Below are 57,671 nucleotides of genomic sequence, written 5' to 3' on the forward strand. Positions count from 1 at the left end.
CTTTTATTTGATTAGCATCTAAAATGCTCAATATTTTTTTCGTATTATTTGACGGACCATCATCAAAGGTTAAGTAAGCTACTTTTTTGTTATCAGTTCTTTTAACATCCCAAGGTTTTAAATCTCCAGGTACTATTGATGCTAATTTGGCTTGCTTGTCCTTTTGTTTATTGTGTTTTTTTACTTTGGCTAAAGCAGTTTTTTTCTGTGCAGGATTGGCAGCGACCGCGCTTTTTTTATGATAGTATGTCCCGAAAATAAAAAAAGCGGTCCAACATATAACTGCAACTGAGCATATCACTGCAGCTCTAATAATTAAAAGTTTTTTCTGTTTGTTTTGTTTTTTCTTAATCAAGAAATTCACCCTCTAAAATATTATAATTACTGATAATAAAACTACATAATCAATATATTACTGTGTATTTACATTAATTCATACAAAATAAGTATAAGTAGTATAAAGCTAGTTTATATAGTTTTAATGTTTTATCCTTGAAGTCAAATCATAACTCACCCTCTTCCTTAAATATTATAACTCATATTTTACTTATAATAGAATAATATTTTGTTAAAATTGAAAATTTTTTTTAGGATGAAGATGTTGCCTTATCTTTATCATTTTTTGATGAAAGCATGGAAAATAAGCTTCCAGATAAAATACATGAATAGTAAGAAAGTATTCTCCAAATTAATATAGCCGATAGAATCATTTTTTGAGGGAAAAACAACTTGAAAATCAAAAAGAAACCGCCTTCAGCACCACCCTCACCGCCGGGAAGTGGAATACAAGACATAATTATTGTTAAAAAAACCTGAGCTGATATCATAGTAAAAATATTAGCTGAGTTAAACCCGAAGCTTCTGTAAACACAATATGGAATTGAATAGTATATTGTCCACTGAATGAAAGTAAGTATGCAGGCATTAAGGCATACAATTTTGTTGTTCCATATTATAGATGAATTTTTATGAAAGTTAACTAACCCTTCTTGTATTTTTTTAAAGCGTTTTTCAGGATTTTTTATTATTTTAACTTTTCCAAGTAATGATATTATAATGTGAAGAACTTTTTCTGTTAAGTTATGATTTATTAAAAATGAACATGCTACTATAATAATTAAAGTGTTAAAAGTAAAGCCTACAACCCAAAAGTAGGTAAAATACTTTATATTGCCTCTAAAATAGTTGAATTTTAATAGTACAACTAATATAGAGTATATTGTAAACACTGTCTGATGAACTATAAATTTAATCATTAATATAGAACTAGCGCTAGCACCTGGAATACCATACTCCGTCATAGCGTAAAATTGAGCGGGCTGACTTCCAGAAGCAAAAGGAGTAATGGAACCCCAGAATTGTCCTATCATGGCAAATTTTATTGACTTGGTAAAAAGGTTCTTTGATTTGTGAATTATTGTAGTTATAATATGAAGTATAATAGATTCAAGTAGCCAAAATATAAGCATGAAAATTAAAGCTATAATTATCCAATGCATATCTAATTTAGAAACTATAGTAGCTAACGAACTAGAGCTTTTGTTAAAAATGAAAAAAGATAAAAATATACCAGCACATAATATTACTACAATTAAGTTCAAGATTTTGTTTCCCATTAATTTTATTACTCCTAAATTTTATTTTTTTTATAATATATTTTGTTATAGAAAGATTTCCATTGTGTTAAAACGTGTTCTTTTGAATAAAAATCATGACAACGTGCGGAATTTTCACTCCATTTATTATACATAGTATTATCATTTTTAAGATTTCTTATTATACTAGAAAATTCATTAGTATTACTTCCTTTTAAATAATAATCAAATAGTATAACTTTATATATATCTATATCCCTTAGAAGAACAGGAATTTTTAATGACAGTGCTTCTAAGATAGACATGGGAAATAGTTCATTGTAAGAAGGTAAAAACATCAAATCTGCTGTATTGTAGAGAGAGTTCATTTTTTCTCTATCAATAATTCCTAAAAACTTTACATTATTAGGAGGATTTTTTACTATTTCCTTTAGTTCTGCATAGCCTTCTGTTATGCTGCCGAAAGAAAATCCACCCGCCCATACAAACTGAATATCAGGAAGCTTTTTTGCGGTTTCTATAAAATCTAGAACACCTTTTCTAGTTTGCACTTGGCCTACCCCTAATACTATAAATTTATCAAGTGGAATGCCAAAAGATTTTTTAAAGGATAGTCTCTTTTCTTCTGTGCATCTATAAAAATTATCTTCTGAAACAAAGTTTGGTATATAGGTTGCTTTTGATTTTTCTATTCCATAGTTTTGAAGCACGTCTATAAAATAGGGATTTACTACGACTAAATAATCGACCTTTTTATAAAACCATATTATGTATTTATAAAATATTTTTTTTACTAAAAGCGGCAGTTTTAGGCTGTCTTCAATAGTTTCAGGTACAAAATGTACATATGCTACAGTAGGTCCCTTAATTTTAAAAAAGGGTATACTAAGAAAAAATTTAAAGTCTATTGTATGATAGTGTGTTATGTCACAGAATTTAAATTTATTTATATTAACCTCAAACTCTGAATTGAGTTCATTTTTTACTAAATTAACTTGTTCAATATATGCAGACATAACACCTTGACCTTTAACTTTTTCTGCTGATGATAACATATTAATTGTGAGCATAAATAAATCTCCTTTGAAAGTTATTTGCTTAGGGAAATACTATATTAATAAAATATACCTGCCAATGATTATATTTCCATATAGCTTATATTATATACTATAAAACTTAAAAATCACTTTAAATTTTCTTAATAATTTCTTTTATAAAATATATACTTGATATGAGACGTAGTTAAGTGCTATAATTAAGGAAAATTAAATATATTTTAGCTAGGGGTGCCTTTTTAGGGATTATGTATAATATAACTAAAAAATAGGCTGAGAGGATAAGTCCAACCCTTTGAACTTGATGTAGTTAACACTACCGTAGGGAAGCAGTACATTATATTATATGTTATATAAGTTTTTTGAGCTTGCCGTTTGGTGAGCTTTTTTATTTTATGATGTAACTGAATCCTAATATAAAATTAAAAGGAGAGTATATTATGGATTACACAACACAAATGGATGCAGCAAAAAAAAATATTACAACAGAGGAAATGAAAATTGTTGCAGAAAAAGAGAAAATGGATATTGATGAATTAAAAAGTTTAATGGCAGAAGGAAAAATAGTTATACCAGCTAATAAAAATCACAAGGCTATAAGTGCTGAGGGTGTTGGACAAGGCTTAAAAACAAAGATAAATGTAAATTTAGGTATATCTAAAGATTGCCAAAATCTAGATATGGAGATAAAAAAGGCGATAGTAGCTATAGATATGAAGGCAGAAGCAATCATGGATTTAAGTTCCTTTGGAAAAACAGAGGAGTTTAGAAAAAAATTAATAGGTATGTCAAAAGCAATGATAGGTACAGTGCCTATATATGATGCAATTGGATTTTATGATAAAGAACTTAAAGATATAACTGCAGAAGAAATGATAAAAGTTGTAGAGAAACAAGCTAAAGATGGTGTAGATTTCATGACTATTCATGCTGGAATAAATAGAGAAACAGCAGAAATTTTTAAAAGAAATAAAAGAACTATGAATATAGTTTCAAGGGGAGGCTCTTTATTATATGCATGGATGGAATTAAACAATAAAGAAAATCCATTCTATGAATATTATGATAAAGTGCTTGATATATGTGAAAAGTATGATGTAACTATAAGTCTTGGAGATGCTTGCAGACCGGGATGTATAGATGATTCTACGGATGCTAGTCAAATAACAGAACTTATAAAGCTTGGAGAACTTACTAAAAGAGCGTGGGGAAGAAATGTACAGGTTATGGTAGAAGGACCAGGGCATATGGCTATAAATGAAATACAGTCAAATATGATTATTGAAAAGAAGCTTTGTCATGGAGCACCATTTTATGTATTAGGACCTATTGTTACAGATATAGCACCAGGATATGATCACATAACTAGTGCCATAGGAGGGGCTATTGCAGCAGCAAGTGGAGCAGACTTTTTATGCTATGTTACACCAGCAGAGCATTTAAGACTTCCAAATGTTGAAGATATGAAAGAAGGTATTATAGCATCAAAAATTGCGGCACATGCTGCGGATATTGCTAAAAATGTAAAAGGAGCTAGAGAGTGGGATAATAAAATGGCAGAGGCTAGACAAAAACTAGATTGGAAAGCTATGTTTGATTTATCTATAGATAAAGAAAAGGCAATAAGATATAGAAAAGAATCTGTGCCTGAAGATCCTGATACATGTACTATGTGTGGTAAAATGTGCGCAGTTAGAAATATGAACAAGGTTATGGAAGGTAAGGACGTTAATATACTAAGAGAAGACTAGAAATAAATTTTAAGCTAATAGGTCAGTTGTATTATAATATATACTATAATTAGCTTAGAGGTGTTAATATGGTTACTGAAGATATAAGGGAAGAAAAACTCTCCAAACCCATTGAAGATTTTTTTATAAGTGAAGGATACGTAGTTAGAAGTGAAGTTGAAGATTGCGATGTAACAGCAATAAAAGAAGATGTGCTAATAGTTATTGAACTTAAAAAGAATTTAACGGTAAGGCTTTTATCACAAGCTGTAAAGAGACAAAAAACAGCAGATCTTGTTTATATAGCTGTTTTGAAACCTAAAAAAATTAAGATGAATTCTAATTTAAGGGATATGTACCATTTGATAAGGCGGTTAGAGCTTGGACTTATATGGGTTTCGTTTAGAGGTGATAAAGGAATTATTGAAATTGCAATAGAACCAGAAAGCTTTGATAGAAAAAAGAGTATAGGCAAAAATAAAAAGAAACGGGAAAAAATAATTAATGAAATAAAAAGTAGGCATAAGAATTTAAATTCTGGAGGAAGTGTTCATAAAAAGCTTGTAACAGCATATAGAGAACAATCAATTTTTATAGCCTGTTGCCTCAAAAAGTTTGGAGCAATGTCGCCTTCTCAGCTTAAAAAGCTTGGCACAGATTCAAAAAAAACCTCATCAATTTTGTACAGTAATCATTATGGTTGGTTTGATAGAATAGATAGAGGAATCTATAATTTGAATGCTTTTGGTGAAAAAGAAATAGAGATTTACAAAGAACTTACAGAATATTACTATGAGAAAATAAACTAATAAAAGTCAGCATTTAATTGCTGACTTTTATTATAGTGAGTTTATTTAAAGGCTTTTATAGCTTTTGTAAATTTTAAAACGTTATCAGAAACCTTAGTTGTAGTACCTAAAGGATATGAATCAGGCAAAACGCTTGAGTTTGCTTCTGGTTCCCAGTAGAATACACCAAGTCCTTTTTTATTTGGAACTTCTTTGACTTTTTTTATAACAGCTTTAAGCATATCGTAAGTGTTGTTAGGATCTTTTTCTAGGCCACCAGTTTCAGAGATTATAACCTCTTTATTATATCGAGAGGCCATGTCATCCAAATTGTAGCTTAGAGCATTAATATTTTTGGTATAATCTGTGTTATCCCAGTAAGGATAGTAAGACATACCTATAACGTCAAAGTGTGCACCAGCATTTGTAAGACCATCAAAGAAAGTTCTGTAAAGACTGTTATTTGCTCCACTTGATAAATGAATTACAACCTTTGAAGAGGGGCTTACAGTTTTGATTGCATTGTAGCCAGAATTTATTAATTGTGATAATTTTGTATAGTTGTAGTTGCTTCCATCAGGCCAAAGCATACCACCATTAATTTCATTTCCAACTTGAACCCAATCAGGAGTTATACCAGCATTCCTAAGAGCTGACATTACAGAGTATGTATGTGAATAAACATCATTTTTAAGCTTATTAAAGTCGTCGGTTACCCAGTCGGTTGGTTTGTCTTGATAGGCTGGATCTGCAAAGTGATCACTATAATGAAAATCAATCATTACCTTCATTCCTAATTTTTTAGCTCTTTTAGCAGTGCTTATTACACTTTGTGTATCACTATAACCTAAAAGGCATTTTGTGCCATCTCTTTTTACCCATTGAGCGTCAGAAGGCGGATTTACAAACACACGTAATCTCACAGAATTAACGCCGTGTTTTTTTAATATAGCAAGGGCATCACCTTGTTTCCCATTTGTATCCTGCCATTTTACTCCGTTATTTTCTAATTGATTTAACCAACCAATATCTGCACCATTTGCAAAGTTAGAAGAAGCTTTGGCACTTATTGAAAATGAAGCTATACTAAAGCATAACGAAGTACAAAGTAGAGTAGCTGAAAGTATTTTTGTGAATTTTTTTAACATAATAATAACCCTCCATATGTTCTAATTTTAAATTTTATCTGAGATATAGAAAGCGCTTTCTATGTTTATTTTAAAGTGTTTATAGTAATATTTTTTTAAAAAAGGAAAAAGTGTTAAACTACTACTATAATACTTTATAACAAGATTATAACAGCTACTTGAATATATGTAAACGATTTATCTTAAAAATGTAATATTTTTTATTGTTTTAGTTTTTTTACACTGAAAAAAGGTATTTTATCAAACAAAAGTAGAACAAGAAACAAATAAAAATATTACAACATTATTATTGACAAACCTTACCTAAAGATATATTATATAAATGTAAACGAAAACAGCAACATAAAAGAACAAAAGTATTATAAAAAGTGATTAAGAAATAATATTGTAAAATACCATGTTTTTATGTGGGGTGATGATAAATGTGTTAAAGGAACAAAGGCATGAAATGATTCTTGAGGATTTAAATAGATTTGGAATAATTAGAGTAGTGGATTTAACTAAAGAGTTTAAAGCAACGCAAATGACAATTAGAAGAGATCTTAAATATTTAGAAGAACAAGGGAAATTAATTAGGATATATGGTGGAGCAAGAACAAAAGGTGAAATGAAATTTGAGGAACTTTCGCCAAGTGAAAAAAGAAACATAAATGCTGATGGCAAAATTGAAGCTGCCAAATTAGCGGCTTCACTTATAAAAGAAAATGACATTGTATACATTGGACCAGGTACAACAAATGAATATATTTACGATTATATTGATGTTTCACCAGTAAAAATAATAACTAATTGTATTAATGTTTTTGAAAAATTTAAAAATGATGATAGATTTGAGCTTATTTTAATTGGTGGAAGGCTTAGAAGTAAGACAGGTACTTTTATTGGAAGTTTTACAGATGAAATTTTAAGAAAAATTAGAGTTAAATTAGCTTTTATAGGTGCAAATGGAGTTTCGGGAAATAACATAATGACCTCCAATGAAGAAGAAGGTCAATCGCAAAGAATAATAATGAATAATGCAGTAGAAAGATACTTGGTTTGTGACTCAAGTAAAATTGAGAGACAAGACTTCTATACTTTGTATAAGCTTGAAGAAATAACTGCTTTAGTTACAGATTCAAAGTTGGATAAGACAATAAAAAATAAGTATTCTAAATATTGTACTATAATAAACAATTCAATAGATAAATTAAAATGATTAAAAAATTATAAAGGTGGAGGAATATTATTATGAATAAGGAAGAATTAGAATTAACAACAATGGAGATAGTTGCTTATGCAGGAGATGCAAGATCAAAATATTTGGAGGCTTTAAATGCAGCAAATAATAAAGAATATGATAAGGCAGGAAAATTAGTAGAGGAAGGTAACGAACTTATACTTGAAGCACATAACGTACAAACAAAAATGATTCAAATGGAGGCTCAAGGTGAAAAAATAGAGGTAGGATTTTTAGTTGTACATGCACAAGATCATCTAATGACAGTAATGCTTTTAAGAGATCTTGTAAAAAATCTAATTAGTCTATATAAAAAAGTAAATTAATAGGGGATATATTTTTATTGGGTGAATTTGTATGTTCATTTAATAATTTATAATAAAAAATAGGAGGAATTTCGATGAAAAAATTAATCGCACTAATTGAAAAAATGAAACCTTTCTTTGAAAAAGTGTCTAATAACCCTTATCTTAGGGCCATACGAGATGGATTTCTAAGCTGCATGCCAGTTATTCTGTTTTCAAGTATTTTTTTACTTATAGCATGTGTTCCAAATGCATGGGGTTTTTATTGGCCAACTAATGTTAACGATATACTTATGAAGGCTTATAACTATTCTATGGGAATATTAGCAGTTCTAATGGTAGCCACTATTGCTAAGAGTTTAACGGATAATATTAACGGTAAGTTACCTAAATTAAGACAGATTAATAACGTGTCAGTAATGATTGTATCCATTATATGTTTTCTTCTAATAGCGGTACAACCTGTTAAGGGCGGATTTTCTAGCGATTTTATGGGAACAAAAGGTCTATTATCAGCATTTGTAGTTGCTTTTATAGTTCCTAACATATATAAGCTATTTGTAAAAAATAATGTAACAATAAAACTTCCAGATGAAGTACCACACAATGTTGCACAAACCTTTGAAGACTTAATTCCTCTAGCAGCCTCCGTTTTATTCTTCTGGTTATTTGACTTAGTATTCAGACAAGTTACAGGAGAAGTTTTCAGTGCGTGGATTTTAGATGTTTTAAAACCTTTATTTTCAGCAGCAGATGGATATGTTGGCTTAGCTATAATATATGGAGCCATGGCAATGTTCTGGTTTGTAGGTATTCACGGACCATCTATTGTAGAACCAGCAGTAACAGCTATATATATTGCAAATGTTGAAGCTAACTTAAAGTTACATCAAGCAGGTCAACATGCATCATATGTATTAACTCATGGAACTTCATATTTTATAGCAACAATTGGAGGTACTGGTGCTACTTTGATGTTAACGGTTATGTTTGCTTTCTTAGCTAGATCTAAGCAGCTAAAGGCAGTAGGTAGAACATCAATAATTCCTGTGTGCTTTGCGGTAAATGAACCAATCTTATTTGGAGCACCAATTGTACTTAATCCAATATTCTTTGTACCATTTATACTAACCCCAATATTTAATGTATGGATATTTAAATTCTTTATAGATAACTTAGGAATGAGCGGCTTTATTTATATAATTCCATGGACAACACCAGCACCAATAGGTTTGATATTAGGTACAGGATTTGCAAAATTGGCATTTATATTAGCACCTCTTTTATTAGTAGTAGATTTTGTTATGTACTATCCATTCTTTAAAGTTTACGATAGGGAGCTAGTGATTGAAGAGGCAGAAAGAGCAAAAAATGAACTCAATGAAATAAGTAAAGAAAAACCAGTAGTAAAATTAGAGGAAAAACCAGTAGAAAAAGTTAAAATAGAAAGTAAAATAGATAAAAAACAGTTAGTATTAGTGCTTTGTGCTAGTGGAGCTACAAGTAGTATGCTTGCAAATGCTATAACTAAGGGAGCAAAACAGGAAGGTATAAATGTAGAATCTATAGCTATGGCTTATGGTCAACATAAGGATGTAATATCAGATTATGATCTTATTATATTAGCACCTCAAATGGCATCTATGTATGAGGAATTAAAAGCTGATTGTTCATCTAAGGGAACTAAATCAGCAACAACAACAGGTAAAGAGTATGTAAAATTAACTAGAGATCCTGTTGGAGCACTAAAGTTTGCATTAGATATAATAAATGGTTAGAAAGAAGGGAAGTAATGATGAATAACTTTGGAGAAGACTTTATATTTGGAGGGGCAACAGCAGCTTATCAGGCAGAAGGAGCTACAAAAGAAGACGGAAAAGGCCCTTGTATTTGGGATGAATATCTTGAAAAAGAAGGTAGATTTACTGGTGATGCTGCAAGTGATTTTTATCATAAATATAAAGAAGATCTTCAGCTTTCGAGAAAGTTTGGAGTAAATGGAATAAGAGTATCCATAGCTTGGTCACGTGTTATTCCAGATGGAGTGGGTGATATTAATCCTAAAGGACTTAAGTTCTATAGTGATTTGATTGATGAATGTATAGAAAACGGGGTTGAGCCTTTTGTAACGCTTCATCATTTTGATACACCGTTAGCTTTATTTAAAAATGGAGATTGGTTAAATAGAGATAACATAGAGCATTTTGTTAGATTTGCAAAGGTGTGTTTTGAAGCTTTAGGAGATAGGGTAAAGAAGTGGATAACCTTTAATGAAGCATGGGCAGTTGCTCAAAATGGTTATATAATAGGAAACTTCCCACCAAGTGTAAAGTATGATATACCAAAGGCAGTACAGTCTATGCATAATATGATGGTTGCACATGCTAGAGTAGTTGAATTGTACAAAAGTATGAATTTAAAAGGAGAAATAGGAATAGTTCATACACTAGAAGGAAAATACCCAATAACTGATTCAAAGGAAGATAAAAGAGCGGCCTACTTAGATTATATGTTGTCAAACAAATTTATGCTTGATGCATGCTTTAAAGGGGAATATCCGGAAGAAACAAAAGACACAATTAATGAAATAATGACTAAAAATGGTGGAGAACTTAAGGTTTACGAGGGTGATTTAGAAGTACTTAAAAAGGCAGCTTCAAAAATTGATTTCTTAGGGATGAATTATTATTCTAGTCACTTCTTAAAGGGTTATGAAGGAGAAAGTAGAATACACCACAATGGCACAGGGGAAAAAGGAACAAGTATTTTTGCACTTAAAGGTATAGGAGAGCGTGTTAATAATCCAGAGGTACCAACAACAGATTGGGATTGGCCAATTTATCCAAAGGGACTTCATGATATGTTAGTTAGGATTAAAAATGAATATCCAAACTATAAAAAAATATATGTAACTGAAAATGGGATGGGCTATAAGGATGATTTTGAGGATGGAAAAATTGATGATACTCCACGTATAGAATATATAAATAAACATTTAGAAGCTATACTTCAAGCTAAAAGTGAAGGAGTTAATGTAAAAGGATATTTTGTATGGTCACTTATGGATGTGCTTTCTTGGAGTAACGGCTACAATAAAAGATATGGATTATTTTATGTAGATTTTAAGACTCAAAATAGATATGCTAAAAAAAGTGCTTATTGGTTTAAGAAAATATCAGACAGTAAAGCATTAGTGAATTTTGATGAAATAGAATATTAAAAAGCTCTTAGAAATAAATTAGGGGTGCTGTAATTAGTGATAAAACACTTATATTACAGCACTTTTTATATTATCAAGTTACTTAAGTAATTCCGTCAGTTACCTAAAGGACTACAAAAATTTGTAAAGCTATTATAAAATATGTTTATTGGAGATAAGGTGTATGCATTATGTTTTTAGAAGAGGGGTGCTAATTATGGAAAATATAATTGTTATGAAAGATATTAAGAAAATATATAAGGATAAAGAGGTTTTAAATAATCTTAATTTTGAAGTTAAAAGGAATGAGATATTTGGTCTGCTAGGGCCTAGTGGTGCAGGAAAAACAACAACAATAAAAATACTAACCTCTCAGATTATTCCTACATCAGGAAAAGCAGTAGTTCTTGGACAAGATATTTACTCTTTTAATAGAAGTATATTAAGCAGAGTTGGAATTTTAAGTGATAATAGTGGTGTTTATGAAAGACTTACAGTTTGGGACAACCTGAAACTTTTTGTAGATATATGTGGTGCTAAAAAAGAAGCTATTGAAGAACTTTTAGATAGAGTTGGACTAGGAAATGATAAAAGGACAATTGTAAAAAAACTCTCCAAAGGAATGAAACAAAGATTAGTTTTAGCTAGATCTATAATAAACAAGCCTGAATTGTTATTTTTAGATGAACCAACTTCTTCATTAGACCCATCAATATCAAACGAAATCCATAAGTTATTAAAGGAAATAAACTCAGAAGGAACCACAATATTTCTAACAACTCATGATATGGCTGAAGCTGATAAACTTTGTGATCGTATTGCATTTTTAAACGATGGAGCTATTGTTGAGCTGGATTCTCATGAGAATTTAAAATTAAAATATTCAAAACCAGTTATTCAAATTAGGCTTAAAAATAGTGACAGAAAGATAACTTTAAGTAAAAGTGCTGAAAGTGCGGAAAAAATAAAATTATGGCTTCAGTCAGAGCAGTTAGAATCAATACATTCCTATGAGCCAAGTATTGAAGAAATATTTCTCAAGGTTACAGGGAGGAAGCTTTCATGAAGAAAAGTATTAGACATATAAAAGCTATATTTTTAAAAGAGCTTCAAGACTATAGAAGAAATCCAATAACGTTATTAGGACTTGGATTTTTCATTGGAGGACCTTTATTTTTAACTGTATTTTTTAGAGGAGTAACTAGAAATGGTAATTTTAAAGCTAGTTATGTTGCAATTTCTATGATTTTAATTATGTGCATTTCAGCGCCCGCCACAAGTTTTAGCGCTTCATATATTGTAGAAGAGAAAGAGAAGAAAACCTTAGGTGTATTGATGCTTTCAGGAATAAGCACCTTAGAATTTTTTATTGGTAAAAATTTTTTAGTAATGTGCACATCTATTTTAATGAGTACCGTTATGCTAATTTTATTTAGAGTAAAATTATTATATCTTCCGGGCTTATTTATATTAATTTCTGTAGTAACTATCAGCGAATTAATAGTAATGTCTATTATAGGTTTTATAGCACAAAATTCTATACAGAGCTTGATATATTTACTTCCGTCCATGTTAATATTTATGGTACTTCCAGAATTTCAACCATTTGAAGTTTTTTCTAATATCAATAGTCTTATAAATATTTCAAATATGAATTTTATAATAAAAAATGTTTTAGAAGGAAAGGGATTTTTTTATTCAGGGTATAGTTTATTTGTGATAGGCCTTTGGCTGATTGTTCCTTTAATTATATTTACTTATATATACAAAAAGAAAAAACTATATTAGATATGGTGGTGATAATATGAAAGCCTGTAAAAGAACAATTAAAGCATTAATCAGTAAAGAATTAAAGGATTATGATAAAAATCCTATTATAATAATAGCATTATTTTTGCCGTTTTTAACATCCATATTTTATGGAAGTGTATTTAAGGAAGTTTTATTTAAGATAGATTTGTGTATAAATTCGGGAATCACTTTTTTAGGAATAATTTTAATGCCATATCTTATTATTGAAGAAAAAGAAAAACATACTTTGGATGTGCTAATACTTTATTCTGTAAATTCTTTTGAATTTTTGATGGGTAAGGTTTTGCCATTTATATTTTTTGCATTATTTGCAAATATACTTTCGGTATTGAATATATTTAAACTAAATTTTATAGCTTTTATTGAAATTATCCTAATAATATTTATTTCACTTCTTTCGGTTACTTTAATTGGTGCACTAATTGGATTTGTATGTAGAAATCAATCAGAAGCTATGTTCGTATCTATAATAATAATGCTTTTGATATACATTGTTACACTTGGCGGAAGCTTAAATTCGGTACTATCAAGGATATCAAGTCTATGTGGTATATCAGCCATGGATTTGTTATTAGGAAATATTATTGAAGGAAAGGGGATTTTTAGTTCACCACAAAGTTTGATAATAATGATTATTTGGATCATACTTCCTATTATTCTTTTTAGAGTTATTTATAAGCGTAAAAAATTTGAGTAGATTTATTGATTAAAGGCAAAGCTGCATATCAAGCTTTGCCTTTAAATTTTATAAAGTAGAGAACTTAAATATTGTACTTTGGTTGTATTCTTCGCCTTTCTTTAAAATAGGAGAAGTGAAGGAAGGTAGGTTTATAGCATTTGGTGCATATTGTGTTTCAAAGCAAAGAGCAGCTCTTTGTTCATAGTGAAAGCCATTCTTGCCTATGTTTGTCCCATCAAGAAAGTTTGAACTATAAAATTGCATACAAGGCATTGTAGTGTAAACCTCAAGACTTCTTCCAGTAGTTTCTTCAGTTAATTTTGCAGCTAAAACGTTAATATCACCCTTAGAATTTAATACAAAGTTATGATCATAACCATTAGCTAAAACAAGTTGAGGAAAGTCACTTTTAATGTCATTTATAACAGCTTTTGATTTTTTGAAATCCATAGGTGTTTTAGCTACATCAATTAGTTTACCGTTTGGAGCAAAAGTATCGTCTATTTCAGTAAAGCTATCCGCATTAATTACTAATTCATGATTTAAAGGACTTATATTAGGATTAGCTGTTAAGTTGAAATAAGAATGATTAGAAAGGTTAACTATAGTTGTTTTATCAGTTACTGCTTTATAGTTTATTTTAAAAGAATTATCTTCTGATAAAGTATAAGTAATTGTAACCTTTAGATTTCCTGGATAACCTTCTTCTCCATCCTTACTTAGGTATGAAAGCTCTAAAAGTTCTTTAGCTTCATCCATAGAAGCTTGCCATACAACTTTGTTAAAACCTTTAATACCACCATGTAAGTGATTTGGATGATTATTAGTAGCTAAAGAATATTCTACGTCTTCTAATGTAAATTTACCATTTTTTATTCTATTAGCGCATCTACCTAAGGTTGCACCTATATATTTATCGCAATCTTCATAAGAGGAAACGTTATCATAGCCGAAAACGATATCACCTAAATTTCCATCCTTATCAGGTGTTTTTATAGAAACTATAGTTGCTCCATAATTTATAACTTGAACACTAACACCATTTGAGTTTGAAAGAGTGAATATATCAATTGTTTCATTGTTCTTTGTTTTGCCAAATAAAGCTTTAGTAATGGACATAATAAAAAAAACCTCCTTGAAATTTTTAATTAAGGAAACTGAAGCTATATAGAGCTTACAGTATCCCTTTCAACTATATAATTATTTAATATTATTCTTTTACTATATTTATTATCACAATCAATTTTTTCTATTAATAAGGTTGCAGCATTAGTTCCAAGAAGAAACATGTTTTGATCAACAGTTGTTAGTTTAGGTTCCACAAATTTGCTCAAGGATATATCATCATAGCCAATTATAGAAAAGTCTTGTGGTACAACTAAATTTAAGCGCTTACAAGCATTTAATATACCAACTGCCATAAGATCATTACAGGCAAAAGCAGCAGTTGCTTTAGTAGTTTTTAGTAGTTTAAGAAAAACCTCAGTGGTGTTATCCACAGTATCGCTACTATTTCCGTTGCCTATGTTGATAATATTTTTAGTGTTAAAAAGACCTAATTCCTTCATGTTTTTTGTATATACTTCTTCTTTTATATCATATGAATAACTATCTTTACCTCTAACAAAGAGAATTTCTTTGTGATTGTTTTTTAACAAATAGTTTAGAGCTATATTAGCACCCATAGATTCATCATTGGAAACACAAGAAATATTGGAATCCACATGGTAACTGTTAATAAAAACAAGAGGCATGTTATCTGATATATCATCATAGAAGCCGGATTTTACATTAAGAGTATTAGGACTGATTACTATTATACCGGATACATTTCTTGATACTAAATTAGTTATACATTTTTGTTCTTCATCAGCATCGTCATTAGTGCAGGTTAATAGAAGAGATAGAGATTTATCACGTAAATAACTCTCTATACCTTTAATAACCTCGGTAAAAAACATGTTGCTTATGCTTGGAGAAACTATACCGATAGTAGCAGATTTTTTTTGAGTTAATTCACGTGCCTGCATGTTTGGTATATAATTTAATTCTTTTATTGCTTTAAGTACCTTTTCACGTGTTTCTGCTTTTACAGGATAATTGTTATTCATTACCCTAGAAACTGTAGCTACAGACACGTTTGCTCTGTCAGCTACTTCAAGTATAGTTGCTTTCATAATCTCATCACCTTATAATATATTAATAAATTTATCGAAAGCGGAAAGACCGCTTGAATCTCGTTTATACACACCTGCATTAGTTAATACTTCTAAGAATTTAATACCAACTTCTCTTTGTAGAATATCGTCAGCGTTTTCTTCTGTGATATTTTTGTAAGTAGTTAGTAGATATTTGTACCAATCACTGTGCTTTGAAATTTGATCTATAGTAGAAATATCAGCTTTATTTGATATTAAATTTTCCTTTATTAAAGCTAATTCTGTTTTTAATCTAGCAGGAAGAACAGCTAAACCCATTACCTCGATAAGACCTATATTTTCTTTTTTTATGTGATGAACTTCGTTATGAGGATGGAAAATTCCAAGAGGATATTTTTCACTTGTTCTATTATTTCTAAGAACTAAATCTAGTTCATATTCATCATTTCGTCTTCTAGCAATAGGTGTTATCGTATTATGAGGTTCATTTTCAGAATGGCTTAGTATATCGTGCTCTTCATCTGAATAATTTCTCCAAGTATTTAATATATGTTCAGCTAAATCAATAAGCTTATTTTTATCAGTTGAAGAAATTCTAACTACGGACATAGGCCATTTAACTCTTCCTATTTTTACATCTTCATAGCCTTTTATGCTGTAAGCCTTTTCTATAGGTGCTTTTTCCATTGCAAAAGTATATCTTCCACCTTGATAATGATCATGTGATAGTATAGAACCGCCTACAATAGGAAGGTCTGCATTGGAACCAGCAAAATAGTGAGGCAAAATATCTATGAAAGCTAAAAGATTTCCAAAAGTAGTTCTATTTATTTTCATAGGAATATGTTCACTATTTAATATTATACAATGTTCATTATAGTAAGTATAGGGAGAATACTGCATAAAAAAGTTATTTTTATTTAATTCTAAGGGAATTATCCTGATAGTTTGTCTTGCAGGATGATTTATATTTCCGTAAAAGCCCTCATTTTCTTTGCATAAAAGACATTTTGGATATGAAGTTGATTTAAATAATCTTGCACGCATAATATCCTTTGGGTCTTTTTCAGGTTTTGACAAGTTTATTGTTATATCTAAATCTCCATACTCTGTAGCTGTTTTCCAAGTCATATTTTTATTAATTCTATCTTTTCTTACGTAGTTTGAAGCAATGGCTAAATTGTAGTAATAATCAGTAGCGCATTCAGGAGACTCTTTGAGTTTTGTATTAAAAGCTTTTATAACCTCAGAAGGTCTTGGCATAACGCAATTCATTATTTGAGTATCAAACAAATCTCTTTCAGTTGTTGTGTCAGCTATAAAATTGTTTTCTACTGCATAAGCTAATAAATTTTCTAAAATAGGTGTAGCAGTATCTAAAGCTTCATTAACTTCCTCAAAATAGAAATTATCTAATTTAAATAGACCTGCAAGCATGTTAGAAGAGTAAATTTTATCTTCTTCATATATAAGACCTTTTTTTAGAGAAAAATTTAAAAGTCTATTTATTTCAAAATTAATCATTTTAAAGCCTCCTAGTCTTCAAAACCATTTGGATGAGTTTCGTGCCAATTCCAAGCATCCTTTATTATATCTTTAACATTTGTGAATTTTGGTGACCAACCTAAAACTTTTCTTGCTTTTTCGCTTGAAGCAACTAGTTTAGCTGGATCTCCAGAACGTCTTTCACCATATTCAACTTTAATATCTTGTTTTGTAACATCTTTAGCTGCATCAATCATTTCTTTTACGCTAAAGCCTATTCCGTTACCAAGGTTAAATATATCACTGCTTCCACCGTTTTTCAAATATTCAACTGCCTTTATATGAGCATCAGCTAAATCAATAACATGTATATAGTCTCTTACACATGTACCATCATCTGTAGCGTAATCTGTTCCGAATACAGTTATAAATGGGCGCTTTTTAAGTGGAACTTGAAGTATAAGAGGTATTAAATGTGTTTCTGGGTTGTGATCTTCGCCAATACTTCCGTCATCTAGTGCACCAGCTACGTTAAAGTATCTTAATGCTACATAGTTAATACCGTAAGCTTTGCTTGACCATTTCATCATTTTTTCCATGGTCAATTTTGTTTCTCCATAAGTGTTAGTTGGATTTGTAGCATCGTTTTCTAGAATAGGAATATTTTTTGGCTCGCCATATACAGCAGCAGTAGAAGAGAATACTATATTTTTAATATTGTGTTTTACCATGCTTTCTAATAAAATCTGCATACCATATACATTATTATTAAAATAAAGAAGAGGCTTTTGCATACTTTCTCCGACTAAAGAATTAGCAGCAAAATGTATTATAGCTTCTATTTTGTTTTCGGAAAAAACCTTATCTAAAAATTCACTATCACGTATATCACCTTTATAGAATTTTGCTTTTTTATTTACAGCTTGTAAGTGTCCACTTTGAAGATTATCGACAATAACAACCTCTGCTCCATTTTCTACTAATTCATGTACAGTATGAGATCCAATATAACCTGCACCACCGCAAACTAAAATTGACATAAAAATCATTCCTTTCAAATTAAACTAATTTTTTAGCACCATCGGCAATATCAACAATGTAAAAGCTTGGTTCATAGCCGATTTTTTCTTTATATTTTACTTTGATGTTTTCTGTAAATTCATTAACGTTTTCATCTTTAACTATACTGACAGTGCAGCCACCAAAACCAGCACCCGTCATTCTAGAACCTATAACACCTTTTGCTTCTAAAGCTAAAGAAACTAGAGTATCTAATTCGATTCCTGTAACTTCGTAATCATCTCTTAAAGAAATATGAGATTCATTCATAAGTTTTCCGAAGGTTGCAAGATCATTCTTATTAAGAGCTGCTACAGCTTTTATAGTTCTTTGATTTTCATAAACTGCATGTCTAGCTCTTTTTAATTGTGTAGGATTTGAGATGTATCCTTTTATTTCTTCAAATTCAGCTTCAGTAAGCTCACCCAAAGATTTTATATTTTTAACTTTTTGAAGGTCTTTTAATGCAGCTTCACATTCGCTGCGTCTTTCATTATATTTTGAATCTGCAAGACCTCTTTTTTTATTTGTGTTCCCTATGACTATTTTGTGACCAGTCATGTCTAATTTGCTATAGGTATATTGTAAAGTACTGCAATCAAGTAAAATTGCACAATCTTCTTTACCCATTCCGATTGAAAATTGATCCATTATTCCACAGTTAACACCTATAAAATTGTTTTCTGCGGCTTGGCACATTTTTACTATTTCAACCATGTCTATATTTAAGTTAAATAAATCATTTAAGATAGTACCAGTTAAAACCTCAATAGAAGCTGAGGAAGATAAGCCTGAGCCGTTTGGTATATTTCCATAGAAAAGAATTTCAAAACCATTTTCTATATTGTAACCATGTTTTTTAAAAGTATCTATAACACCTTTAATATAGTTTGCCCAATTATCTTTTTTACAGTTTTTTAAATCATCTAAATTAAATTCGATTATACCTAATTTATCAAAATTTAATGAATATGCAAGAACTTTGTTATCGTTTCTTTTTGAAACTAAACCATAAGTTCCTATAGTTAAAGCGCAAGGAAATACATGTCCACCATTGTAATCAGTATGTTCTCCTATAAGATTAACTCTGCCAGGAGAAAAGAAAACATTTTCATGAGTGTGATTAAAAATTTTGCTGAATTCATTTTGCAAGGTATTTATAATATCCATATTAATTCCTCCTCTATAACAATATAGTAATCGATTACTATTAAAAAGTAAAGACAAAAATAAAAAAAGTAGAATATGTTTTGAAAATTAGTTACTTAAAGACAACAATAGAACAACAATGTTCAACAAAATGATAAAATTAATCATAAATGGTATTGAAAATGATAATGATAAGTGATAATATATAATCGTAAACAGAAATTGTGCATAATTTTGTATAGTCAAATATGGAGGCGTACATATGCTAAAGGATGAAAGATTCCAAAAAATATTAGATATGCTCGAGAAAAATAACATAATAAAGATAACGGATATCAATGAAAAATTGGGTGTTACAGAGATAACAGTTAGAAGAGATTTAAAAGTTCTTGAAAATAAGGGGCTGCTTGAAAGAATTTATGGTGGCGCAAAGAAAATAATCATAAGTAATAAAGATACATTCAAAGAGTTATCTAACAATGAAAAGAAAAAAATCAATATAGAACAAAAAAAGCATATTGCTAAGCTTGCCAGTGAAATGATTGAAGAAAACGACATCATATATATAGGACCTGGAACTACAAGCGAACTTATATATGATTATCTAAAAGTTTCGTATGTAAAGGTTATAACTAATTCAATGCCAGTTTTCTTAAAGTTCAAAAATGATAAAAGATATGAAATTATACTTATAGGAGGAAGATACCGTTCTCACACAGATGTGTTTGTAGGAAGTTTTACGAATACAAATTTAAAAAGTATGAGAGTTAAAACTGCTTTTGTAGGTACAAATGGTATATATAATGATAATATAACCACTTCAAATGAAGAAGAGGGGATGTGTCAAAAGATAATAATGGATAATGCAATAAAAAAATTTGTTTTATGTGACAGCAGCAAGTTGGAGAAGGAAGATTTCTTTAGTTTTTATAATTTGGAGAAGGTAACAGCTGTAATTACAGACAAGAATATAGATGAAAGATTAAAGAACAAGTATGAGAAGAGAGCTAAAATAATAAACTCATAAAAATAATGATAGCTAAAATGTAAGAAGAGGAAATCAATAGGTCCATTTTACTCTTCTGTGGATTAATATTGTGTGTAGATTGTTGGTGATTCACGGAAGAGAATAATATAAAAAGTACAAGTTAAATTAGAGAGGAAGGTAATTTTTTATGAAAATAGCTATAGGAGCAGATACAGATGGCTTTGAATTGAAAGAATATTTAAAAAATTATTTAAAAGTAAAGGGAATCGAAGTGGTAGATAAAACTCCTAAAAAGGGAAGTAATCTTGTTGAAGCTGCTAGTTTAGTTGCAAAGGCAATTATGGATAAAGAAGTTGAACGTGGTATAGCCATAGATGAATATGGAGCAGGTTCTTTTATGGTTGGAGCTAAGCACAAAGGAATAATATGTGCAGAAGTTTCAGACGAACATTCGTCTAAAATGACAAGTCAACATAATTCAGCAAATATGCTTGCAATCGGAGCAGGAATTGTTGGAAAGAAGCTTTTAGAGAAAATGATTGATGCATATTTAGCTGAAGAATATGCAGGTGGAAGACATCAAATAAGAGTTGATATGTTAAATAAAATGCTATAAATTACGGGGGGTAGTAAAATGATAATTTCAATAGGTTCAGATCATATAGTTCCAGATATAAAAATGAAGATTTCGGAGTATTTAAAATCAAAGGGTCATACGGTTATAGATAACGGAACCTATGACTTTGTAAGAACACATTATCCTATATTTGGTAAAAAGGCAGCTGAAAAGGTTGCATCAGGCGAAGCAGATTTAGGAGTTATTTTATGTGGAACTGGAGTTGGAATATCAAACTCAGCAAACAAGGTGAAGGGAATAAGAGCAGCACTTGTTAGAGATGTAACAACAGCAAGATACGCAAAGGAATATTTGAATGCTAATGTAATAGCAGTAGGTGGCAGAATAGCTGGAATAGGTCTTATAGAAAATATAATAGATGCTTTTTTAGAAGCTCAGTACCAGCCTACTAAAGAAAATGAGGAGATAATAAAAGGAATAGATTCACTTATAAAGAACGATGAGGGTCAATTTGGAAATGAACATTTCTTTGATGAATTTATAGAAAAGTGGGACAACGGTGGCTATCCAAAGGAGTAATTTAGATATAAATCATTGAAGGTTTTTAAACTTTTATAAAAGAAGGGAAGGGGTTAGTATCATGTTAGTTACAACAAAAGGATTATTAGTTAAAGCTCAAAAGCAGCATTATGCAGTACCTGCATTTAATATACACAATCTTGAAACATTTAGAGTGGTAGTTGAAGCTGCAAGTGAATTAAATTCACCAGTAATAATAGCAGGAACTCCTGGTACTATAGATTATAGCGGAGAGGAATATTTAATAGCAATTGCTAAAGAAGCAGCAGCAAAGCATATAAATATACCAATAGCAATGCATCTAGATCATTTTCAAGATGTAGAAAGACTTAAACACTGTGTAGATGTAGGCTTTACATCAGCTATGATAGATGCTTCAAAAATGTCCTTTGAGGATAATATTAAAATTACAAAAGAAGTTGTTGAATATGCACATTTAAAAGGTACAGTTGTAGAGGCTGAACTTGGAATGCTTGGAGGGAGAGAAGAAGAGGTTGTCGTAGATGAAAAGGATGCAATGTACACTAATCCTGATGCAGCAAAAGAATTTGTAGAAAAGACAGGAATAGATTCTCTTGCGGTTGCTATAGGAACGGCACATGGTCTCTATAAAGGAGAGCCAAAGCTTGACTTTGATAGACTTAAGCAGATAAGAGAAAAGGTAGATGTTCCGTTGGTACTTCATGGGGCTTCTGATGTTCCAGAAGATTTAGTTAAAAGAGCCATCGAACTTGGAATATGTAAAGTAAATATTGCCACAGATCTTAAAATACCTTTTTCTGATGCAGTTAAAGAATACTTTAAAGAACATCCAGATGCAAACGATCCAAGAAATTACATGACTCCAGGAAAGAAAGCAATGAAGGAAATTGTTGTTAAGAAGATCAAGATGTGTGGGAGCGAGGGAAAAGCTTGATTACAATCATAAACTTAAATGCATCTGTTGATAAAAGATATGAAATAGAAGATATAGTTAAAGGAAAGGTTATGAGAGCAAGAGCTGTAGAAAATACGGCAGGGGGAAAAGGCTTACATGTTGCAAATGTAGCACACATTTTAGGTGAAGATATTACTACTACAGGTTATGTAGGTGGAAAAACAGGTGAGTTTATTGAAGCAAAACTCAGAGAAATAGGTATTAAGAGCGAGTTTGTTAAAATAAAAAAAGATACTCGTGAATGTCTTGCCTTTGTAACTGATGACTTAGTTCAAACAGAAATTTTAGAACCAGGACCTGAAGTTACAGAGGAGGAACAAGAGGAGTTCTATAAGGTTTATGAAAAGCTTCTTTGTAAATCTAATATTATAGTAGCATCAGGTAGTGCACCTAGAAATGTACCAAAGGATGTTTACAAAAAGCTTATTGAAAGAGCAAATAGAAGTGATAAAAAATTTCTATTAGATACAAGTGGAGATTTACTTAAGGAAGGCATAGAGGCAAAACCTTTTTTAATAAAACCTAACAAAGATGAGCTTGAAATGTTAACTGGAAAAGCTATAGTAAATGAAAAAGATATAATAGATCATATAAAAATACTCAATAGTAGAGGAATAAAATGTGTTATTGTATCCTTAGGAGCCGGAGGTTCTTTAATTAGTTTTAATAAAAAAATATATAAAGTATTTATTCCAAAGGTAAAAGCAGTAAATCCTGTAGGTTCAGGGGATTCTCTAGTTGGGGGCTTTGCTGTTGGACTTCACAGAAATTATGATATAGAAAAAATTATAGCATTGGCTTCAGCCTGTGGAACAGCAAATGCTATGATAAAAGAAACAGGATGGGTTGAATTAAATACGGTTAAAGATATTATGGACAAAGTAAAAATAGAAAAGTACTGAATATAAAAAGTGCATTCTTAAAAGGAATAGCACTTTTTATATTTATATTGTTTAAGCTATAAAGTAATTATTTTCATATTGTTGAAATAGAAACAAAAATTTAATATAATATTGTTAATGTGCCAACGGAGGGGAGGACATGCCATGAACAAAGAAGAACAGGTAATAATGGGCTTTAGGGATGTATTAAATAAGATGTCTTGGCTTAATAAGGTTAAGATGGAAGAAGAACTTAAGGGATATAAGCCTTCTGAGGTTCATTGTATTGAATACATTGCAAAAAATGCAGATTCAAATGTGACAAAACTTGCGGAGTCTTTTTATATGACAAGAAGTGCTATAAGTAAAATAGCTAGAAAGTTAATGGAAAAAGGTTTTATAGAAAGCTATCAGAAACCAGATAACAAGAAAGAAATTTATTTTAGACTTACCCAAAAAGGGAAAGAGATTAACAAAACTCATGAAAAATTGCACAAAGAGTTTAGGGAAAGAGATAAAACTGTATTTGAACATATAACCGAAGAACAATTTGATAGTATGCTTAATTTTGTGGAAAAGTATAGTAAGCATTTGGATGAAGAAATAAAAAAACAAGGGATAGATAATAGATCTGAATAAAAAATATAACTAAAGGCAGCTTATCACTAAAGGTGAAAGGGCTGCATTTTTATTATTTTTTGTTTTGTTGACAAGGAAACAAAACTGTGTTAGAGTAAATATGTTTCCGGGGAAACAAAATATCTTTGAGAGGAGAATCTAAATGTTCAAATTTAAATCACATAATAAACAAAGCATAGAACAAACTGTGGATAAAAAATCTTTAATATTTGGTTTAATGTCTGTGTTTCTTTGTTCAATAGGCTTTAGTATCATAATACCTATTGTACCATTTTTAGTACAACCTTATATAAGCAATACAAACAATCAAGCCCTAGTCGTTACAATGCTGACTTCTGTTTATGCAGTTTGTATGTTCTTTTCAGCCCCTGGACTTGGAGCTTTAAGCGATAGATATGGACGACGTCCAGTACTTTTAGTATGTCTTTTGGGTTCCACAGTTGGATACTTAGTTTTTGGTATAGGAGGAGCTCTATGGATACTATTTGCAGGACGTATAATAGATGGTATAACAGGCGGAAATATAAGCACTATCTTTGCATATTTTGCAGATATTACGCCTAGGGAAAAGAGAACGAAATATTTTGGATGGGTTAGTGCAGTTGCAGGTTTAGGAACTGTAACTGGACCTACTCTAGGTGGATTACTTGCTAAGTTTGGTTATTCCATGCCTATGTATTTTGCAGCAATAATAACTTTATTAAATTTTATTTATGGATTTTTTTTCATGCCTGAAAGCCTTGATAAAAATAGGAGACTAGAAAAAATAACGTTTGTAAGACTGAATCCACTTACACAGCTTATAAGCGTACTTTCTATGAAAAACTTAAAAAGACTACTTATCGCAGCGTTATTACTTTGGATCCCCAACGGATCCTTACAGGCAATTTTTTCACAATTTACAATAGATACTTTTAGTTTAAAGCCTGTATTAATCGGACTTGTTCTATCAATTATGGGGTTTCAGGACATTATCTCACAAGGATTTATAATGCAAAGGCTTTTGATAAAACTTAGCGATGCACAGATAGCAATTTTAGGAATGATTTCTGAGATTATAGGTTATAGTCTTATTGCAGCATCGGCTTTGTTTTCATTTTATCCTTTATTTATTGTAGGAATGTTTATATTTGGTTTCGGAGATTCAATTTTTGGACCTTCCTTTAATGGAATGCTTTCTAAGTCTGGTGATGCTAGTGAACAAGGAAGGATTCAAGGAGGTAGTCAATCTATTCAAGCTTTGTCAAGAATAGTTGGACCTATTATTGGTGGACAAATTTATGTATCAATTGGTCATGCTGCGCCTGCTTTTATGGGTGTGATTCTTATAGCTGCTGCAATAATAGTTTTGTATAAATGATGCCTAAAGAATATAACAAATATAGTAAATATTGGGAGTATATCGTGATAAATGCAAAGTTTAGTGCATATTTGTGTATAATTGAGGTTACATTTTTTTATTCTTTAGTATAGAATAATATATATGTCTTATTCTATTCTTGGAGGATTAAATATGTTAAAAGAAGAAAGATTACAGAAAATATTAGATATGGTAGATGAAAATAATATAATAAAAATAACTGATATAAATGAAAAACTTGGAGTAACGGAGATAACTATAAGAAGAGATTTGAAAATACTTGAAGAAAGAGGTTTCATTAAGAGAATATATGGTGGAGCAAAGAAAGTACAGAAATCTGCCAAAGATAATTTTAAGGAACTTTCAAGTAATGAAAAAAGAAAAATAAATATAGAGTTAAAGAAGCATATAGCTAAGATTGCGGCTGGTATGGTAGAAGAGAATGATATAATTTACATAGGACCGGGAACTACTAATGAACTTATATATGATTATATAAATGTCTCATATGCTAAGGTAATAACAAATTCAATGCCAGTGTTTTTAAGATTTAAGGATGATAGTAGATTTGAAGTTATACTAGTAGGTGGAAGATATAGAAAGAGAACAGACGTATTTGTTGGAAGTTTTACAAACGATATATTAAAGAGTATGAGGGTTAAAACTGCTTTTGTGGGCACTAATGGAATTTGCGATAACAATATAACTACTTCAAATGAAGAAGAGGGAGCTTGTCAAAAAATCATATTAGATAATGCCATGGAAAAATATGTACTATCAGACAGTACAAAAATTGGAAAAGAAGATTTCTTTGGTTTTTACAATTTGGAGGATATAACTGCGATTATTACAGATGAGGGTATTTCAGAGGACTTAAAAGAAAAGTATCAAAAGAGAGTTAAGATAATAAACTAAATGTGTAGTGCTAGATTTAGGAGAGAACGTAGCTAAATCTAGCACTATAATTATTTACACTACTAATTTAATTACTAAAGGTATTACTACAATGGAAAGTACAGTAGTTATAAAAATATGTTTTAAAGCTACATTCTCATCACTCCCATATTGAAGGCTCATAACAGCTGCATTAGAGGCTGCAGGCATTGCTTCGAGTACAACAATTACGCCTATAACTATTTGATCAGCATTTAATAATTTTAATACTACAAAGGTTATGGCTGGTACAATTAAAAGCTTAACCACAGTCAGCATATAAACTAGCTTGTCTTTAAACAAATCTCCAATATTAATGTCAGCTAACATTATTCCAACAATTATCATTGATAAAGGAGAGGTCATTGAACCAATTGAACTAATAGTTGATATTACCAAAGTAGGAAGTTTTACATTGAAAATAAATAAAATAAAACCAATAATAGTAGCTATAATTGCAGGATTGATGACTGCACGTTTTAACTCTTTAAAAGAATTGTCTTTGGAATTTTTTAAAACCATTATTCCATAACTAAACATAAAAAGATTTAAAATTATACCGAATATAGCACAATAAAAGACTCCTTTTGCACCATAAATACTTTTTAGAACCGGATATCCCATAAAACCTGAGTTGGAAAAAACAGTTAAAAATTTCGACACACCTTTTTTAGAATCAGTAACCTTTGTATAGGCTAGTTTAGAAAAAATAATTAAAACTACATGAATTATTAGGGCATATAACAAAATGTTTTCAGCAGAAGTTAATACTGACTTTGAAAATTTTATTGTTAAAAAAGAGTTTATTACTAATAATGGAAGTGTTATTTTTAATAATAAATTACTTAACCCTACATTTAATTTCTTGTCGATATATCCCATTTTTGAAGCGTAAATACCTACAAGAATCATTAAGAATAACATAAATACTTGATTTAATACGTCACTATTCAAAACTTTCACCTCGATTAATTTTCAAACCATAGCAGGGTTATAAAGCTCCAAAATAAATAGAGCTTATAAAATTAAATACTATTTTTTCTTTTCTTAAGTTATTGGTAGAATTTAAGTTGCTATGTAAATAATATTTTATAATTTCTTTTCTTAATTTAATTTTATCATATAATAACTGCATTTCTTTATTAAATTAAAAAAAATATGTTTGAAATTCGTTGTAAACGTTAATTGAAAATATGGTTATATTAATTATTACAAAATACAATTATTAGTGTTTTTAATATGAAATCACAATGAAATGATAAATAAAACTTATTATTATATGTAAATTATGAGATCAATTCATAAAGATTTTCAATATAAAAAAAGGCATCCATTAAATATAGATGCCGCAATTTATTTGATTATTGAATTTCAAGGTACTCATCATAAGTACATTTTCTATCAATTATTCCATCGTCAGTAATTTCTATAATCCTATTTGCTATAGTTTGAATAAATTCGTGGTCATGAGATGTAAATATCAAATTACTTTTATATGTTGTTAAACCATTATTTAAAGCTGTTATAGATTCTAAGTCAAGATGGTTTGTTGGTTGGTCAAACATTAAAAAGTTTGCATTTGTAAGCATTGTTTTTGCTAGCATACATCTTACCTTTTCTCCTCCAGAAAGAACGCTTGCCTTTTTTAGAGCTTCTTCTCCTGAAAATAACATCCTACCTAAAAAGCCTCTTATATAGGTTTCTGTTTTTTCTTCTGAATATTGACGAAGCCAATCAACTAAGCTTAAATCACAATCATTGAAGTATTCAGAGTTATCCTTTGGAAAATAAGCGTTTGTTATTGTTATTCCCCATTTAAAGCTTCCACTATCTGGCTCCATTTCACCTGAAAGTATTTTAAATAAAGTAGTCTCCGCTATTTCATTTCCTCCAACTAATGCTATTTTATCGTCTTTAGAAACTATAAAGCTTACATTATTTAAAACTTTTTCTCCATCAATTGTTTTTGAAAGATTTTCAACAGTTAAAATGTCATTTCCAGGTTCTCTTTCTGGTTTAAATGCAATAAAAGGATATTTTCTATTTGATGGTTTAATGTCTTCAAGGTTTAATTTATCAAGCATTTTCTTACGTGAAGTAGCTTGCTTGGATTTTGAAGCGTTAGCGCTAAATCTAGCTATAAAGTCTTTTAACTCTTTAATTTTTTCTTCTTTTTTCTTGTTTTGATCTTTTGCCATTTCAAGGGCAAGAGTACTTGATTTATACCAGAAATCATAGTTTCCAACATAAAGGGTTATTTTACCGTAATCTACATCAGCAATCATAGTACAAACTTTATTTAAGAAATGTCTATCATGGGATACAACTATAACAGTTCCTTCAAAATCTATTAAAAATTCTTCAAGCCAAGCAATTGATTTTATGTCGAGATGGTTAGTAGGCTCGTCGAGAAGTAATATTCCAGGGTTTCCGAAGAGTGCTTGAGCTAAAAGTACTTTCACCTTTTCTCCACCAGTTAAATCAGACATTTTTTTACTATGAAGTTCTGTTGGAATTCCAAGACCTTGAAGAAGTGTAGCTGCTTCAGATTCTGCTTCCCAACCATTTAGTTCTGCAAATTCACCCTCTAAATTAGATGCTTTAATTCCATCTTCTTCACTAAAGTCAGGTTTAGCATATAGAGCGTCTTTCTCTTTCATAATAGCGTATAGACGTTCATTTCCCATTATTACTGTTTCTAAAACTTCATATTCATCATAACCAAAATGATCTTGCTTTAAAACAGAGATTCTAGTATTGCTATCTACAGAAACATCACCTGTATTTGGTTCAATTTCTCCTGATAATATTTTTAAAAATGTACTTTTTCCAGCTCCGTTCGCTCCAATGATTCCGTAACAGTTGCCTGGAGTGAATTTCAAATTTACGTCCTCAAATAGTTTTCTTCCACCATATCTTAAACTTACATTATTTACAGTTAACACGGATTACTTCCTTTCTACTTAGGGATCTTATACCCTCACTTATTATTTTTTTAGATAATTAAAATTATATCATAGTTTGTGAAATATATTAACCTAAAATAAGTGTTGTATTTACAATCATTGTTTCTCTATAAAAATTATATTATACTTATATTATAAAGGCTTGATAAAGGGAAGTGAAATGTAAAATGAAATTAAAGACTTTTTTGGCTAATGTAGTAAGCTCCATGCAAGGATTATAAGATATGAAAAACTTTTGCTTGGAGCTTTGAAAACCAATGAGTTTTTCATATTTTATTTAGTCTTTGCTTTTTATTTACAAATTAATGTAGATAGGAGCTAAGTTCTATGAAATATGAAAAAGCACAAAATATACTTCCACAAAATATAATTGAAATAATTCAAAATTATATTGATGGTGGATACATTTATATACCTAGAAAAAATGAAAATAAAAAATCTTGGGGAGAAAATACTGAAACTAAAAGTTACCTCAAGAATAGAGATAAAGAAATCTTTAATAAGTATTCCTCTGGAGTATCAGTTAAAGCTTTAGCTGAGCAATATTTCTTAACAGAGGGTAGTATTAGAAGAATTGTAAGAAATATAAAAAATTTGAGTCCTTAAAAGAATTATTTTAAATATAAATTAAAATCGCTAAGCTGCAAAACAAAATTAGCGATTTTATAATTTATTAACTAATTTTAAGCTTTTCAAAATCTTTTTCTATTTTAAAGAAAGTACCTAATAAGAACAATGTACAAAGTACCCATAATATGGGTTCCACAATGCATACTCCTAGGTATCCTAGTTTTGGAACAAGCCATAAAACCGCTGCAAACTTACCTATCATTTCAATACTGCTGGATATAAGTGGTGCTATTTTTCGTCCAATTCCTTGAAGAGAGGTTCTAAGTACAAGCAGAATGTGAAGCACATAAAAAAATGGAAGATTTATTTTTAAATATTTTGCAGCCATGTTAGTAATATAACTATCAGAGGTTCCTGTAAGTGCTTTTGTAAGTATAGGTGCAGCTGTATATGCAATAAGGACACAAAAAGTTGCCCATATAAAGCCCAAAACACATGTCTTTTTTATACCTTCACGAATTCTATTTATTTTTTTAGCTCCATAATTTTGTCCCACAAAAGTGGCATTTGCAGTTACCAAGGTAGAAAGTGGAAGCATAAGCATTTCATCAAGCTTTCTTGCGGCTAAGTGAGCAGTAATAGTTGCTTTTCCAAGACTATTAATTGAGCCTTGAAGTATTACAGTACCTAATGCAAAAATTGAACTCATTAAGCCCATAGAAAGACCTGTAGTAAACATTTCAATTATAAGCTCTTTATCAAAATGAAAGTGCTTTTTAGAAAGCTTTAACTCTGGATAATATTTAACAATATGTATAAAACATAGAATTACAGACAACACTTCAGATATAACTGTGGCAAGGGCTGTTGACCATACCCCTCCATGCATTATAACAACAAATATTAAATCCATAGCTAAGTTGAAAAATAAAGATATAATAAGAAAAACTAGAGGAGTTTTACTATTTCCTAAGGCCCTTAAAACACCTGCTTCCATATTATATAAAATGGTTGAAGTTATTCCAAGTAAAATAATAATTATAAATTCGTAGGCATCTTTGATAATTTCTGGTGGTGTATTTAGAAGTTTGAGGATTGGCATAATAAAGATACATGAAAGTAAAGTAAAAAGTAGTGCTGTTATAACGTTTAATATCAGCATTACACCAACAGAATGACGAAGCTTTTCCATATTTTTTTCTCCATAGCTTCTAGCAACTATTATACTGTAGCCATTATTCATTCCATTGGCCATTCCTATAATAAGACTGTATATAGCAGAGGTTGCACCAATGGCAGCTAAAGCATTATCACCTAAGTTGTATCCTGCAATCATGGTATCAAGTACATTGTATAATTGCTGAAATATGTTTCCTAAAAAAATAGGTAAAGCAAATGTAAAAATTAACTGAAGGGGATTTCCTTCTGTCATATCTTTGATTCTAGTTTTGTTCATATAGCATTCCTTTCTCAGTTATAGTCTATATAATAAGTATATCATTTAAAATTTATCTAAAGTCCATTAATTTCAGAATATGTTCTTAAATTCTACAGAAATGTTTATAAACTTGAACCTCAAAGCTTTATAATGATAATATTTTAATATAATAAACTAAAGGAAGTAGAATAAAATGAGTATTTTAACAGTAGAAAACATGAGTCATTCTTTTGGTGATAGGGTGATATTTAATAGGGCAAACTTTAGAATTTTAAAAGGTGAGCATATAGGACTTATTGGTGCTAATGGAGAGGGTAAATCAACCTTTATGAAGCTTATTTGCGGTGAAATTTTACCGGATGATGGTACTATTAAGTGGAATAATAAGTTTAGGATTGGATATATGGATCAGCATGCTTCATTAAAAAAAGGTGTCACAGCTCTAAATTTTCTAAAGGAAGCTTTTGAGGGTTTGTTTGAAATAGAAAATAAAGTGAATAAATTATATGATGAACTTGGTAGTATGAACGAAGAAGATATGAATAAGGCATTAAATAAAATTGATGTATTTCAAGAGATTTTAGATAAAAATGATTTTTATAGTATTAATTCTAAAATACAAAGTGTTGCTGCAGGGCTTGGAATTAAAGAACTTTTAAATAAAGATGTTTCAGCTTTAAGTGGTGGTCAAAGAACTAAAATTTTACTTTCCAAATTGCTCCTTCAAAAGCCAGATATTTTATTATTAGATGAGCCAACTAATCATCTTGATGTAGAGCATATAGAGTGGTTAAAGGAGTATTTAATAAATTATGAAAATGCATTTATATTAATATCTCACGATAATAGCTTTCTAAATAGTACAGTGAATGTAATTTATCATCTTGAGCACAAGACACTAACAAGGTATCAAGGAAACTATGAATACTATCTTAAGCTTTATGAAATAAAAAAACAGCAGTTAAAAATAGAATATAAAGAGCAGCAAAATGAAATAGCAAAGCTTGAAGAATATATAAGAAAAAATAAAGTAAGAACAGCAACAGCAAAGCAAGCAAAATCAAGGGAAAAGAAGCTTAATAAAATTGAAAGAATAGAAATTAACAAAAATATAATAAAGCCATATTTTAAATTTAAAAGTGCAAAAATGCCAGAAAGTTTAATTTTTAATGCTAAAGGTCTAGTTATAGGATATGATAAACCCTTAACCAAACCTATAGATTTAAAAATGAAAAGAGGACAAAAGATTGCAATAACTGGTGCCAATGGGCTTGGAAAAACAACTCTTTTGAAAAGCCTTTTTGGATTATTAAAACCAATAAAAGGTACTGTAACCTTAAGTGATTATAAAAAAATAGGATACTTTGAACAGGAAATTGCACAAGATAGTAAGAATACAGTTTTATATGAGGTATGGAACACGTTCCCTAATTTAACGCAGACAGAGGTTAGAAGTGATCTTGCTAAATGTGGATTAACAAGACAACATATAGATAGTCCTATTAATATATTAAGTGGAGGGGAGCAAGCGAAGGTTAGATTATGTAAGCTTATTAATAAGCCCACCAATATATTAGTGTTAGATGAGCCAACAAATCATTTGGATATTTATGCTAAGGAAGAACTTAAAAGAGCCTTAAAGGAATATGAAGGAAGTATAATTTTGGTATGTCATGAAAGAGAGTTTTATGAAAATCTTGCGACAGATGTATGGAATTGTGAACAGTGGACAGTTTAATTAAAAGGCAGAAATCTTAATTTTAGATTTCTGCCTTTTAACGTAAATTCACTAAAGCTTTATTTTATGATACAATTAATCATTGAAAAGGAGTTGACTGTAAAATGGGAAAAATACTCGTCTTGGCAGAAAAACCTAGTGTTGCAAGAGATCTTGCGAAGGTTCTAAAAGCAAATATTAATAAGAAAACTCATTTAGAAGGAAATAAATATGTAGTTATATGGGCGCTTGGACATTTAGTTTCTTTAGCTGATCCTGAGAGCTATGGTGAAAAATATAAAAAGTGGAGTATGGATACACTACCAATGCTTCCTAAGTATATGAAATTAAGTGTTCTTAAAAATACATCAAAACATTTCTATGATATTAAAAAGGTCATGGAAAGAAAGGATTTAGATGAGCTTGTAATAGCAACAGATGCAGGACGTGAGGGAGAGCTTGTTGCAAGATGGATAATCGAAATGGCTAAATGGAAAAAGCCAATAAAGCGTTTATGGATATCCTCTCAAACAGAAAGAGCAGTAAAAGAAGGTTTTCAGCATTTAAAGGATGGCCGCGAGTACGAAAATTTATATAAGTCTGCAAAATGTCGATCAGAGGCTGATTGGTTTGTTGGATTAAATGTTACACGTGCATTAACTTGTAAATACAATGCACAATTATCAGCAGGTAGAGTTCAAACACCTACACTTTATATGATAGTTGAAAGAGAAGAAGAAATAAGAAAGTTCAAGCCTAAGGATTATTATACTATAGAAGGAAAGGTAAAAAACTTTTCTATGAATTGGCATGATAGAAGAGGAGACTTTAAAATCTTTGATAAAGAAAAAGCTGAGAGTGTAGCAGCAAAATTAAAGGGGAGAAAAGGAAAAATAGTAGAGGTAAGTGAAAGTAATAAGAAAAAATATTCTCCTGCACTATATGATTTAACAGAGCTTCAAAGAGATGCAAATAGATTTTTTGGATTTTCAGCAAAAGAAACTTTATCAATAATGCAAAGACTTTATGAAAATCATAAGCTTTTAACTTATCCTAGAACGGATTCAAGATATATTCCTCATGATGTTGTAGCAACACTTAAAGATAGATTAAAAGCAATATCCATAGGAAAGTATTCAAAATTTGCAGCAGAAATATTAAAAAGCAAAATAAATGTACACAAAGGTTTTGTAGACGATTCTAAGGTAACAGATCATTATGCCATAATTCCAACAGAAGAAAAGCCAGCACTAGGAGCTTTAAGCAATGAGGAATTTAAAATATATGATTTGGTTGTAAAGAGATTTTTAAGTATAATGCTTCCAGCTTTTGAGTATCTTCAAACAACAATTAAAGTAGAAGTAGAGAATGAGATATTTATAGCAAAAGGTAAGGTTGTTAAGAAAAAGGGCTGGAAAGAGGTCTATGATAAAACAGAAGATTTTGAGGAAAAAAGTGAATTAAAGGAGCAGACTCTTCCTTCAGTTAATAATGGAGATGATATTACCTTTAGTGAGATTGTAATAAAGAAAGGTCAAACTAAGCCACCTTCAAGATTTACAGAAGCAACACTTTTATCAGCTATGGAAAATCCTCAAAAGTATGTAAGTATGGATAAAACTTCAGCTAAAACACTTGGAGAAACTGGAGGGCTTGGTACTGTTGCAACAAGAGCAGATATAATAGAAAAGCTATATAAGACTTTTTATATAGAAAAGAAGGGGAATGAAATAGTACCTACCTCAAAAGGAAAACAGTTAGTTAATTTAGTACCTTCTGATTTGAAATCTCCACTATTAACTGCAAAGTGGGAAGGACAGCTTGATGCTATAAGTAAGGGCAAATTAAATGGTTTAAGCTTTGTAAATGAGATTAAAGGTTATGCATCTAAGCTTGTAGACGATGTAAAAGGTAGTAAGGATACCTTTAAATATGATAATTTGACAGGAACAAAATGTCCAGAGTGTGGAAAATACATGCTTCAGGTAAATGGTAAAAGAGGAAGAATGCTTGTATGTCAGGATAGAGAGTGTGGACATAGAGAAAACTCAGCCATGTTCACAAATGTAAGATGTCCTGAATGCCATAAAAAGCTAGAGCTTAGGGGAGAAGGAGCGGGAAGAATATATGTATGTCCAAATTGCAGCTTTAGAGAAAAATACGCTTCCTTCCAAAATAGATTTAAAGGTGATAATAAGAAAGTAAATAAAAGAGAAGTATCAAACTACATGAAAAAAATGAAAAAGGAAGCGGAGGATTTTAATAATAATCCATTCGCAGCACTGCTAGGAAATATAAAGTTAGATGACAAATAGATTATTTGGAGTTTGAATTTATTTATTAAAGACAGGAGTTAGATGTAAACAGACTCCTGTTTTTTTATATGCTTTTAAAGAATATTAGGAAAATATTACAATATAAGAAGGGGATATAAAAACTAAAACAGAATTAAATATAAGAAGGGAGTGTTAGAATATGAGTATAATATTAAAAAGGAGAAGTATAAGAAAGTATAAAGGTATTAAAGTTGGTAATGAAATAGTAGATGAGCTTTTAAAAGCTGGTATGGCTGCACCATCAGCAGGAAATGAACAGCCATGGGAGTTTATGGTTTTGCGAGATAAAGATACTATGGAAAAGATAACAGAAGTGCATGCATATTCAAAAATGTTATTAAGTGCAGACGTTGCAATTGTAGTTTGTGGAGATATTGACAAAGAAAAAGTTAAAGGCTTTTGGGTACAAGACTGTTCGGCTGCAACAGAAAATATATTATTAGCTGCTGAAGAAAAAGGTTTAGGAGCTGTATGGTTGGGAGTATATCCAATGGAGGATAGAGTTAGTGGTATAAGGAAGTTATTAAATTTACCAAGTAATATAATACCGTTGTCAATAATATCCATAGGATATCCAGATGAGAATAAAGAGGCATCGAATAGATATAATACATCGAGAGTACATTATGATAAATGGTAAAATGTTAGAATATAAAAAAGAGAGCATAAATTAAAATTGTTTTTGTTTTTGAATTAGTATAATAAAATTTTTAATGAAATATGTGGTGTTTTGCACGCAATATTAGTTTATGCAAAATATCGCATATTTTTTTAGAAAAATAATTCTATGAAAGGTGATATATTCATACTTAGAATATTGGATAAAGTTAGTTTGGCTAAATTATGTGAAGAAAATAGAAATTGATGTACATATAAAAAATACGTATAATAAGAGGCAAGAAGGATGTGTGTATTTATGAATAATTTAAAAGTATATACAAAAGATGACTCTATATCAGTGAAAAAGGAAAATGGTACTGAGGTTGATTATTTTATATTTGATGAATACGAAATACATTTAAATAAAATTCCACCACACTCAATTCAAGAATATCATAAACATAGAGCTATTGATGAAGCAGTAATAGTTGTAAGTGGGAAAATAGTTTTAAAGTGGATAGAAGAAGGTAAAGAATATTCAAGAACATTAACTAAAGGTATGATAGTACGGATGGGTAAGGCCATACACACTATTCAAAATGAAAGTAATAGTTTTGCTGAGTTTAATGTTCTTAGAACGGTACCAACAGGAAAAAATAATAGAGAAATTATAAAGAATGATAAAGTTTTAGGGAGGGGTTAAAATTGAAAATAGTAGTTTTGGATGGATATACCTTAAATCCTGGTGATATGTCCTGGAGAGAATTTGAAGAGATAGGTGACTTAACTGTTTACGACAGAACTGATTATACTGGAAAAAAAGAAGACAAAATAATTGAAAGAGCTAAAGATGCTGAAGCTATTTTAACTAATAAGACTATATTGACTAACGAGGTTCTTCATAAGCTTCCTAAATTAAAATACATAGGTGTACTAGCTACCGGATATAACGTAGTGGATTTAGAGTTTGCAAAGGAAAATGGAATTATAGTAACAAATATTCCTGCATACAGTACCCAATCGGTAGTTCAGATGTCTATGGCACTTTTACTCGAAGTATGTGGCCATGTTGGAGAACATAATATATCAGTAAAAAAAGGAGAATGGCAAAACTGTGATGATTTTACATATTTAAAATATCCTATGATCGAACTTTACGGAAAAACTATAGGACTTATTGGGTATGGAAGTATAGGTAAATCTATGCAAAGGGCAGCAGAAGCTTTAGGAATGAAAGTTATTGTAAATACTCCTCATCCGGATAAAAAACTTGAAAGTGAGACTATGAAATTTGTAAGTTTAGAGGATCTATTTAAAGAAGCAGATATAGTTTCGCTTCATTGTCCCTTGAAAGAAGAAAATAAAGAGATGATAAATAAAGATAGCATAAAGAAAATGAAAGAAAAAGTTATTATAATAAACACTGCAAGGGGTGGACTTATAAATGAAGAGGATTTATACACAGCATTAAAGACAGGAAAAGTATATGCAGCAGCAGTTGACGTGGTTTCTACTGAACCGATAAATAAAAATAATCCACTTTTAAAGGCTAAAAATTGTATAATAACACCACACATTGCGTGGGCTACAAGTGAAGCAAGAAGGAGACTTATAAGCATAGCTGTGCATAATTTAAAGCAATATGTGAATGGATTTCCAGTTAATGTTGTTAATAAATAGAAAAAAGTTGTTCACATAAAATTTGTGAACAACTTTTTTCTATTTAAAAATTCTTTTAGCTATGGAATATGATCTGACCGAAGTAAGACGTACATTTGTTCCTGGATGAGTAGCTTCAACCATTTGCCCATTTCCAACATAAATAGCTACATGATATGGGCTAGATGTTGGACCGAAAAATAATAGGTCTCCTGGTTGAAGCTCATCAGTTACTGTAGTACCTACGTAAATTTGTTCATAAGTAGTACGTGGAAGAGGTACTCCAAAGTGAGCATAACAATACTGTACTAAGCCTGAACAATCAAAGCCACTAGGAGAAGAACCACCCCATACACATGGAACACCTATAAAAGTTTCTGCATAAGCTGATAAGTCTTCTCCTTGTGAAGAAGTAGAAACCTTATAAGTATTAAGACTAGAAACAGCAGACTTTTTTGTAGTATTTAATTTACTAGCTTGTACATTATATGTGAATAAAGTTGTACCAATAAAAATTATAGAACCTGATAATAATAAGGTTGTAAAATTCTTTTTCAATATATTCATCTCCTCTGTTAGTATATTGTAGCAATATATTTAAAAAAGTAAATAATTAAAATAAAAGGATGAAAGTTGAAATTGCGAAACACTTAAATCAAGTTAATAAATACAAAAGTTGTCCACAAATTTTGTGGACAACTTTTCGTATTAATTAAAAATTCTTTTAGCTATTGAATATGATCTAACATCAGTAAGACGTACGTTTAATCCTGTACGAGGGGCTTCAACCATTTGACCATTTCCAGCATAAATAGCCACATGATATGGACTAGAGGCCGAACCAAAGAATAATAAGTCTCCTGGTTGTAAATCTGTTACAGTAGTACCATAGTTAACTTGGTCATAAGTAGTACGTGGAAGAGATACTCCAAAGTGAGCATAACAATACTGTACTAAACCTGAACAATCAAAGCCGCTAGGAGAAGTGCCACCCCATACATATGGAACACCTATGAAAGTTTCAGCATAAGCTACTAACTCTTTACCCTTTAATGAGACAGGGGAAGTAGCATTAGATAAGAATACATGAATTCTAGAGGCAGTATTTCCATAGTCGTAAAAGGCAGCAATATCAGCTTTTTTATCACCATTAAAATCACCAGCTACAACTCTTCCAGTAATTTTATTTGCATCATAGCCAGTGGTATTCCACCAGCCGTTAGCACCGGTATAAGTGAAGGAATCTCCAGTAGATTTAAATACATGGATTCTAGTTTCAGAATTACCGTAGTCATACATAGCAGCAATATCAGACTTACCATCACCATCAAAGTCACCAGCTACAAGCTTTCCAGTAACTCTATTTGCATCATACCCAGTAGAGTTCCACCAACCATAGCCACCGGCGTAAGTAAAGGAACTTCCTGTAGATGTAAACACATGTATTCTACTTTCAGAATTACCGTAGTCATACATGGCAGCAATGTCAGTTTTACCATCACCGTTAAAATCACCAGCTACAACTCGTCCTTTAATTCTATTAGAATCGTATCCAGTACTATTCCACCAACCATTACAATCAGTATAACTAAAGGAACTTCCTGTAGAAGTGAAAACATGAATTCTGGTTTCAGAATTACCATAGTCATAGAAAGTAGCAATATCAGCTTTACCATCACCATTAAAATCACCAGCGACAGCAGCTGTAATTCTACCTGCATCATATCCACTAGGAGTGCTCCACCAACCATTGCAATCAGTATAACTAAAGGAATTTCCAGTAGAAATAAATACATGAATTCTAGTAGCTCCACCGCCATAATTGTATATTACAGCAATGTCGTCTTTACCATCACCATTAAAGTCACCAGCGACAACATCTGCAATTCGGCTAGTATCGTAACCGTTATCAGTCTTCCACCAACCATATGCACTAGCATAATCAAAAGAGCTTCCGTTAGATGTAAATACATGAATTCTTGAAGCACCATTACCATAGTCATAGAAAGTAGCAACGTCAGTTTTACCATCACCATTGAAATCACCACTAACCATACGGCTGCTAACATGATTTAAGTCGTAGCCACTGTCAGTTTGCCACCAACCATATGCACTAGGGTATGTAAAAGAATCGTCAGCTTGTACACTGTGTCCCCATAAAATTGTACCTAAAAAGATTATAGAACATAATAAAAATAGATTATTAAAAAGTTTTTTCAATATATTTCCCTCCTTTAGGAATATATTGTAACATGTTTTGAAAAAAAAGTAAATAATTCAATTAATAAATAAATAAAGGTAAAAAATATATTAAATAAATTAAATAACCATTATGTGAATAAATGTAATATATAAAAATAAAGCACAAGACTGATAGTAAGACATCAATCTTGTGTTTTAGTGGTTTCAATCATTTAAGCTGGATAATTTAATCTATCTTCAGTTATGTTATCAAGTAAACTCAAGAATTTTTTTCCTAAATAGTTTGCCATAGTAAGGTTCATGTCAAGGTAATTGCCACAATCACGTGCTGCAGCACCTGGAACTTCTCCCTTGAAGTCGGCAATAAATTTATATAGTTCTTTAAGTAAAGGTACGATATCTTTTGATAGATAATCTCCTTGTAGAATTAAATAAAAACCTGTTCTACATCCCATTGGTCCAAAATATACTGTTTTTGCCGAATAGTCCTTGTGATTTCTTAAAAAAGTTGCAGCTAAATGTTCAATAGTATGCATTTCAGCTGTATTCATAACTGGTTCGTCATTAGGACTTGTCATACGTATATCAAAAGTAGTTAAAACCACATCTCCAAATTTGTCTTTTCTTGAAACATAAACTCCAGGTTTAAGTGTTAAATGGTTAACAGTAAAACTTGCGATTTTTTCCATTTAAATACCTCCTATAAAATTAATAAAGCTTAATATTTATAATACTACATTTTATTAATAATTGAAACTTTGGAAGTAAAAAGCTTTTATTAAAGTCTTGTGACTACAAAACCATCCTTTTTTAACATTTTTACAAGTCCATCAGGTCCAAGTACATGTCCAGTTCCAACAACTATAAAATATTTTTTGCCTGAAGCTATATAATTCTCTATTTTATTACACATTTTTATATTTCTTTGTAGTATTAAGGAATTGTAATAATCTCGAACGGCTTTATTATTTGAGTTCTTTCCAAGGTCAGTTTTTTCAAAATTTGATACGTCACCATTTAAAATTGCAGTATATTCAGCATCAAAGGCCTTTTTAGCATCATCAGGATAAGGCATATTTTCAAGTTGATAATTTTGATAAGCATCACCACCAGCATTTAATGCATTAGCTTGAGTTTTAGCATCTTCTAAAGCAACAATTTCTTTGTTATTTTCTTTAGCTCTTTTTAGAAAATAATAGTCAAAACCATAACTAGTTGTATTATCAGATAATAGTTCATTATCAAGAATAGTAGCGTATAAGTAACCTAGAGTATCATTTCTATAGGTATCAAGCTTTAAATTTAACTTTTGCATGATTGGTTCAATATGGTTCTTAGCAGCAGGAGTTATGTGGTTGTATAAATTGTCACCTTTTGGGTAAGTTACGTCTTTTACGAATTTATACATTGTGCTAGTGTCTGTAATATCTGATTCTACAACTAATGCAGTGGATTCTGTATAGGCATTTTCAATAGCTTTAGAAAATTTAAATGGCTCATTTTTTCCAATATGGATTGTACCACCTAGATATAAATAGTTTCCATCCTTTTCTACCTTGTAGAATATACCTTTTGCTTTTGGTTTAGTGTATTTTTTTATATTGTATACAGCAACTAAGCTTGCAGGAATTAGAAATAGTATTAAAAAGATAATTAGCTTTTTATGTTTTTTCATTTTATAAAGCCTCCAATAAAATTTAGTGTTTATAATATATTACTCGCTTATAAATGCTTTTTTAGCAAATTGTTGTAAAAATATTTATAATTGGATTATGACAAAAATATTTCTTGTTAATGGTATATATAGTAAAGGCTTATATTTTGAGGTGAGAAGATGGATGAGAAGGATGAAAAGATAGTCGATGGTATATTGAAGAGGGATGTAAATTCTTTTAATAAATTAATAGATAGATATGGAAGCATAATTCACAATGTGGTTAGGGCAGTATTAAATGAAAGTCATGAAACCACAAGTGTGGAAGAGTGCATAGATGACATATTGATGTGCCTTTGGAGAAATATGGACTGTTTTTCAAAGGAAAAAGGAAATTTAAAGTGCTGGATAATTGTGATTTCTAAAAATAAAGCTCTAACCTATAAGAAAAAATTGAAAAAGTTTAGAAACAATATTGATATAGATGATTTAAAGGTAAATTCTTTAGTAGATATTGAAGATAATTATTTGAAAAAAGAAAATAAAAAATCAATACTAGAGCTTTTAAATAATTTAAGTATAAAAGATAAGGAAATCTTTGTGAAAAGATATATAAAAGATTGTTCAATTGGGCAAATAGCTATTGATATGGGGTTAACGTCAATTTCAGTTTATAATCGCTTGAGTAGAGGAAGAAAAAAGTTAAAGCAAATATTAAAAGGAAGGGAGTTGTAAACATGGAGGATAGAGAAAAACTAATTAGTTATAACGATGTTTTTATAAGCCAAGAAGAAATAAAAAAATATGAAAATGAAAAAATTAATGATGCTGTGCTTTTAAAAATGAAAACTAATATGAAGAGGCTATATAAAAGAGCTAATATGGAAGAAGCTTTTGAAAAGGTTGAAGACCAATTTGAAAAAGATGAAAAGGTGAAGTATGTATTTTGGGCAGAAACCTATGGAGTTAGACTGGCACAGGGAATGGGATATGGATATGCATCTATATCATCTATATGGACTTCATGGCCTACTAAAACAGCAATAATTCTTACAGATAAAAGTATTTCAGTAATAGAAGCAAATGATTCATATTTAGCACTTAAAATAAAGCATTATAATTTTAAAGATATAGATTATATAGAGAATAAAAATGTGAATAAGGGATTTGATTTATTAACAATAAAACCTTTGTTAGGTCAAGATATAAAATTAGAAATGCGCCATAGTGAAAAACATCTTAAATTTATAGAAGTTATTAAAGAGAATAAATTAGATATGAGGATAAAAAAAAATAGCGAGAAATAATAAAGATAAAATTGCATATGGAATTTCAATAATATTAGCAATATTAATTTGGATATTACTATTGTGGATGGTTATTTATAGAAATCTACCTGGGCTTGAGACAAGATTTAAATAATTTAAACTATTGTTTTTAATTTTTACTGATATAATTAAAATTGTAATTAAAAAGTTTTGAAGGGTGATATATTTGAACAAAAGATTTGAAGGATGGCTTTTAATATCGGATATGGATGATACTTTAATTGATAGTGACAGAAGAATATCAGACAAAAATATAGAGGCAATAAAAAAATTTCAGAGTTTAGGTGGGAGATTTACTATAGCTACAGGGAGAACAATGGAGTCGGCATATAGATATATAAGAGATCTTCCTGTTGATTTACCTGTAATACTTTATAATGGAGCTAAAATATATGATTTTCAAAATGAAAAAACTGTGTTTGAAATAGAATTAGAAGATAGAGTGAAGGAAATAGTAAAAAAAATAAAAGAGTATAATCCTTCATTTGGTATTGAGATATACAGTAATGAAAATACTTATATTTATAGTTCTTGTAGGTTTACAGAAAGATTTAAAAAGAGAGGATACGAAGTTTTTTATGAAATTCCAGAAACACTTTGGAAAGAAAACTGGACGAAAGTTCTTGTTTTGGCAGAAGAGGAAGATGAAGATTATTTAGAAGAAAATTTTGAAAATCTTTTTGGAAAAATAAATTTAGTAAGAAGCGGAGAAAATTATTTAGAAATACTTCCAGATAATCTATCAAAAGGGGCTGCATTAAAAAATCTTTGTAACCTTAAAAATATAGATATTAATAAGGTGATTTCAGTAGGTGACAATATGAATGATTATGAACTTATAAAATCGGCGGGATACGGCTTTTGTGTATCAAATGGTAATAAGAAACTTATAAGTATGTGTAGTAATATATGTCCATCAAATGATGAAAATCCTATTGAATATATTGTTAATCTTGCTATGAATAATTTTGAAAAATTGAAGTAAAGATGATAAAAAGTATTTTAATGTAATAAAATCCCCTTTATAATAGAAATATATATTTTATTATAAAGGGGAGAAAATTTATGAATAAAAAAATCAAAATTATAAATATTACTATTATATTATTAAGTATATTTATGTTTTTTAGTGGTAAGGCTGTATTGGCTTCAAGTTATAATTTAAATACTAATTCAATTAGCTATTTTGATTTTAAGAATGGAGAATTTACAAGACCTAATCCTACTGGCTTTCTAAATTGGGTAAATAGCCAAGTTATAACTAAGCATAATCCACATCACAATGGCTATGATGAAGTTTATACATCGGGAGAACCTCAAATAGTGGAAGGGGATTTTATGTATGGGGATTTAAGAGTTAAGTTAAAGAATGAATGGGTATCAATTTATGAATACTCTCTTGATTCTAAATCACCAGTGTGGACAAATATAGGAAGAGTAAAAACTGATTCTAAGGGACATATACAATATAATATACCTGATAATATGAAATTATCTGTGGGTACACATTTAATTAAACTTTACGTTGAAGGTGATGGAACAGAAGCGGATATGTATCTTCAAATTTTAGATGGAGCTAAAAAATATGTTGTTTTTGATATGGATGGAACTTTAACAACAAGTGATTTTGAAGATGTAAAGCAATATGCTGGTGAGTTTTTTAATTCAAGCTATAAAGCAGAAATGTATCCAGATGCAAATAATGTGGTTAAATATTATGCATCGAAAGGCTATGGAATATTATATTTAACAGCAAGACCATATTGGCTATCTGAGGAAAGTCAAAGTTGGCTTTGCACCGAAAATTTCCCTATGGGATTAGTTCATACTTCATCTGGAGGAGATTTAGTTCTTGGAGAAGCTGCTGCTACCTTTAAGGAAAATTATTTAAATAGTCTTAAAAGTAAAGGTATAGAATTTGACTATGGTTTTGGAAATGCAGGAACAGATGTGGAAGCTTATTCAAGTGTGGGAATTTCTAAAAATAACATCTTCACCATAGGTAAAAATAGAGGAATAAATGGTTCAGTTCCGATAGTAAGCTATACAGATTATTTAAAACAGTTAACAGGAAATTAGAAATATATAATAAAAAACTTAAGCTGTACAAGCCATTGAATATTAATTTGTAGAACTTAAGTTTTTATTTGTTACTTAATGTTTATATAAGCCTTCTATAGAATGAATAATGTGGATTATACAATCATTATAAGGCGTAGGAATTTTGTAAGCTTTTCCTAAAGTAGAAACAGCTCCGTTGATATGGTCTATTTCGGTAAGCCTTTTATTTAAAACATCCTGATTCATCGAAGTTATTGCATTTCTTAAGTCTTTATTAATGTATTTTTCTACTCTAGTAATTACTTCATTTTTGTCGAAGTGAGTTCCATCAATAATTGCAACATCAACAGCTTCAGATAAAATATTCCTTACAATCTCAAAAGCATGTTTGTTTTCACCAAGATAGCCTATTTTACAATTTAGAATTGCAGTTATAGCGTTAAGAGCCATATTAATGAATAATTTATTCCAGATAATTTCTTGAATGTTCTCATAAACTACTGTTTTTAAATTGCAGGCTTCAAATAATTTTTTTGTATTTTCAAGTACGGTATTATTATAAGCAACCATACCTATATTTGTTATTCCATTTTGGTTATGAGATATTTTGTTATTCTCTAAAATAGAGCAGCTGTGTTCAGTTGTGCCAATTAGTATGTTTTCTTTTTTTATGAATTTTTCTAAATCCCTATCGTTTCCAGCACCATTTTGCAGAGAAATTGCAAGTGTAGAATCATTAAATAAGTTTAAGTTACTTTTTAAGGCAGATAAGGTGTAAAGATTTTTAACAAATAAAATAACCAAATCCATAGTACATAAGCTTGATGAATTAGTAAATGCAGGAATTTTAAAAACTTCTGTTTTATCGCTTTCTTTTTCATAAATTAATATACCATCGTTGTTTATAGAATTGACAGTTTTTTCATTAACATCAATCATATAAACATCATTGTTACGTGAGAGATAAGCACCATAGAGTCCGCCCATAGCCCCAGCACCTATTACTGCAATTTTCAATAGTATCCACTCCCTTGTCTATTATATAGATTAATTTTAATATATTAAGATAGATAAGTAAATAAAAGTATATTTTAAAGAACAAGAGTAGAATTGGAAGGTGATTTTGTGAATAGAGTTATTAAAATCGTACCTAATAGTTTAACTTTATTTAGAATAATAATGGCATTTATATTTATGTATTTTATAATAATGCATTTTCAATATAATAATCTAGGAATTGAAGAGATAATAATTGTTTTCTTGGCTATCTGTTTTTCGGATTTATTAGATGGTAAAATTGCAAGAAAGATGGAGGTAACCTCAGAGATAGGAGCAAAACTAGATGTAGTTGCCGACTTATTATATATAGTAACATCATATATTACATTAATAGTGTTTAAAATTATGCCTATTTGGTTTTTATTATTTGTATTTTTTAAATTTCTTGAATTTATAATTACATCAAAGTTGATAAGGGGTTTAAATAATTCTGATAATTTTTTTATTTTTGATCCAATTGGAAGAGTTGTTTCTGCAATATTTTTTATAATTCCTGGCATGTTTTGTGTTTCAATGTTTGTAGATGCATATATTATAAAAAGATTCGTAAATTATTTTTTGTATGTAGTAATGGTATTTGGATTTTTCTCATCATATTTAAGAATAAAAAATGTATATATGATAATTAAAAAAAGAATTTGATTTTTTATCCGTATAACCTCCTTGTAATTGATAAATTCTATAATATAAGAATAGGTGGAGGAAAAAATTATGATTATAAGAAAAATAGAGAGAAAAGATATTAATCAGCTTGAAAACCTTATTAATAGTTGTATGAGAGAATTTAAAGGAGATAAAGTAGGGTGTACGGATGTAAATTTTGATTTTAGCATATTTTATAGTGAAGAGAAAAATAAAAAATCAAATTATTGGGTTGTAGAGGAAGACGAAAATTTGGTAGCAGGCTGTGGCATTAAGCCTTTAAGTAATAATGGAGATATATGTGAGCTTTATAGCATGTATTTACTTAAAGAGGTAAGGCAAAGTAGGATTGATAAAATTTTATTAGAAATAGCCTTAGATTTTGCTGGAAGATATTATAGAAAGTGTTATGTTAAAACTTTTTCAAATATGATAGCTGTTAATGAATTTTATAAGAAAAATGGATTTATTTCTTTGAAAAAGCCAATTTTTGAAAAAAGCAATAATGAAAATGATGCGTGGTACATAAAAGAACTTTAATTGAACATATCGTTAACAAAAAACAATCTGCAAAATGTGCAGATTGTTTTTTTACTTTATTGATTATTTGTTGTAGTATTCTTCTCTAGATTAAAACTTCCACGTAAAGTCTGCCATACTGTATTTGCTTGATCTTGCGTTATTATTCCATTTTGAACTAAGCTATTTAGTGGATTGAAATTTTGTCTATTGTTGTTTTTATTATTATTTTGGACATTATCACCAGAGTTATTAGGCTTATTTGCACCACTATCGTTAGATTTATTGCCAGCTCTTCTATGTCCCTTTCCAATATGGTTAGTTAAAGTAGTTAAGATTTTATCAGATTGAGCTTGAGTTATAGTGCTTTTAGTAACAAGTTCTTTAAGCTTTGATTGATATTGTGCTTTAATTTGAGTGGTATCTACTTTTTTTGTAGTTGTGTTATTTGAGTTTTGGGTAGCATTATTACTTCCACATCCAACCAACAAGGATAAGGATAAAGTTGAGGTTATGAAAAGCGCAACTATTTTTTTTATGTTCATTTAAAAATCCTCCTAAAGTGAATATAGGAATTATTATATATTTTATTTCTTAACTCTCCATAACAATTTTATAAAGAAAAGCTGTAGTAGGTATAAAAAATTGATAAAACATCTAGAGTATATTATTAAATTTTTGGATTGTTTTCAACATAGTTAAGAGCCCATGTGCAAAGACCCTTTAAAACAGGAAGAAGACTTTGTCCAGAATTAGTAAGAGAATATTCAACCTTAGGTGGTACAGATGGATAAACAGATCTATGTATTAGTCCGGTTTCTTCTAAAGCTCTAAGTTGTTGAGTAAGCATTTTATGGGTGATTTTAGGTAATTTCTTTTTTAACTGACCAAATCTTAAAGTTTCTTTTCCCAAGTACCAAAGAATAAGAGTCTTCCATTTTCCACCTATGATTTCCATGGTAAGTTCCATAGAACAATTATATTCTATATTATTATATTTAATCATTATTATCCTCCTGAAATTTAAATTATGTAGTATACAAATGGGTACTATAGCACTTTAATGTGCGTACTTGTTAAATTAGCAATTAATGCCTACTATTATAACGTAAGCAATTTGTTTATACAAGCAAGTATATGAGTATACAAGAGAGGATGAAGTATAATGGAACTTATTAAGTTACAAAAGTCAAAATGTAAAAAGTGTGGAATTTGTATAGAGGTATGTCCATCAATAGTTTTAGGTATGGGAGAAGAAGGACCGGAAGAATTAGAAGGAACAAACTGTATAGGATGTGGACAATGTGTGGCAGTATGTCCTAATAAAGCTATTGATAATGTTAGAACACCTCTTTTAAGGCAGCAAGAATTAAAACAATTTCCTGTAATAGACGAAAACAAAGCCGAAATGTTTTTAAGATCACGTAGATCAATTAGATGCTATAAAAATATTCCTGTAGAGAAAGAAAAGTTAATGAAGTTAATTAATATTGCTCATTTTGCTCCCACAGCAAGTAATAGTCAGAATATATCATACGTTATAGTTACAGATAAAAAAATACTTAAAAAAGCTACTGAAGTTGTTATAAACTGGATGGAAGATAAAATAGATACACCTACTATGCACTGGAGCTTTCCTAAACATATTAAGGATTATAGGGAACAAGGAATAGATAAAATACTAAGAAATGCTCCTACATTAGTTTTAGCAACTGCGCCTAAAGGATTCAAAAATGGGCGAGAAAATACTATTTTTTCTTTTTCTTATATGGAGTTATTTGCAACTACTTTAGGCTTAGGAAGTTGCTTTGCGGGTCTTTTTGAAATGTGTGTATTTGATAAATATGAGCCTCTTATGGAGTTATTTAATATTTCAGAAGATAGTGTAATAACAGGAGCTGTAATGGTAGGCTATCCCAAATATAAATATAAGAGGGTAGTGGATAGAAATCCATTAGAAGTAAGCTATGTTTAAAATAAGGTGCTGAAAATTAAAAGCACCTTATTCTAAATATTTAAATTGGCAATTTTATATAAACGTTTAAAGGGAATTATAGCTATAATCACAAGACAAATTACACAGTCGATAGATAAAAATGAAGCATTATATATTATAGAATAAATAAGTGGAGATTGGCCTTTTGGTGCACTACTAGCGAAGAAAACAACACCAGAAACAACATGAAATAAAAGCCTTATAAATACAGCAGCAATTGTTCCAATTAGTCTTTTGTTTTTAAAATAACCAGCAAACCCAAGTGCCATATAAGGGAGAGGGTAATCAAAGAGTACTTGAACTGGGTGGAGTATATATGGGTCGATCATAAGATCAATTATTCCAAATAAAAATCCAGTTAAAAATCCAACTTCAGGACCATAAAAAAAAGCGATTAGTAGTATTGGCACCATACTTCCTAAGGTAATGTTTCCTCCTTGTGGAAGTTTATATATTTTAAAGAAGCTTAGAACTGTCGCAAGGGCAAGTACAACACCTATTTGAGTTATTAATTTTGTAGAGAATTTGATTTTTCTAATTCTCAATAGAACAATTATTATAATTAAAACTCCTATAAGTGCAGCAATAGCGGATGGACTTTGTGATATTGTTTTAATACTTTTTGAAAATGAAAAATTGTCCATAATAAGACCTCCAAGATTAATATGTGCTTAAAGTTACCCAAAAAATAAAAAACTGTAATTAATAGTAGAAAAGTTCAACTATAAATTACAGTAAATAATTCTGAATTTACATTGCTTCCCTACGCTGGTATTATCCAGATCAGGTTAAGGGTTAACATGGTATAATTGTTTCTCAGCCCAAGGGCACCCCTAGCACACGTTTTTATTTATAAAATTTATTGGATATTAATGAATCCTGTAGTTATTATAGTACATACATGGAAAAAAGTAAATCTTGATAAAATTAAATTTTCAAGATTTACTTTTAGTTTTATAGTACTTGTACTTTAGATAAATTATTTTTTATATTTATTATTCTATCATTTAAGACTGGATGGACTAAATTAGGATTTATATCACATAGTGGAGTTAAAACAAAAAGTCGCTCTGTCATTCTAGGATGAGGTAAGGTTATGTGAGGATCATCTGTAATTAGATTATCATAAAGTAAAACATCTAAATCAATGGTTCGTGGTCCCCAGTGTACTGTTCTTTTTCGTTTTAAGGTTTCTTCAATTCTTAGAAAAAAGTCCACTAGTTCGTTTGGTGACATTAAGGTTTTTATTTCAGCAGCACAGTTTAAAAAATTATCTTGATTTAAATAACCAACAGGTCTTGTTATATAGAAATTAGAAACTTCAGTTAAAACGCATTGGAAATTTTTTTCTATAAGTGCAAGGGCTTCTTTTAAATTTTCTTCTTTATTTCCAATATTAGAACCAAGACCTATATAAGCTGTATGCCAACTTCTTTCGATTTCTACAGAAATACATTTCACATGTTTTTTTACAGGAGCCCAAGGTTTTTTTAGGATTACCTTAACGGCTTTAACTAAATTGTAGTTTAGCAAAATAAACTCTGCTATTTTTTCAGCAGCAGTTTCTATTAAATCGAAACTTTGTTTTGTAAATTCTTCTTCTATATTATCTAATAGTTCAGCGTAATTTACGGTATCATTTAAAGCTTTTGATATCCCTGATTTTCTTAAATCTAAATCTAAGTATAGGGATAATAAAAATTTTTGTCCAAGTGTTTTTTCTTCTTCCAACACACCATGATACGCAAATACTTCAAAATCTTCTATAGTTATTTTGTCCAAAGTTTGCTCATCTCCTTAATATGGCATCTGCTACAGTACAGGCTCTTTTATTTTCAAGAACATCATGAACTCTAATAAAATCACAGCCTTTAGTAACTCCGATAACTGAAGTTGCAGCTGTACCTTCAACTCTTTCGTTTGGTGGCAAATTTAAAATATTACCTATCATAGATTTTCTAGAAGTACCTAGAAGCATAGGAAAATTTAAAATTTTAAGTTTTTCTAAATTATTCATTAAAGATAAATTCTGCTCAAAGCTTTTAGCAAAACCTATTCCAGGATCTATCATTATATTTTCTTTTTTTACACCTGCGTCTAGTGCTATATTAATGCTTTCTTTTAAATCGTTAATGACATCTTCAAGAAAATCAATATAATTTAAGTCTTGTCTATTATGCATTAGACAGCATGGAACATCATATTTTGCAGCAACCTTAGCTATATATGAATCCTTTTTAAAACCCCATACATCATTAACAAGATGAGCACCAGCTTTTAAGGCAGCCTCAGCTACTTCACCTTTATAAGTATCTATTGAAAGGGGAATATCAAACTCATGAACTAAAGCTTCTATTATTGGAATAACTCTGTCTAATTCTTCGTTTTTATCAACAGGTGAATGATTTGGTCTTGTTGATTCACCACCAATATCGATTATGTCTGCACCATCTTCTATAAGTTTAGCAGCATGTTTTAGGGCATTATCTAAATTGTTGAATTTTCCTCCATCAGAGAAGGAGTCAGGTGTTACATTTAAAATTCCCATTATATAGGTCCTTTTACCTATTAAAAAATCTTTGTTACCTATTCTCATTTTGATTACTCCTTAATATTTTATGCTTGAATTTTTTTTATGGTAACTCCAATTACATTCTGCGTAAGCAGAACAATTAAAGCAATTTCTTGAAAGTTTATCACTTCTATAAAGTATAGAGCTTAAATGCGAAATTGAATTTACTTTTCCATGATTTTTAATAGCTTCAATTATAAGTTCAATTTCTAAAGAATTAAAGTTGCAATCTTTTAAGATATCTATTGAAAGGTTTGCACTTGCAGTAGAATGAGGAATGCCGCTTTCATATTGTTGCCATCTACCTATATCGTGAAGGAGGGCAGAGGCATAAATTATATCCTTTTTTATGTCTAGCTTTTCTTCAAGAACAATTATGTACGAGATTCTTGCAACATCAAGAAAATGTTCTAAGGTATGAGAACAAAATTTTCGACCCTTTTCATATTTTAGGGTTTTGGATAAATAATTTTTAAAATTTCTATGATTTAATATTAAATTTATTCTATCAAGTTTTTCCATAAACACTCCTAATGAAAATATTTATACAATATTATATCATTAAAAAATATTTCTTAAAAATAATATTATTAAATTTTTAAAACATAAATTATGTGGAGTAAGTATTATATATCTATATCCATTGCATGGTTTTCTATACATTTTAAGTAATGAAAATTTAAAATAGCTTCAATAAAAATTTGCATTTTTTGTTTTGTTATGCTAAATTAAAAATATAAAAACTAAATATTGTTACTGGGGAGCCTGTAGACAGGCTGAGAGTGGAATGTGATTCCAGACCCTCATAACCTGATTTGGATAATGCCAACGTAGGGAGATAATATCATCAGATCTTATTACATATAATTCTGCGCAGAAGTTTATATGTTTTAATTGAAAGTTATGAGGGAAGCAATTTTGCTTCTCTTTTTTATTTATATAAAAGAGGTGATTTAATGGTAGTAAACGGAAAAGACATGGAACTTTATGAGGAAACAACAGTTTATGAACTTTTAAAAAAATTGAACATAGAAAGTAATAAAGTAGTTGTGGAAGTGGACTTAGAAATAGTTGATAAAAATGAATACAAACGAAAAAAACTCTCAAGTGACTCTAAAGTAGAAATAATTAGATTTGTTGGAGGAGGCTAAAAATGAGAGTATATGTAAATGAAAGACCCCGAGAGGTTGGAATTAATACTACACTAATGGAGCTTAAAGAAGAAATAAAAAGTGATGCAGATGTTGTTATTTATAATGGTTTTATTATGAAAGAAAATGTAGTGTTAAAAAAAGAAGATAACATCGTTTTTATAAAAAAAGGTGAGATACCTAAAAAAGAAGATATGGAAGCACAGCTTGTGGCAAGACATACACCTAAGGTGCATACAAGGGTAAAGGAGGCATTTGTTGGTATAGCTGGTCTTGGAGGATTAGGATCAAATGTTGCTGTGAGCCTTGCCAGAATAGGTATAGGTAGGTTATTACTTGTGGATTTTGATGTGGTTGAACCAAGTAACTTAAATAGACAGCATTATTTTATAAAACATATAGGTATGAAAAAAACAGAGGCACTTAAACAAATAATAAGTGAGTGTAATCCATTTGTAAAAGTGGACACAATAGATGCTTTTATAAGTGAAGAAAATGTAGAAGAGATTTTTAAGGCTGTTGATATAGTTGTAGAAGCTTTTGATAATCCAATATGTAAGTCAGAGCTTGTAAATAGTGTTCTTACCAAAATGAAGGACAAAAAAATAGTTGGGGCTTCTGGTATGGCAGGATATTTTACTAGTAATAGCATAGTAACAAAAAAAATAAATGAAAATTTTTATCTTGTAGGTGATGGAGAAAATGAGGCAAAAGTGGGTTTAGGACTTATGGCACCAAGGGTTTCTATAGCAGCTAATCATGAGGCAAATGCAGTACTTAGAATAATAATGGAAGATAAATAAAATTTAGGAGGAATTAAAGTGGACGAATTGCAAATAGGTTCAGTTAAATTAGAAAATAGACTTTTTGTTGGGACAGGTAAATTAAGTTCTAATGAATTAATACCACAAATTATGAATAAGTCAAAATCAAAGGTTATTACGGTAGCGCTTAGAAGAGTTGATATAACATCTCAGAATGATAATATACTTAATTTTATAGGCGAAGATTTAATACTTCTTCCAAATACGTCAGGGGCTAGAAATGCTGAAGAAGCTATAAGACTAGCTAAAATAGCTAAAGCGGCTGGTTGTGGAAATTGGGTTAAGATAGAAGTTATATCAGATAATAAATATTTATTGCCAGATAATTATGAAACTATAAAGGCTACTGAAGCTTTAGTAAAAGAAGGCTTTACTGTGCTTCCATATATAAATCCAGATCTAATGGATGCGAGAAGACTTGTAAATGTTGGAGCAGCAGCTGTTATGCCACTAGGAGCTCCAATTGGAAGTAATAGGGGACTTAGGACTAAAGAAATGCTTAAAATTTTAATAGAAGAAATAAATGAAGTGCCTGTAGTTGTAGATGCAGGAATAGGAAAACCTTCTGATGCGGCATTAGCTATGGAAATGGGAGCTGACGCAGTGCTTGTAAATACAGCTATAGCAACAGCAGAAGATCCAGTAGATATGGCAGAAGCATTTTCGCTTGCAGTTAGAGCAGGTAGAATGGCATATAGAGCAAAGCTTGGAGCAGAAAGAGAATATGCATCAGCATCATCTCCACTTACAGGATTTTTACGATAGGAAGTGAATAAAATGAGTTTTTATGAAAAATTACAGGAATATAGGGATTTTGATTTTGAAAGCTTTTTTTCAAAAGTAACAAAGGAAGATATAGAAAAAATATTACACAAAGATATTATTCATGAAAAAGATTTTTTGAAACTGCTATCACCTGCAGCAGAAAACTATTTAGAGGTTATGGCACAAAAGGCTAGAGAAATATCACTTAAAAATTTTGGAAAAACGGTAGTGTTATATACGCCTATATATATTGCAAATTTTTGTGTTAATGGTTGTGCTTATTGTGGATATAATGTAAAAAATAAAATAAAAAGAAAACAGCTTACCATGGAGGAAATAGAAAAAGAAGCTAAAGCTATATATGAAACAGGTATGAGGAATATAATAGTTCTTACAGGTGAATCAAAGGTTCAAACCCCTGTTTCCTATATAAGAGATGCAATAAAGCTACTTAAGAAATATTTTAGTTCAATATGTATAGAAATATATCCACTTGAAGTTGATGAATACAAAGAGTTGGTAGAGGCAGGCGCAGATAGTTTGACTATTTATCAGGAAACTTATAATGAAGAAAAATATTCAAAGGTACATTTAAGTGGACCAAAAAAGAATTTTAAATTTAGACTCGATGCACCAGAAAGAGTTTGCAAGGCAGGTATTCATTCTATAGGAGCAGGAGCACTTTTAGGTCTTTATAAATGGAGACAAGAAGCATTTTTTACAGGATTACATGCTATGTATATACAAGAAAAGTTTCCAAGCGTTGAAATTTCTATGTCAGCTCCAAGAATAAGGCCACATGCAGGAAGTTTTAATGATGTATATGATGTAAATGATAAAAATATTGTACAGGTAATCTTAGCTTATAAAATGTTTTTGCCAAGAGCAGGGACTAATATAACCACACGAGAACCAGCAAGTTTTAGAGATAGTCTAATTCCAATGGGAGTTACAAAAATGTCAGCGGGGGTTTCCACAGAAGTTGGAGGACATAGTATAAAGGATAAGGGAGAAGGACAATTTGATACAAATGATAAAAGAAGCGTAGCTGAGGTTTATAATAAAATAAAAGAATTAGGATACAATCCTGTATTCAAGGATTTTGAAAATGCATTATGATTTATGTAGTTACTAATAGAAAATTAATTTTACATGATAATTTATTTGGATGTATTGAAAAGGCACTAGATTATGGCACTAAAAATATAATTTTAAGAGAAAAGGATTTAAGTTATGAAGAATTATATAAGGTTGCCAGTAAAATGAAAGATATTACTGATAGGTATGAGGCTAATTTAATTGTAAATGGAAACTTAAGAGTAGCGGAAGAAATAAAAGCATATGCATACCAGTCAAGATTCATAGATTTTATTCAAAAAGGTGGAAGTAAAATTATAAAAAATGGAGTATCCATTCATAGTATAGAGGAAGCTAAAAGAGCAGAGGAAAATGGGGCGGACTACATTCTTGTGGGAAATATATATGAAACAGAATGTAAAAAGGGACTTAAAGGAAAAGGAACGGAGTTTTTAAGGCATATAGCAAGGGAGATAACTATACCTGAAATTGCCATTGGGGGTATTAGTGAAAAAAATATAGTAGAAGTAATGAATTCAGGTGCTAAGGGAGCTGCAATTATGTCTTCTGCTATGAAAGATCCCGCTGTAGTTAAAAGACTTATCAAAAAAATTATATAAAATAAAAGATTTCACATGCTATAAATATATAAACGTGTGAAATCTTTTATTTTATAATATCTTATTAAAATGGAAAGAATAAAGCTTATACTATTTTAAGGAGATTATGTAAAATGGAATGGATAGATGAATTTATTAAGCTACTTTTTGATGGCAGAAAAGACGAAGCTTATAAATTAAAGTATAGAAATTTTCCTAAAAAGTTATATAAGTATGAAATCATTGACGAAAACAGACTTAGTGCACTTAAAGATAATAAAATATGGTTCGCAAATCCGGATAAATTTAATGATCCTTTTGATTCATGTGGAGTTTTTTTTGATAAAGCTGTACTCTCAAATTATACTAATAAAGTCAGTATAGAAGACTATATTAATGGACTTAGAAACAATATAAAAATATGTTGCTTTTCAGAAGAGCTTAATAGTATGCCGATGTGGGCACATTATGCAAACAATCATACTGGAATTTGCATACAATATAATTTCTTTGATTTAAACTATATGAATAAATTTTCAAAGTATATAATTCCAATAAGGTATGAAACTGAAAAATACGATATTACAAAGTTTTTAGAAAGGGTGTTTAAGGATGATGGAGAAGATAGAATGTACCTACTTTTTTTTCTTATGCAAATAAAGCATGTAAGCTGGAGTTATGAAAAAGAATGGAGAATAATATTAAAAGCACATAAGGATAAGAACTCAGGTATTATTTGTCCTATAAAGCCTGAAGGAATATACTTAGGATTAAATTGCAGTGAAGAAAATAAAGAAAAAATTAAAAATATTACAAAGGAGTATATTCATTGTCCAGTATATGAAGTGGAAAAGAAAGAGGGAAAGTTATTCGAATTTAATAACAAGGATATATCTACTTAGATAAAGTTAAGCATAAAATATTTATAGACTAATTTTACTATGTTACAATTTTGTGTTAAAATAATAACTAAAAGTAGGGAAAGATATTTTAGTATAAAGGAGGGTGGAGCTGCTTTTACATTAAACGTTATAACATTATAACTTATACTAAATGTTTATGCAGCGAATATAAATATGTATCCATTAAAATTTAAACATTTATATTATGAAAAAATTTGGGGTGGAAGAGATTTAGAAAAGTTTAGGAAGGATTTACCTGAAGGCAGTATTGGGGAAAGTTGGGACGTAGCTTGTCATAAAAATGGAACAAGTGTAATTTCTAATGGTGAATTTAAGGGTAAAAGACTTGATGATTTAATAAAAGAAAAAGAGAGTGAAGTTATAGGTACAAAAATAAAAAAAGAATGGTTTCCTCTTCTTATAAAGCTTATAAATGCTAAAAGTGATCTTTCTGTTCAAGTACATCCAAATGATGAATATGCAAAAAAAATAGAGAATGATATGGGTAAAACAGAGGTTTGGTATGTAATTGATGCAGAAGATGGGGCGGCATTAGTAGTAGGAACTACAGAAAATTGTACTAAAGAATTACTTAAAGAAGGCATAGAAACAGGAAAGCTTGATAAATACATGAATAAAATACATGTAAAAAAAGGAGACGTGTGTCTTGTAAGAAGTGGTATGATACATGCTATAGGAGGGGGAGTTACAGTAGCGGAAATACAGCAAAATAGCGATACAACCTATAGAGTATATGA

General features: G+C 30.0%; 60 protein-coding genes and 3 riboswitches (2 of these 63 only partly in view). Of the genes, 37 read left to right on the forward strand and 23 right to left on the reverse strand.

The features are described from left to right. From CLFE_RS04695 to CLFE_RS04705, 3 genes are all read right to left on the reverse strand, one after another. Positions 1-355: the 5' end (the start) of a polysaccharide deacetylase family protein gene (locus tag CLFE_RS04695; protein ID WP_077892447.1), read on the reverse strand. Its footprint begins 491 nt before the window's first position; 355 of the gene's 846 nt are visible here — the first part of the coding sequence; the start codon lies at positions 353-355; the stop codon falls past the left edge of the window. Positions 356-587: 232 nt separating this feature from the next. Next, complete coding sequence (locus tag CLFE_RS04700; RefSeq protein ID WP_077892448.1) at positions 588-1,616, reverse strand: lysylphosphatidylglycerol synthase transmembrane domain-containing protein; 1,029 nt, start codon at positions 1,614-1,616, stop codon at positions 588-590. Between the two features lie 14 nt (positions 1,617-1,630). Next, positions 1,631-2,665 (reverse strand): glycosyltransferase family 4 protein, encoded by a 1,035-nt coding sequence (locus tag CLFE_RS04705; RefSeq protein ID WP_139356078.1) that lies wholly within the window; start codon positions 2,663-2,665, stop codon positions 1,631-1,633. A gap of 202 nt (positions 2,666-2,867) precedes the next feature. Beyond that, positions 2,868-2,995: riboswitch (TPP riboswitch) on the forward strand. A gap of 95 nt (positions 2,996-3,090) precedes the next feature. On the opposite strand from CLFE_RS04705, the gene thiC reads away from it, so the two are divergent. Then, positions 3,091-4,401 carry a phosphomethylpyrimidine synthase ThiC gene (gene thiC, locus CLFE_RS04710; protein WP_077892449.1) on the forward strand — a complete coding sequence of 437 codons (1,311 nt, stop codon included), beginning with the start codon at positions 3,091-3,093 and terminating at the stop codon, positions 4,399-4,401. 68 nt (positions 4,402-4,469) lie between these two features. Beyond that, a complete protein-coding gene (locus CLFE_RS04715; protein WP_077892450.1) occupies positions 4,470-5,189 on the forward strand; it encodes a DUF2161 family putative PD-(D/E)XK-type phosphodiesterase in 720 nt (239 codons plus the stop codon). A 41-nt stretch (positions 5,190-5,230) separates the two neighbouring features. On the opposite strand, the gene CLFE_RS04720 is transcribed toward CLFE_RS04715, so the two are convergent. After that, a complete protein-coding gene (locus CLFE_RS04720) occupies positions 5,231-6,316 on the reverse strand; it encodes a glycoside hydrolase family 53 protein (RefSeq protein WP_077892451.1) in 1,086 nt (361 codons plus the stop codon). Positions 6,317-6,740: 424 nt separating this feature from the next. On the opposite strand from CLFE_RS04720, the gene CLFE_RS04725 reads away from it, so the two are divergent. The 7 genes from CLFE_RS04725 to CLFE_RS04755 all read left to right on the forward strand — a co-directional run bounded on the left by CLFE_RS04725 (position 6,741) and on the right by CLFE_RS04755 (position 13,548). Then, complete coding sequence (locus CLFE_RS04725; RefSeq protein ID WP_169850877.1) at positions 6,741-7,514, forward strand: DeoR/GlpR family DNA-binding transcription regulator; 774 nt, start codon at positions 6,741-6,743, stop codon at positions 7,512-7,514. Positions 7,515-7,546: 32 nt separating this feature from the next. Further along, positions 7,547-7,861 (forward strand): PTS lactose/cellobiose transporter subunit IIA, encoded by a 315-nt coding sequence (locus tag CLFE_RS04730; RefSeq protein WP_077832169.1) that lies wholly within the window; start codon positions 7,547-7,549, stop codon positions 7,859-7,861. Between the two features lie 74 nt (positions 7,862-7,935). Then, positions 7,936-9,618, forward strand: a complete 1,683-nt coding sequence (locus CLFE_RS04735) for a lactose-specific PTS transporter subunit EIIC (protein ID WP_077892452.1) — start codon at positions 7,936-7,938, stop codon at positions 9,616-9,618. Positions 9,619-9,635: 17 nt separating this feature from the next. Next, complete coding sequence (gene lacG, locus CLFE_RS04740) at positions 9,636-11,060, forward strand: 6-phospho-beta-galactosidase (RefSeq protein WP_077892453.1); 1,425 nt, start codon at positions 9,636-9,638, stop codon at positions 11,058-11,060. Positions 11,061-11,256: 196 nt separating this feature from the next. Next, positions 11,257-12,105 (forward strand): ABC transporter ATP-binding protein, encoded by an 849-nt coding sequence (locus tag CLFE_RS04745; protein ID WP_077892552.1) that lies wholly within the window; start codon positions 11,257-11,259, stop codon positions 12,103-12,105. After that, a complete protein-coding gene (locus CLFE_RS04750; RefSeq protein WP_077892454.1) occupies positions 12,102-12,827 on the forward strand; it encodes an ABC-2 transporter permease in 726 nt (241 codons plus the stop codon). Before CLFE_RS04745 ends, CLFE_RS04750 begins: the two co-directional genes overlap by 4 nt. Positions 12,828-12,843: 16 nt before the next feature. Further along, a complete protein-coding gene (locus tag CLFE_RS04755; RefSeq protein WP_077892455.1) occupies positions 12,844-13,548 on the forward strand; it encodes an ABC transporter permease in 705 nt (234 codons plus the stop codon). 48 nt (positions 13,549-13,596) lie between these two features. Here CLFE_RS04755 and CLFE_RS04760 read toward each other — a convergent pair whose 3' ends face one another. Genes CLFE_RS04760 through CLFE_RS04780 form a run of 5 tightly spaced genes read right to left on the reverse strand, consistent with a single transcriptional unit; the run spans position 13,597 to position 19,403 of the window. Then, positions 13,597-14,649 carry an aldose epimerase family protein gene (locus CLFE_RS04760; RefSeq protein WP_077892456.1) on the reverse strand — a complete coding sequence of 351 codons (1,053 nt, stop codon included), beginning with the start codon at positions 14,647-14,649 and terminating at the stop codon, positions 13,597-13,599. Between the two features lie 44 nt (positions 14,650-14,693). Next, on the reverse strand, positions 14,694-15,707 hold the full coding sequence (locus CLFE_RS04765; RefSeq protein WP_077832163.1) for a LacI family DNA-binding transcriptional regulator: 1,014 nt from the start codon (positions 15,705-15,707) through the stop codon (positions 14,694-14,696). 12 nt (positions 15,708-15,719) lie between these two features. Next, entirely contained in the window at positions 15,720-17,213 is a 1,494-nt protein-coding gene (gene galT / locus CLFE_RS04770) for a UDP-glucose--hexose-1-phosphate uridylyltransferase (RefSeq protein WP_077892457.1), read from the reverse strand. A gap of 11 nt (positions 17,214-17,224) precedes the next feature. Next, positions 17,225-18,214, reverse strand: coding sequence for a UDP-glucose 4-epimerase GalE (galE, locus tag CLFE_RS04775; protein ID WP_077832161.1), 990 nt, complete (start codon positions 18,212-18,214; stop codon positions 17,225-17,227). A gap of 19 nt (positions 18,215-18,233) precedes the next feature. Continuing rightward, positions 18,234-19,403, reverse strand: coding sequence for a galactokinase (locus tag CLFE_RS04780; protein ID WP_077892458.1), 1,170 nt, complete (start codon positions 19,401-19,403; stop codon positions 18,234-18,236). 241 nt (positions 19,404-19,644) lie between these two features. Between CLFE_RS04780 and CLFE_RS04785 the strand changes: the two genes are divergently transcribed. The 8 genes from CLFE_RS04785 (at position 19,645) to CLFE_RS04820 (ending at position 26,258) form a co-directional block, all read left to right on the forward strand. Further along, entirely contained in the window at positions 19,645-20,409 is a 765-nt protein-coding gene (locus CLFE_RS04785) for a DeoR/GlpR family DNA-binding transcription regulator (protein WP_077892459.1), read from the forward strand. 148 nt (positions 20,410-20,557) lie between these two features. Continuing rightward, on the forward strand, positions 20,558-20,986 hold the full coding sequence (gene lacA, locus CLFE_RS04790) for a galactose-6-phosphate isomerase subunit LacA (RefSeq protein WP_077832158.1): 429 nt from the start codon (positions 20,558-20,560) through the stop codon (positions 20,984-20,986). Positions 20,987-21,004: 18 nt separating this feature from the next. Further along, complete coding sequence (gene lacB / locus CLFE_RS04795) at positions 21,005-21,526, forward strand: galactose-6-phosphate isomerase subunit LacB (RefSeq protein WP_077892460.1); 522 nt, start codon at positions 21,005-21,007, stop codon at positions 21,524-21,526. A 61-nt stretch (positions 21,527-21,587) separates the two neighbouring features. Beyond that, entirely contained in the window at positions 21,588-22,442 is an 855-nt protein-coding gene (locus CLFE_RS04800; protein ID WP_077892461.1) for a tagatose bisphosphate family class II aldolase, read from the forward strand. Beyond that, positions 22,439-23,365 carry a 1-phosphofructokinase gene (locus CLFE_RS04805; RefSeq protein WP_077892462.1) on the forward strand — a complete coding sequence of 309 codons (927 nt, stop codon included), beginning with the start codon at positions 22,439-22,441 and terminating at the stop codon, positions 23,363-23,365. Before CLFE_RS04800 ends, CLFE_RS04805 begins: the two co-directional genes overlap by 4 nt. Before the next feature lie 144 nt (positions 23,366-23,509). Continuing rightward, positions 23,510-23,983: a MarR family transcriptional regulator gene (locus CLFE_RS04810; RefSeq protein ID WP_077892463.1), complete on the forward strand. Its 474-nt coding sequence runs from the start codon at positions 23,510-23,512 to the stop codon at positions 23,981-23,983. 142 nt (positions 23,984-24,125) lie between these two features. Continuing rightward, positions 24,126-25,343 (forward strand): MFS transporter, encoded by a 1,218-nt coding sequence (locus tag CLFE_RS04815; RefSeq protein ID WP_077892464.1) that lies wholly within the window; start codon positions 24,126-24,128, stop codon positions 25,341-25,343. A gap of 153 nt (positions 25,344-25,496) precedes the next feature. After that, complete coding sequence (locus tag CLFE_RS04820) at positions 25,497-26,258, forward strand: DeoR/GlpR family DNA-binding transcription regulator (protein WP_077832152.1); 762 nt, start codon at positions 25,497-25,499, stop codon at positions 26,256-26,258. Positions 26,259-26,312: 54 nt separating this feature from the next. Here the strand turns inward: CLFE_RS04820 and CLFE_RS04825 are convergent, their stop codons facing one another. After that, the gene (locus CLFE_RS04825) at positions 26,313-27,230 is read right to left on the reverse strand and encodes an AEC family transporter (protein WP_077892465.1); all 918 of its coding nucleotides are present in this window, start codon (positions 27,228-27,230) and stop codon (positions 26,313-26,315) included. 407 nt (positions 27,231-27,637) lie between these two features. After that, positions 27,638-29,221 carry an ABC-F family ATP-binding cassette domain-containing protein gene (locus CLFE_RS04830; protein ID WP_077832149.1) on the reverse strand — a complete coding sequence of 528 codons (1,584 nt, stop codon included), beginning with the start codon at positions 29,219-29,221 and terminating at the stop codon, positions 27,638-27,640. A 348-nt stretch (positions 29,222-29,569) separates the two neighbouring features. Between CLFE_RS04830 and CLFE_RS04835 the strand changes: the two genes are divergently transcribed. Beyond that, a complete protein-coding gene (locus CLFE_RS04835) occupies positions 29,570-29,848 on the forward strand; it encodes a CD3324 family protein (RefSeq protein ID WP_077832148.1) in 279 nt (92 codons plus the stop codon). Between the two features lie 67 nt (positions 29,849-29,915). Here CLFE_RS04835 and CLFE_RS04840 read toward each other — a convergent pair whose 3' ends face one another. Further along, complete coding sequence (locus tag CLFE_RS04840; protein ID WP_139356079.1) at positions 29,916-31,268, reverse strand: MATE family efflux transporter; 1,353 nt, start codon at positions 31,266-31,268, stop codon at positions 29,916-29,918. A 175-nt stretch (positions 31,269-31,443) separates the two neighbouring features. Here CLFE_RS04840 and CLFE_RS04845 point away from each other — a divergent pair, with 175 nt between their 5' ends. The 5 genes from CLFE_RS04845 to CLFE_RS04865 all read left to right on the forward strand — a co-directional run bounded on the left by CLFE_RS04845 (position 31,444) and on the right by CLFE_RS04865 (position 37,583). After that, positions 31,444-32,988, forward strand: a complete 1,545-nt coding sequence (locus tag CLFE_RS04845; RefSeq protein ID WP_077892466.1) for an ABC-F family ATP-binding cassette domain-containing protein — start codon at positions 31,444-31,446, stop codon at positions 32,986-32,988. 104 nt (positions 32,989-33,092) lie between these two features. Beyond that, a complete protein-coding gene (locus CLFE_RS04850; RefSeq protein ID WP_077892467.1) occupies positions 33,093-35,282 on the forward strand; it encodes a DNA topoisomerase III in 2,190 nt (729 codons plus the stop codon). Positions 35,283-35,442: 160 nt separating this feature from the next. Further along, positions 35,443-35,943, forward strand: coding sequence for a nitroreductase family protein (locus tag CLFE_RS04855; protein ID WP_077852337.1), 501 nt, complete (start codon positions 35,443-35,445; stop codon positions 35,941-35,943). Positions 35,944-36,219: 276 nt separating this feature from the next. Next, a complete protein-coding gene (locus CLFE_RS04860; RefSeq protein ID WP_077892553.1) occupies positions 36,220-36,606 on the forward strand; it encodes a cupin domain-containing protein in 387 nt (128 codons plus the stop codon). 2 nt (positions 36,607-36,608) lie between these two features. Further along, on the forward strand, positions 36,609-37,583 hold the full coding sequence (locus tag CLFE_RS04865) for a D-2-hydroxyacid dehydrogenase (RefSeq protein WP_077892468.1): 975 nt from the start codon (positions 36,609-36,611) through the stop codon (positions 37,581-37,583). 39 nt (positions 37,584-37,622) lie between these two features. Here CLFE_RS04865 and CLFE_RS04870 read toward each other — a convergent pair whose 3' ends face one another. The 4 genes from CLFE_RS04870 to CLFE_RS04885 all read right to left on the reverse strand — a co-directional run bounded on the left by CLFE_RS04870 (position 37,623) and on the right by CLFE_RS04885 (position 41,439). Further along, a complete protein-coding gene (locus CLFE_RS04870) occupies positions 37,623-38,120 on the reverse strand; it encodes a C40 family peptidase (protein WP_432706060.1) in 498 nt (165 codons plus the stop codon). 150 nt (positions 38,121-38,270) lie between these two features. Further along, positions 38,271-39,782, reverse strand: a complete 1,512-nt coding sequence (locus CLFE_RS04875; RefSeq protein ID WP_077892470.1) for an NlpC/P60 family protein — start codon at positions 39,780-39,782, stop codon at positions 38,271-38,273. Positions 39,783-39,976: 194 nt separating this feature from the next. Next, positions 39,977-40,453: an S-ribosylhomocysteine lyase gene (locus CLFE_RS04880; RefSeq protein WP_077852341.1), complete on the reverse strand. Its 477-nt coding sequence runs from the start codon at positions 40,451-40,453 to the stop codon at positions 39,977-39,979. Positions 40,454-40,542: 89 nt separating this feature from the next. Then, the gene (locus CLFE_RS04885; protein WP_077892471.1) at positions 40,543-41,439 is read right to left on the reverse strand and encodes a TraB/GumN family protein; all 897 of its coding nucleotides are present in this window, start codon (positions 41,437-41,439) and stop codon (positions 40,543-40,545) included. A 159-nt stretch (positions 41,440-41,598) separates the two neighbouring features. On the opposite strand from CLFE_RS04885, the gene CLFE_RS04890 reads away from it, so the two are divergent. From CLFE_RS04890 to CLFE_RS04905, 4 genes are all read left to right on the forward strand, one after another. Then, a complete protein-coding gene (locus CLFE_RS04890; protein ID WP_077892472.1) occupies positions 41,599-42,153 on the forward strand; it encodes a sigma-70 family RNA polymerase sigma factor in 555 nt (184 codons plus the stop codon). A gap of 2 nt (positions 42,154-42,155) precedes the next feature. Further along, on the forward strand, positions 42,156-42,725 hold the full coding sequence (locus CLFE_RS04895) for a hypothetical protein (protein WP_077892473.1): 570 nt from the start codon (positions 42,156-42,158) through the stop codon (positions 42,723-42,725). A gap of 187 nt (positions 42,726-42,912) precedes the next feature. Continuing rightward, a complete protein-coding gene (locus CLFE_RS04900) occupies positions 42,913-43,731 on the forward strand; it encodes a Cof-type HAD-IIB family hydrolase (protein ID WP_077892474.1) in 819 nt (272 codons plus the stop codon). An 80-nt stretch (positions 43,732-43,811) separates the two neighbouring features. Continuing rightward, positions 43,812-44,825 (forward strand): LNS2 domain-containing protein, encoded by a 1,014-nt coding sequence (locus tag CLFE_RS04905; protein WP_077852345.1) that lies wholly within the window; start codon positions 43,812-43,814, stop codon positions 44,823-44,825. A 75-nt stretch (positions 44,826-44,900) separates the two neighbouring features. On the opposite strand, the gene CLFE_RS04910 is transcribed toward CLFE_RS04905, so the two are convergent. Then, a complete protein-coding gene (locus tag CLFE_RS04910; RefSeq protein WP_077892475.1) occupies positions 44,901-45,824 on the reverse strand; it encodes a 2-dehydropantoate 2-reductase in 924 nt (307 codons plus the stop codon). A gap of 108 nt (positions 45,825-45,932) precedes the next feature. On the opposite strand from CLFE_RS04910, the gene CLFE_RS04915 reads away from it, so the two are divergent. Both CLFE_RS04915 and CLFE_RS04920 read left to right on the forward strand, forming a co-directional pair. Beyond that, entirely contained in the window at positions 45,933-46,508 is a 576-nt protein-coding gene (locus CLFE_RS04915; RefSeq protein WP_139356080.1) for a CDP-alcohol phosphatidyltransferase family protein, read from the forward strand. A gap of 69 nt (positions 46,509-46,577) precedes the next feature. Next, the gene (locus tag CLFE_RS04920) at positions 46,578-47,048 is read left to right on the forward strand and encodes a GNAT family N-acetyltransferase (protein ID WP_077892476.1); all 471 of its coding nucleotides are present in this window, start codon (positions 46,578-46,580) and stop codon (positions 47,046-47,048) included. Positions 47,049-47,104: 56 nt separating this feature from the next. Here CLFE_RS04920 and CLFE_RS04925 read toward each other — a convergent pair whose 3' ends face one another. Continuing rightward, the gene (locus tag CLFE_RS04925) at positions 47,105-47,572 is read right to left on the reverse strand and encodes a hypothetical protein (RefSeq protein ID WP_077892477.1); all 468 of its coding nucleotides are present in this window, start codon (positions 47,570-47,572) and stop codon (positions 47,105-47,107) included. 125 nt (positions 47,573-47,697) lie between these two features. Further along, positions 47,698-48,033 carry a winged helix-turn-helix transcriptional regulator gene (locus CLFE_RS04930; RefSeq protein ID WP_077892478.1) on the reverse strand — a complete coding sequence of 112 codons (336 nt, stop codon included), beginning with the start codon at positions 48,031-48,033 and terminating at the stop codon, positions 47,698-47,700. Between the two features lie 159 nt (positions 48,034-48,192). Between CLFE_RS04930 and CLFE_RS04935 the strand changes: the two genes are divergently transcribed. Then, positions 48,193-49,002: a nitroreductase family protein gene (locus CLFE_RS04935; protein ID WP_077892479.1), complete on the forward strand. Its 810-nt coding sequence runs from the start codon at positions 48,193-48,195 to the stop codon at positions 49,000-49,002. 32 nt (positions 49,003-49,034) lie between these two features. Here CLFE_RS04935 and thiT read toward each other — a convergent pair whose 3' ends face one another. From thiT to CLFE_RS04955, 4 genes are all read right to left on the reverse strand, one after another. Continuing rightward, a complete protein-coding gene (gene thiT, locus CLFE_RS04940; protein WP_077850966.1) occupies positions 49,035-49,667 on the reverse strand; it encodes an energy-coupled thiamine transporter ThiT in 633 nt (210 codons plus the stop codon). 99 nt (positions 49,668-49,766) lie between these two features. Then, a riboswitch (TPP riboswitch) is annotated at positions 49,767-49,868 on the reverse strand. A 109-nt stretch (positions 49,869-49,977) separates the two neighbouring features. Then, on the reverse strand, positions 49,978-50,805 hold the full coding sequence (gene folK / locus CLFE_RS04945) for a 2-amino-4-hydroxy-6-hydroxymethyldihydropteridine diphosphokinase (RefSeq protein WP_077835305.1): 828 nt from the start codon (positions 50,803-50,805) through the stop codon (positions 49,978-49,980). Positions 50,806-50,812: 7 nt separating this feature from the next. After that, on the reverse strand, positions 50,813-51,619 hold the full coding sequence (gene folP / locus CLFE_RS04950; protein WP_077892480.1) for a dihydropteroate synthase: 807 nt from the start codon (positions 51,617-51,619) through the stop codon (positions 50,813-50,815). 12 nt (positions 51,620-51,631) lie between these two features. Continuing rightward, on the reverse strand, positions 51,632-52,117 hold the full coding sequence (locus CLFE_RS04955) for an HD domain-containing protein (protein WP_077850967.1): 486 nt from the start codon (positions 52,115-52,117) through the stop codon (positions 51,632-51,634). Between the two features lie 225 nt (positions 52,118-52,342). Beyond that, a riboswitch (TPP riboswitch) is annotated at positions 52,343-52,450 on the forward strand. 101 nt (positions 52,451-52,551) lie between these two features. Between CLFE_RS04955 and thiS the strand changes: the two genes are divergently transcribed. The 7 genes from thiS to CLFE_RS04990 form a co-directional block, all read left to right on the forward strand. Next, positions 52,552-52,746, forward strand: coding sequence for a sulfur carrier protein ThiS (gene thiS / locus CLFE_RS04960; protein ID WP_077892481.1), 195 nt, complete (start codon positions 52,552-52,554; stop codon positions 52,744-52,746). Between the two features lie 2 nt (positions 52,747-52,748). After that, positions 52,749-53,549: a sulfur carrier protein ThiS adenylyltransferase ThiF gene (gene thiF, locus CLFE_RS04965; protein ID WP_077835302.1), complete on the forward strand. Its 801-nt coding sequence runs from the start codon at positions 52,749-52,751 to the stop codon at positions 53,547-53,549. 18 nt (positions 53,550-53,567) lie between these two features. Next, a complete protein-coding gene (locus CLFE_RS04970) occupies positions 53,568-54,335 on the forward strand; it encodes a thiazole synthase (RefSeq protein ID WP_077892482.1) in 768 nt (255 codons plus the stop codon). A 12-nt stretch (positions 54,336-54,347) separates the two neighbouring features. Continuing rightward, positions 54,348-55,454, forward strand: coding sequence for a 2-iminoacetate synthase ThiH (gene thiH, locus CLFE_RS04975; RefSeq protein WP_077892483.1), 1,107 nt, complete (start codon positions 54,348-54,350; stop codon positions 55,452-55,454). Then, entirely contained in the window at positions 55,451-56,032 is a 582-nt protein-coding gene (locus CLFE_RS04980) for a thiamine phosphate synthase (RefSeq protein ID WP_077892484.1), read from the forward strand. Before thiH ends, CLFE_RS04980 begins: the two co-directional genes overlap by 4 nt. Before the next feature lie 113 nt (positions 56,033-56,145). Continuing rightward, entirely contained in the window at positions 56,146-56,913 is a 768-nt protein-coding gene (locus tag CLFE_RS04985) for a DUF2971 domain-containing protein (protein WP_077835298.1), read from the forward strand. Positions 56,914-57,087: 174 nt separating this feature from the next. Continuing rightward, on the forward strand, positions 57,088-57,671 hold the 5' portion of the coding sequence (locus CLFE_RS04990; protein WP_077892485.1) for a type I phosphomannose isomerase catalytic subunit. Its footprint extends 397 nt past the window's final position; the window shows 584 of its 981 coding nt (coding positions 1-584); it begins with the start codon at positions 57,088-57,090; its stop codon lies beyond the right edge, outside the window.

The organism is Clostridium felsineum DSM 794, from assembly GCF_002006355.2.
Taxonomy (GTDB): domain Bacteria; phylum Bacillota; class Clostridia; order Clostridiales; family Clostridiaceae; genus Clostridium_S; species Clostridium_S felsineum.

What these genes read in the sequence shown, in the direction of transcription:
- CLFE_RS04700 (WP_077892448.1), bottom strand. Translation starts at nt 1,616, where the DNA reads ATGGGAAACAAAATCTTGAACTTAATTGTAGTAATATTATGTGCTGGT.
- CLFE_RS04705 (WP_139356078.1), bottom strand. Translation starts at nt 2,665, where the DNA reads ATGCTCACAATTAATATGTTATCATCAGCAGAAAAAGTTAAAGGTCAA.
- thiC (WP_077892449.1), top strand. Translation starts at nt 3,091, where the DNA reads ATGGATTACACAACACAAATGGATGCAGCAAAAAAAAATATTACAACA.
- CLFE_RS04715 (WP_077892450.1), top strand. Translation starts at nt 4,470, where the DNA reads ATGGTTACTGAAGATATAAGGGAAGAAAAACTCTCCAAACCCATTGAA.
- CLFE_RS04720 (WP_077892451.1), bottom strand. Translation starts at nt 6,316, where the DNA reads ATGTTAAAAAAATTCACAAAAATACTTTCAGCTACTCTACTTTGTACT.
- CLFE_RS04730 (WP_077832169.1), top strand. Translation starts at nt 7,547, where the DNA reads ATGAATAAGGAAGAATTAGAATTAACAACAATGGAGATAGTTGCTTAT.
- CLFE_RS04735 (WP_077892452.1), top strand. Translation starts at nt 7,936, where the DNA reads ATGAAAAAATTAATCGCACTAATTGAAAAAATGAAACCTTTCTTTGAA.
- lacG (WP_077892453.1), top strand. Translation starts at nt 9,636, where the DNA reads ATGAATAACTTTGGAGAAGACTTTATATTTGGAGGGGCAACAGCAGCT.
- CLFE_RS04745 (WP_077892552.1), top strand. Translation starts at nt 11,257, where the DNA reads ATGGAAAATATAATTGTTATGAAAGATATTAAGAAAATATATAAGGAT.
- CLFE_RS04750 (WP_077892454.1), top strand. Translation starts at nt 12,102, where the DNA reads ATGAAGAAAAGTATTAGACATATAAAAGCTATATTTTTAAAAGAGCTT.
- CLFE_RS04755 (WP_077892455.1), top strand. Translation starts at nt 12,844, where the DNA reads ATGAAAGCCTGTAAAAGAACAATTAAAGCATTAATCAGTAAAGAATTA.
- CLFE_RS04760 (WP_077892456.1), bottom strand. Translation starts at nt 14,649, where the DNA reads ATGTCCATTACTAAAGCTTTATTTGGCAAAACAAAGAACAATGAAACA.
- CLFE_RS04765 (WP_077832163.1), bottom strand. Translation starts at nt 15,707, where the DNA reads ATGAAAGCAACTATACTTGAAGTAGCTGACAGAGCAAACGTGTCTGTA.
- galT (WP_077892457.1), bottom strand. Translation starts at nt 17,213, where the DNA reads ATGATTAATTTTGAAATAAATAGACTTTTAAATTTTTCTCTAAAAAAA.
- galE (WP_077832161.1), bottom strand. Translation starts at nt 18,214, where the DNA reads ATGTCAATTTTAGTTTGCGGTGGTGCAGGTTATATTGGATCTCATACT.
- CLFE_RS04780 (WP_077892458.1), bottom strand. Translation starts at nt 19,403, where the DNA reads ATGGATATTATAAATACCTTGCAAAATGAATTCAGCAAAATTTTTAAT.
- CLFE_RS04785 (WP_077892459.1), top strand. Translation starts at nt 19,645, where the DNA reads ATGCTAAAGGATGAAAGATTCCAAAAAATATTAGATATGCTCGAGAAA.
- lacA (WP_077832158.1), top strand. Translation starts at nt 20,558, where the DNA reads ATGAAAATAGCTATAGGAGCAGATACAGATGGCTTTGAATTGAAAGAA.
- lacB (WP_077892460.1), top strand. Translation starts at nt 21,005, where the DNA reads ATGATAATTTCAATAGGTTCAGATCATATAGTTCCAGATATAAAAATG.
- CLFE_RS04800 (WP_077892461.1), top strand. Translation starts at nt 21,588, where the DNA reads ATGTTAGTTACAACAAAAGGATTATTAGTTAAAGCTCAAAAGCAGCAT.
- CLFE_RS04810 (WP_077892463.1), top strand. Translation starts at nt 23,510, where the DNA reads ATGAACAAAGAAGAACAGGTAATAATGGGCTTTAGGGATGTATTAAAT.
- CLFE_RS04815 (WP_077892464.1), top strand. Translation starts at nt 24,126, where the DNA reads ATGTTCAAATTTAAATCACATAATAAACAAAGCATAGAACAAACTGTG.
- CLFE_RS04820 (WP_077832152.1), top strand. Translation starts at nt 25,497, where the DNA reads ATGTTAAAAGAAGAAAGATTACAGAAAATATTAGATATGGTAGATGAA.
- CLFE_RS04835 (WP_077832148.1), top strand. Translation starts at nt 29,570, where the DNA reads ATGAAATATGAAAAAGCACAAAATATACTTCCACAAAATATAATTGAA.
- CLFE_RS04840 (WP_139356079.1), bottom strand. Translation starts at nt 31,268, where the DNA reads ATGAACAAAACTAGAATCAAAGATATGACAGAAGGAAATCCCCTTCAG.
- CLFE_RS04845 (WP_077892466.1), top strand. Translation starts at nt 31,444, where the DNA reads ATGAGTATTTTAACAGTAGAAAACATGAGTCATTCTTTTGGTGATAGG.
- CLFE_RS04850 (WP_077892467.1), top strand. Translation starts at nt 33,093, where the DNA reads ATGGGAAAAATACTCGTCTTGGCAGAAAAACCTAGTGTTGCAAGAGAT.
- CLFE_RS04855 (WP_077852337.1), top strand. Translation starts at nt 35,443, where the DNA reads ATGAGTATAATATTAAAAAGGAGAAGTATAAGAAAGTATAAAGGTATT.
- CLFE_RS04860 (WP_077892553.1), top strand. Translation starts at nt 36,220, where the DNA reads ATGAATAATTTAAAAGTATATACAAAAGATGACTCTATATCAGTGAAA.
- CLFE_RS04880 (WP_077852341.1), bottom strand. Translation starts at nt 40,453, where the DNA reads ATGGAAAAAATCGCAAGTTTTACTGTTAACCATTTAACACTTAAACCT.
- CLFE_RS04885 (WP_077892471.1), bottom strand. Translation starts at nt 41,439, where the DNA reads ATGAAAAAACATAAAAAGCTAATTATCTTTTTAATACTATTTCTAATT.
- CLFE_RS04890 (WP_077892472.1), top strand. Translation starts at nt 41,599, where the DNA reads ATGGATGAGAAGGATGAAAAGATAGTCGATGGTATATTGAAGAGGGAT.
- CLFE_RS04895 (WP_077892473.1), top strand. Translation starts at nt 42,156, where the DNA reads ATGGAGGATAGAGAAAAACTAATTAGTTATAACGATGTTTTTATAAGC.
- CLFE_RS04905 (WP_077852345.1), top strand. Translation starts at nt 43,812, where the DNA reads ATGAATAAAAAAATCAAAATTATAAATATTACTATTATATTATTAAGT.
- CLFE_RS04920 (WP_077892476.1), top strand. Translation starts at nt 46,578, where the DNA reads ATGATTATAAGAAAAATAGAGAGAAAAGATATTAATCAGCTTGAAAAC.
- CLFE_RS04925 (WP_077892477.1), bottom strand. Translation starts at nt 47,572, where the DNA reads ATGAACATAAAAAAAATAGTTGCGCTTTTCATAACCTCAACTTTATCC.
- CLFE_RS04930 (WP_077892478.1), bottom strand. Translation starts at nt 48,033, where the DNA reads ATGATTAAATATAATAATATAGAATATAATTGTTCTATGGAACTTACC.
- CLFE_RS04935 (WP_077892479.1), top strand. Translation starts at nt 48,193, where the DNA reads ATGGAACTTATTAAGTTACAAAAGTCAAAATGTAAAAAGTGTGGAATT.
- thiT (WP_077850966.1), bottom strand. Translation starts at nt 49,667, where the DNA reads ATGGACAATTTTTCATTTTCAAAAAGTATTAAAACAATATCACAAAGT.
- folP (WP_077892480.1), bottom strand. Translation starts at nt 51,619, where the DNA reads ATGAGAATAGGTAACAAAGATTTTTTAATAGGTAAAAGGACCTATATA.
- CLFE_RS04955 (WP_077850967.1), bottom strand. Translation starts at nt 52,117, where the DNA reads ATGGAAAAACTTGATAGAATAAATTTAATATTAAATCATAGAAATTTT.
- thiS (WP_077892481.1), top strand. Translation starts at nt 52,552, where the DNA reads ATGGTAGTAAACGGAAAAGACATGGAACTTTATGAGGAAACAACAGTT.
- thiF (WP_077835302.1), top strand. Translation starts at nt 52,749, where the DNA reads ATGAGAGTATATGTAAATGAAAGACCCCGAGAGGTTGGAATTAATACT.
- thiH (WP_077892483.1), top strand. Translation starts at nt 54,348, where the DNA reads ATGAGTTTTTATGAAAAATTACAGGAATATAGGGATTTTGATTTTGAA.
- CLFE_RS04980 (WP_077892484.1), top strand. Translation starts at nt 55,451, where the DNA reads ATGATTTATGTAGTTACTAATAGAAAATTAATTTTACATGATAATTTA.
- CLFE_RS04985 (WP_077835298.1), top strand. Translation starts at nt 56,146, where the DNA reads ATGGAATGGATAGATGAATTTATTAAGCTACTTTTTGATGGCAGAAAA.